Here is a 57,671-nt window from a genome sequence, read left to right on the forward strand (position 1 = left end):
CCGGAGCGAAGGCTACCTGAACCGGGAAGACCATGTTTTCGACTGGCGAATCAGGTACGATATCTACTATAAAATAACGACAAAATGGAAAATTGATTACAGTTACGATTATACCTACAGATGGAAAACCAGGGAGCAACTGCCTGACGGAAATTATACTACTGTAACACATTCCGATACATCAAGCGGCTCAAGCTCTGAAACTGTAAGTAAAACCAGTATTAAATCGCTTTCCCATACCGAAACTGAAACCGAAAAGCTGACAATAATTTATCACAAGCGGCCTCCCGCAGGCGGGTATGTCGGGCTGTCAACTTATTCCAATCCTGTCGAACGGGAGTACAGGGAAACAACTTTTTACCTGGACAATACAGGCAGTACAAATGGTTTAAACAGTTCGGACAGTACAGGCAGCATAGATAATTCAAGCAGTATAACCAATGGCACAAATAAAGGCGAAAGGTTCGACCCATGCTGTTCTGATGCTGCCGACAAATACAGAAATGCGTATGTGGATTTAAGGGCAATCGAAAGCACGTTCTGGGCTTATCCTGACGGGAAATATCTGGGTAAACACGCTGTCAGTTGTGATATCCCACCCTGGCTGCACAGAATTATGGCAGAAGAAGTCCTGGCAATGCTCTATACGGTAGAAAAGGACAATCCAGCCTTCAACTATTCTCTTATTGATTCTCCGGGCCAGGACCCAACAGATCTGCAGATAGAAACTGCTGATAAACTCATTCTGGAACTGGAAAAAGACCGGGAAGCTTACGTAAACAAGGAGCAGTACCTCACACCGTCAGGAAAAATGTATACGTCAAGTGATTCGGCCCGATACATTGCAAAAAACGAGGCTTACAACAGGCTGATAGAAGATGTTGACAGGAAAAACCGTAAACTTGATTCTGACCTCAATTCCTACATTCTGAAGGCCCTTGAGGAAAAAGGCCTTGATACAAGTTCATTTGACAGCGTTAGTTCAGGACCGATGACTCTTTTTAATAATCCGGCAGTTGAAAGGGCTGCTTCAGCACTCGGTGAAGATATGGGCATAATCTCTACAATGACCGTTACCGGCCAGCCTGAGAGCAAATACAACTGGACAGAAAACCTGACTTTGATCGTTGATCAGAAGCCGAACTATCTTTATCACGATCCTGATTTTGATCTTCGGGAAGAGTATAAATGGACTGATGACATGAGCGGAAAAACGATTTATCCCCTTGGCGTCCGGAACACCTGCGTTTTCACGACCGGCATCTCCGAGGAAATAGCAGGTGCTATTGCCTCAAGCAACGAATACGTAAAAACCGAAACTTCCCAGCAAATCAGCCAGAGCATTTCCAACCTGAACGCAGAGATCTTTTTGCTTGAGCAGAATCTGAGCGAACAGAATGTCTCCGTGGATACTACTCGTTTGAATAATGAGGTATCTAACTTGAAACATACATATGCGCAGGAAATGAGGTTTCAGATAACTGAAAATGTAGTCAACGAGGTGAATTCAAACCCTATCGTTTCAGATTGGATTAGAGAAGATAGAGTTCGGGAACTTACAACAAATTACCTTCGCAGCCTTTCTGACGACCAGATAATCCAAAGGTCGACTACTGATGAGCTCGCAGTTGAACTCTCTGTTATTATAAGGTATGAAATCCGAAGTTCAAACCCACCAGTAGGATCTGATGAACTTGACGCTACTTTGAATAGAGTAGATACTGATACCAGAATTGGCGTTGCAAATGGGATCTGTACAGTTACCGTAAATAAAGGTCAAGCTCTTGATACCGGTTTCTGGAGAGTTGATAGCGAACTAAAAAGTTTGGCAAATGAAACTGTTGGCATCTATTCGGGAGAGGTACAAAATAGAATTTCAAAAAGGCTTGATAGGACGATGGCAGCTATTCCCTGTGGGCTGCCGGTATTGCCACCTCACTGGATTTTTACGATAAATGTCTGGACATATGATGTAATGGTAGAGTATAAAGAATTTACTATTATCGATAACGATAATGAAGTTATTCCCAAACCTTATTTTGGACACAAAGGACAGAGGTATGTTAGACAAGATGACGCAATTGTTCATAACGATAAATATCTTGGTGAAAACACACCTATAGCTTTTAAATTTAGTGGATACGCCACTTCAATAGTAGGACCAGGTCCAAAGGGTGTTGGGGATAAAATAGGAAAAAGTACTGAAGAATCAATAGGATATGAATATCTTTTGTCAAGATCTGGAGGAAGCAAATGAAAGCGGGAGTTATAATTTTAGGGTTGCTATTATTATCGCTTGTTGATACTGTTTCAGCATCTTCTCCCTACGGTTCTATAGATGTATATTATAATGATAAGATACTACCTGGAGACGAAGTAGCGAAACCAGTTCTGAAAATTGGTGAACCTTTCAAGATCAAAATTACTATGACATTAAATCAAACATCAAGACTATTTATTGAAGTTGACAGTATTGGATCTGAATCCCCTTATGAGGTTATTGAAGGTCCTTCTAAATTTGCTGAAAAGAAGCACTTTGAATCTTTAGATCGAGGAGTATATAATTTTGAATGGATTTTGAGACCTACTGAAGGATGGGCAGATTGGTCTATGCCCGTAAACTTCTGGTACCAAATACACGAAGAGGGGGAAGATGAGCCTGCTGTAAAAGGAGAATTCACAGTTGCATACCCTTATATCTCCAACGAATACTACGAAGGCGAAGCTCAAGTTTCAGAAAATCAACTTATTTCTGGGCAGCCAGCCTCAGAAAATTCCTCTGCCCCGGCGGCATCTGCACCAGCTTTCAGTTTATTAACTGCAATTGTGGCGCTTGCGTTTGTATTCTTCAGATTATCTCGTCATTAAACTGCTGGGAATAAAAATATTTACGGGATAGATTGGCATTTTTATAGAAAAAGGGCAAACTACAGTAGTACGAACTGACATCCCGTGTGATATAAAAAAGTCTTTACAGCGGAATGAAGGGGGTTTTCTTGCCCCTTTTTAAAGCCCTAAAAGCGGGATTTCAAGGAGGAGTATTTCACGAAATCTCTCTTTTTTCAGCAGGCCTCAAAGTAACAAACCTGGAATTCTCCTCAACTTCCGCTTTTCCGCTGTTTCTGACTACCGTCAGTGCCTGTTTTGTACCGGCTGAGTGTTTGTTTTTGGCCATTGTATTATGTTTCAGGAACTTGAATTCCTTCGAAAGCATAACAAGGGCTACCAGCATCATAATATATTCCGTAACCGGAGAGGCCGACCAGACTCCATCCAGGCCGAAGAAAACCGGCAGGATAAAGAGCAGAGGAAGGAGGAAAACAAAGATCTTTCCCAGGTAGATGAAAAGTGCTGCCCTGACCCGGTTTATTGACTGGTAATAGATAGCAGTGAGAAGCACGGTACCCTCAACGAGCAAAGAGAACATGAATATATCCATTCCTCGCAGCGTAACTTCCAGAAGTTCGGAGTCATCCTGGCTGAAGATCTGCACCAATCTCTCCGGAAAGAGGTAGATTAACACAAATCCGAAAGCTCCTATGAGGATGCATGAAAGCATTGTCAGCTTCAGGGTTTTTGAAACCCTTTCGTAGTAGCCAGCTCCGTAATTGAAGCCTATAATCGGCTGCACTCCCAGGGCTATTCCTTCGAAAAGCATATAGAAAACTGAAAAGACATATCCTATAATGCCGTAAGCTGAGACCGCAAGCTCGGAACCGTACCTTAGCAGCATGTAATTGTGCGCGAAGAGCACGAAAGCCAGTGAAATCTGCATCACGAAAGACGGAAGGCCGGCTCTAAGGATCTGGAGCACAGTCCCGAGTTTGAATTTCATGGCTTTAAGCCGGAGTCTTAATTTTGCCTGACTGCCAAAAAGATAATGCATGAGCAGCACTGCCGGGAGAGCAAAGGAAATTATTGTGGCAAAGGCGGCACCTGACACTCCCATGCCCATACGCATGATAAAAACGTAGTCAAGCACAAGATTCACAACTACTCCTGCAATCATGATATTCATACAGAGCCTGGGTCTTCCATCGTTCCTGACCAGCGGATCAAGGGCAATTGTCAGGATCATAAAGACCGAACCCATGAAAATGACCCTTAAGTACTCGCGGGCAAAAGCAAGGGCAGGCCCACTGGCACCAAGGAGGCTGATCGAGGTTTCGCAAAAAACCAGCCCAATTACAGTAAAAACCGCTCCTGTAAGAAGACACAGGGAAAAAACATTGTGTACTATATCCAGGGCTCCGTTGAGATTTCCCTTCCCAAGTTGCAGGGCCGTAAGGCTGGATGCGCCGATCCCGAGAATCACTCCAATGGCGATTATAGCCATATACGCAGGATAGGCAAGGGTGACTGCTGCAAGCCCCTGGCTCCCAATAGCGTTTCCTATGAAAAAGCCGTCAATTATCCCCTGAATTCCAGCAATGATGACTCCCACGACGGTCGGGAATGCAAATTTCAAGAAGAGATTCACTATGTTCCCGGACCTCATTTCTTCGTCACTTACCATCCCAGACCCTCCAAACGCTGCAAAGCCGTTTTTTCAGAGGCCTGGTTTTGGAGCTCCGGAACTACTTTTGCTGTTGCCGGGTGGAAGAACCTGTTCAAAGTGAGCCAGGTGGTATATAGGCAGGTGGTATATAGGCAGGTGGTATTATAGTTCTGTAGAGATTGGTAGTTTCTTATAATTTTATATATTCTTGAGGAATCGAAGTAATAAGATTCAATCCTTTCAAATATTTTAAATGAACTCATGTTTCATCCTGGATGAAGCTTCAGAAAATATGCAAATTCAAGTATAGCTGCCCTGTTACAGAATTAATCAGCGTGTTTATGCCGAACTGATACCTGCATATAATCTGTGGGTACTTTGTGCTGCATCCCTGCAGCACTCATTCGTTTTACGAAACTTCATCGTTTATTAGAGAGCGTAACAGAGGATTCAAACGAAATCAAGAATCCTGTGGGGCTTGCAACAAAGCAGGTAAAATCTATGCCAGATAGTTATCTGGTCACAGCTAATTTTATGTACTAAGATTTATTTATGTATATATATACATTGTCACTCTTTTTTGTTTTAGCGGGTTATTTAGCCTGAAATCTTAAAAAGCATTTAAGTAAGCAAATTCACCCCCTTTTGGCAAACTCTGCTATAATGGCATTAAAACTAGAAACATGAAAAATATGTTCAGTCGTGAAAAAAACTCTGAAATAGCTCTGAAATAAACCATTGAATTCGCAGGCAGGTCTGATTAAGTTTAAGATTCCAGGCTGAAAAAGCTCTCCCTGATATGAAAAAGTTCCGGGCTTACCATCCATTTTTTATGCGAGAAGCACCTTTACGTTTTAAACTGAACTTACTATCTGAATACACTATCTGAACTTACTATCTATACTTATTACCTATACCTGTTACCTGTAATTGTTGCCTATACTTATTACCTGTAGTATGCTACTAAGCTTCTCAGGTAAATCGTTTATTAGCCCTTTCTTTATAATTACAAAAACCTTCCAGCTATTGGAAAGAACAACCTGATCTAAAATGTCTACTGTAAATTTTACCTGTACTCCACCTGAAATTCTGGCTCCCGTGGGCGACCAAGAAGCCCTGCTTGCTGGAATTCGAGGAGGAGCTGACGCTGTCTATCTCGGAGTCGGGGAATTCAATGCCCGCCAGGGTGCAAAGAATTTCACTATCGAGGACCTTGACGCAGCCGTGAAACTGGCCCACTCACATGGGGTTCGTGTTTACCTGGCCCTCAACATCCCTATCAAGCAAAAAGAGTTGCAACATGCGCTTGAGATAGTGGATCGTGCATATGCAGCCGGAATCGATGCAATTATTCTGCAGGATCTGGGGCTTCTCAAACTTTTAAGGGAAACCTATTCGGATCTGGAACTTCATGCAAGTACTCAGATGACGATTCACAATAAAAGAGGAGTGGATTTTGTAGCAGACCTGGGAGCAAAAAGGGTCATAGTTTCAAGGGAACTCACTGCAGCTGAGGTAAAGGATATTGTGGATCACTCAAACGCGGAAATTGAGGTTTTCGTGCATGGAGCCCTTTGCTATTCCTATTCAGGCAAATGCCTTTTCAGCAGTTTTCTTCACGACAGGAGTGCAAACCGGGGAGCCTGTGCCCAGCCCTGCCGGCGCAGGTACATATTTGTGGTAAATGGCAGGGAAATTGACGAACGGCATGTCGGAGGCAGCTATCCCATAAGCTGCGCCGAACTTTCCACACTTACAGGGCTTGATGAGATAGTAAAAACAGGGGTAGTAAGCCTTAAAATTGAAGGCCGGATGAAAAAGCCCGAGTACGTTACTGCGAGTGCTGCTGCCTATAAAGCCGCAGTTGAAGGCATCTGCAAGCCAGGCGAGAATCCGACAAAAGAGGAACTGGAATCAAGAGAAGCTGAACTTGCAAAACTCTTTTACAGGGGCTTTACGAGAGGTTTCATACTTGGGGAAAAAGGCGTATCCCATCCCAAATACAGCTCAAACTATGGGGCGTTCCTTGGAAAGGTGCTTGATATTTCCCGTTCAAAAGGGAACACGAAACTAACGGTTCGGCTGAATGAAGATATCCAGGTAAAAGACGGTATAAGCATTTTCACGCGGGAGAGGATGCTTGGCTCGGCAGTTACAGGCATAACTACGATTTCAGGCGAGCATATGAAAAGTGCAAAAAAAGGTGAAAAAATAGCGCTTGAAATCAGCTCGAAGACCGGAAGAGCAGTCCAGAGAGGTGATGAACTTTACCTCACAACAGATACACAGCTCCTCGATGCCTTCCAGAAAACAAAACTTAAAACGCTTCCTGTGAGCCTGAGAGTAAGAGCCAGGAAAGGGGATCGATTTACAGTTGTAATTGGAGAAGAAAGCGGAAAGATCAGAGAGGCCACAGAGGCCGGAGAGAAGGCTTCTATTGTGGAATTTTCGGACGATTACGTCGTCCAGGAAGCCGAGAAAGCCCCAACCACGGTCGAGCAGATAAGGAAAGCAATGGAAAGCCTTGGTGACACTCCTTTTGAAGCCGTCTCTATCGAAATCGAAGCTGATGAAAATATTTTCATCCCGGTCGGCGTACTGAAGAACACAAGGAGAAAAGCTGCAGACCTTTTGCTGGAAAAAATCCTCAGTGCAGATCAGAAAGAACAAAAGCATCCGGATCTTGCAGATTACAATTACCTGTGCAATTCTGAAAGCGCAGACAAAGAGAGCTGCGATAAAGAGGGCAGAAACAGGAAAGTAAGCAGTGCAAGCAGGAGTACGGGTTCAAAGAAGCTTCTCCTGAGCGTTGAAGTGAGCAGGATTTCTTCACTACTTAAGGCAGCATGTGCCGGAGCAGATATAATATATGTTCCGGTTTCAAAATTTGAAGAGCTGACAGCGCCTGAGAATGCAGAAAAGCTTGATGATCTGGAAGCAGAAAGAGTCGAACTCGTTTTCAGGGTCCCCCTGATAAACCATGACAGCGAACTGAATGAATTAAAACCCCTGCTGGAAAAAGTAAGAGATGCAGGTTTCAGTATAGCCTGTTCCGACCTCGGGGCTGCACAGCTTGCAAAAGAGCTTTCCATACCATTTGTTGCAGGAAAAGAGTTCAATATCTTTAACGCTTTTACGGCAAGCACTTTCTATCAGGCAGGAGCCTGCAGGGTAATGCTCTCAAGTGAACTGAACCTGAGCGAAATAAAAAATGTCTGCGAAACGCTCCAAGCCTGCGGGGAGACAGGCCAGACAGAAATTTTCGTTTACGGCAGAGAACTGCTGCTTATTACGGAAAATGATCTTTTAAAGCCCCTCATTGACAGGAAGATCGCAAGGATAGACAGTGAAGTGCTTCTCGTTGACCAGGGAGGCTCGGAATTTCCGGTAAAGCGCACGGGAACCCGGACCCTGATTTATAACTCAAAAGTGCTTGACATGCTGAAATATGTTAAAAACCTGAAAGAATATGGAGTGGACGTTATTAAGCTCGACCTTTCACTTAACACGGATGCTGAGATAATAGAGATCACAGAGGCTTATAAAGAAGCGCTTGCAGAAAAAGAAGCCAGGCTGAAACCTGCAAGAGAGGTTGAGTATACGACAGGGCATTATTTTAAGGGAGTCTGAGCGAGGGTTCAGGCCCTCCATTCCTGACTCGTCGAAACCTCGATCCTGTTTACCCGGTAAGGCTGAAAATTCGGCATGCTCTGTGCGGCTGAGTTTTCGCGTCTATTTTCTTCAAGTCCCGTGGGTTCAGGCTGCTGTTAAGTAGCTATTTTTCCGGTACCCACTTCGAAACTGTCCCCTATATATTAGTTGGTATCGTCTATTCCATAGTATAATAAACATACCGGTATCAAAACGATACTATCTGTAAGATAACTATTGTCAGGCATTTAAAATGCTTAAAAACAGCGAAAATTTCGAAATTAAGGAAACAGGAAATATCCTGATAAACAGGAGTGAGGTTAATAAAATGTTTTGTAACCAGTGTCAGGAAACGCTTAATGTAAAGGGCTGTACGAAAAATGGGGTATGTGGCAAAAAAGGGGAAGTTGCAGACCTCCAGGACAGGCTGATCTATGTACTTAAAAGCATTTCCTTCTATAACCTGAAAGCAAGGGCTGAGGGTCTTAATGAAGAAGCAACAGACAGGTTTGTGCTTGATGGCTTCTTTGCAACCCTTACGAACACCAATTTCGACAGGCAGGAAATTGAGTCTCTTATAATTAAAGGGTTTAAGCTCAGAGACGATATTAAGGGAAAACTGCCGCCCGAAACTTTAGCTGCAGAAAAAAACCTGCCTGTCGTGGCTACGGTTACTCCGGAAAATATAGAAAGCCTTGATGTTGCGGTCCATTCTACTCAGGACGAGGATATCAGGTCTCTCCGGGAACTTCTGACCTATGGCTTGAAAGGGATGGCTGCCTATGCTCACCATGCCTATCTCCTGGGATATAAGGATGAAGGGATCTACGAATTTATAGAAAAGGGGCTGGTTTCTACCACGGACGACAGCCTTGGGGTAGAAGCTCTTCTTGGCCTGGTTATGGAGTGCGGGCAAAAAGGCGTATCTGTCCTTGCCCTGCTCGATAAAGCAAATACCGAAACCTATGGAAACCCTGAGCCGACAGCCGTTAATATCGGCGTGAGGGACAGGCCGGGAATCCTTATCAGCGGGCATGACCTTCGGGATCTGGAACAGCTACTTGAGCAGACAAAGGGCACAGGAATTGATGTTTATACGCATGGGGAGATGCTGCCTGCAAACACCTATCCTGCCTTCAAGAAGTACGATAACTTCGCAGGCAATTACGGGAATGCCTGGTGGAAACAGAATGAGGAATTCGAGAAGTTCAACGGCCCGATCCTCATGACTACAAACTGCATAATCCCGCCAAGAGAGTCGTACAAAAACCGGATTTATACCACCGGCATCGTTGGATTTGAAGGACTTACCCATATATACGAAAGAGAAGACGGCACAAAGGATTTTTCCCCTCTTATCGAGCAGGCAAAAACGAGCAAGTCTCCGGAACAGATCGAAAGCGGAACTATAACCGCAGGCTTTGCACACGAGGCAGCTCTCTCGGTTGCGGATAAGATTGTAGACGCTGTAAAAACCGGAAAGATCAGCAGATTCATGGTTATGGCAGGCTGTGACGGCAGGCACAGGGAAAGATCATATTACACCGATTTCGCAAAAGCTCTTCCTGAGGATACCGTGATCCTGACCGCAGGCTGCGCCAAATACCGCTATAATAAACTTGACCTTGGCGAGATCGGAGGAATCCCGAGAGTAATCGATGCCGGACAGTGCAACGACTCTTACTCACTTGTAATAATAGCCCAGAAACTTGCAGAGGCTTTCGGGCTTGAGGACATAAACGACCTGCCTGTCTCCTACAATATAGCCTGGTACGAGCAAAAAGCCGTACTTGTACTGCTCGCCCTCCTGAGCCTCGGCATAAAGAATATCACTCTTGGCCCGACGCTCCCGGCTTTCCTCTCACCCAACGTTGTTAAAGTGCTGGTTGAAAACTTCAATCTCAGGCCTAATACAACCGTCGAAGAGGATATGAAAGTGCTTCTGAAACAAGCCTGAAGCTCCCGAATTGCGCAAGCCTTTTCAAAAAAGGCTTGATCGCAAACCTTTTCAAAAAAGGTTTGATCGAAAACGGTGAACGTCTGTGAATGAGAAATACTTATAATCCCCAAGCCCTATCCGGCGTGGTCAAGCGGCGCAACGCAAACCTTTTAAAAAAGTTTTGATCGAAAACCCTCTGGTAACGGCGTGGTCAAGCGGCGCAACGCAAACCTTTTCAAAAAAGGTTTGATCGAAAAACCCCTGGTAACGGCGTGGTCAAGCGGCGCAACGCTTGCGGTACAGCCCTTCCTCATAACGCTTTTAGAGCGGCTTGTTGTTATCCTGTTGCTGTGCTCAATATACTGTATTAAATTGCTGAGATGCTCTAAACTATTAAACAATTCTGAATCTTTTGTTTAGTCTGATCTCATGATAGCCGCAATTTTTGCATTTAAAGTACCTGATTTTCTTTCTGAGAGTGTAATTTAATACGTCGATGTTCCTGTATTCTTCCAGTGCATGCTCTTTCCCGCACTCTTCGCAGGTGTCTTCTTTTAAATCGTCGTGTTTTTTCTCGTGATGATGATCAATGGATTGAGGTTCGACTTTTATATCTTCATGCCCGCAGTTTCTGCAATGCCAGTATTGTGTTAAGGTTTTTGTATAGGCATCGATTTTGCTTTCTTCTTTTACGAGAGGAACCTGAAATTCCTCAAAAACGAAATGCTTCCCGCATTTTTCACAGTGCGAGTCCATATAATATCTCACTGCGGCCCTGTAATAACCAAACATATAGAGAAAAGCGACTTCTGACACAATTGTTAGAAATCTTCCGGCCGATAGAAAGCCTTCGGATTTTGCGGAGAAAACAGCAGGGAAAAGCATCAAAAATAGGTATAAAAGTATTGAAAGGAGAAGCAGTTTTGAGAATAAGCCGGCTCTTTTTTGAATCTTTTCTGCTCCAAGCTTATTTGCCAGATTAACAGCCTCTTCCCTGCTCTCAGGGCTATACCTGGGATTCAGCCTCTGGGTCATTTCCACGATATCATTTTCAGGATCTATTCTGTAGCTGACACCTTCATAGTCAGCCTGATACGAACCTGATGGAAACCTTATGCGTTTGTCTTTTGCCATAGATCAGCGGCCTGTTTATTGGATTAGCTGTTATTTGTGGTTATTTTTTATATATCTCAGGGTATAATAAATGTTTTTCCAGCAGAGTTGCGGCTCTGCAGTACGCCCCGAATTGCGCCTCGGGAGTACGCTGCCCTTTTCGCTCACTTCGTTCGCTCAAGAGGGCTAATTTATAAATAGAGATACTCAAGTGAACTCAAGAGGGCTGATTTATGGGCAAGTAAATGTAATATTTTCTTAAGCGGACTAATTTATAAAATAAAATACTGATCTGCGCTCAAGAGGACGAGTTTTGGACAGAATTTCATAACTTAATCTTGTTTTTAGCTGCTAGATTTTCCTAATAATAAGCTAAAAAGATTAAACTTGTTCATTAAGATACTGGATAATTTCCACGATTACTTTTTTAAGAGCAGGAATATCCTTTTTTATGGTGTCCCATACAGCACCAAGATCCACACCGAAATAATTATGAATCAATTTATCTCTCATTCCTGCAATTCCTCTCCAGTTGACCTGGGGGTATCGCTCTCTCAGGGGTTTTGATATATTTTTAGTAGCTTCGCCGATTATTTGAATTTGCCTGATTGTTCCATCCTGAACGAGACTATTTGAGAGAAACTCTTCTTCGGTGAGATTTTCTGTGTATTTTTCAATCAAGGAGACAGATTGGATGATGTGGCTGAGATATACTCTGTCATCCTTTTTCATTAAGAAATCACTCTGGCTTCTTTTTTAATTCCGTCTATTAAATACGGACTTATTGATTTTTCAGTTAAAAGATCAACTTTTTTCCCCAGATAATCCGAAAGTTCCAGTTCGATATTCACCAGAGTCAGCAGGCTTTTCCGTTCAGCAAACTCAACCAGAACATCGATATCACTTTCAGGTCTCTCTTCTCCCCTGGCATAAGATCCAAAAACAGATACTTTAGTTGCCCCGTAATTTTTAAGAAAAGAGGAAATTTTGCGAAACAGCTCTTCCCTTTCTTCCACAGTTTGCATGTTGATATATCCTGTTTTTTTTAATTTAAAGCTATCCCGCCCGAGTCGCCGCCCGAGTTTCGCTTCGGCACCCGAATTGCGCCTCGCCCGAATTGCGCCTCGCCCGAATTGCGCCTCGGGAGTACGCTGTCCTTTTCGCTCGCTTCGCTCACTCAAGAGGACTAAAAAAATAGAAAAGTTAAACAATATATTAACCGATAGAAAATTAAGGATTATTCCGAAGGAGGGAGAGTTATTTAAAAATTTAAAGAAGCCAAGGTCCGGATTTGAACCAGGACTGAATCGCTCTGCTGGCGATTGCGTGACCGCTCCGCCACCTTGGCAGTCTGTATATTCTAATACAGTGTTCAGGGTATATAAATTTTTAGATTGACAGGATGACGTTAGCCAGCCAACAGCAAATCGGGATCTTCAGGAAATGGTAGATAGAAGTCTCCTCAAGCAAAAAGGCAAAAAAGGTCAGCAAATAATTTACGTACTTAATTTCTAAGCATTAAGCTATTCATAAGCTATTCATAAGCTATTCAAAAGCTATTCAAAAGCTATTCATAGTTAATATAATTTACGTAATTTATTTATGTAATCTATTTTTTCTGTGTTTTTGGTCAGTCAATTCCGAAGCCTATCTTTTTAAAATGGAAAACTCACTGAGATCTATTTGTAGAAAGCCTTTCATTTTGTTTTTGCGCTTTTTCGGACTGGCCCGAGCTTGCGCTCGGTGGAAAAACAGGTTCTAGATGGTGAATATGGTTTTTTGGGATTTTACTACACTATTTTTATTTTTAGGCAATAGCCCACTTTAACTAATTCTTATTATGGAGCTGAAAAATTGAAAGTAAAATTAGTTTATTTCAGTTGAATAACCGCTGCCTGTAAGGGAATAGGCTTATCCAATTCTGTTTTTTCGGCAACCGCACCTTCTAACAAACCCTTAACAACCGCTTCCATAAGTTTCTCGCCCGAGTCCCGTCTCGGGAGGACGGAGTCCTTTTCGCTTCGCTCAAGAGGACTAATTTTTGGTAAAGATTCATAACTTTATTTTTATTTTTTGGGTGGGGGCCCTTATAACAAACTCTAGTGATCCCTTTCATGGCTTTCAGGAGCATTCTGACTTTTTGTATTCAGCTTGTGGCGAGGTAGTCGTATTTTATGCTTATTTCCATATACCCGCAATATGTGCATTTATAGTGTCTGATTGTTCTAAAAGCATTGGGGTATTCAAGATAGACATCGGGGTATCTGTATTCTACTAAAGCAAGCTTTTTTCCGCATCCCTTGCAGTTTTTTCTATTTTTATTAATTTTCTTTGTTTTGGATTTTGAATTCCTCTGATCAACTTCGATCTTGATATCTTCATCATTGCAATACTTGCACCTCATGTAGCTTGTTATTGTTTTTTCATATTTGTCGTAAGTACTTACAATTCTGATAAGAGGTTTTTTAATTTCCTCGTAGGCAAATTCCCGACAGCATTTTTTACATCTGGAAATATTGCAGTAATTCTCGATTTCATCTAGATATGAGGCAACAATGAAAAATATCATGCTTGCAAAGAGCAATGGTGTCGATAAAAGCAAGTCATTCTCTTCTGAAACCATTTCTAAAATTAGTAGAGAGAACAATAAAATGGAGAAAGATTTTGCCAATACTTTTAGAATAATGATCGTTTCTAAACCGAATTGGTTGATCATATCAGGAGCTCGTTCTTTAGGAAAGTTATATAAGTTTCCTTCCGAGCTTATCGTCAGCGTATCTGTTTCTCTATCCAGTTCGTAACAAACGTCATCCTGATTTATTTTGTTCGTACCTATCGGAAATTTTATGTATATGAAATCTTTGCTCAGAGTATCATGGCCAGTTTCCAATCATCTAGCTTGTTTTCCCAGATATATCTAGATATATACTGAAATGAGATAAACCTTTTTTCAAAAAATATTTATTAATTTCAAATATATCTAGATAAATACTAGTATATATCAATGGAATTGAAGTAAAAAGATACAAATTTAATCTTCTATCTCAAGCTATTAGTGAATTGTTTCGTCAATCAATTTTTACTTTCAGGCAATATCTCCTTCTAATTTAACTTTAGATATGGTGGCTGAAAAATAAACGTAAGATTTAATTTATTTCAGTTTAACAACCGCCGCCTGTAACGGAATAGGCTTATCCAATTCTGTTTTTTCGGCAACCGCACCTTCTAACAAACCCTTAACAACCGCTTCCATAAGTTTCTCGTTATCTTCCCGCTCCTTTTTAAGTTTTGATTTGAGTTGATCACATAAACCCATGAGCTGCTCAACTTTTTCAACGATACATTTTTGTTCTTCATAAGGAGGAAGAGGAAGCAGAAAGCCTCTTAGTTTAGTTAAATTAATAGATGCAAGGTTTGTTGTTTGTTTTCCCTCATCCATAAAATATTGGTAATGGGTATTAGCAAACCATGAGACAAACTTGCTGATTATTTTCTCAGAGTATAATCTGGCTCTAAAAATGTGATTTTGATGAATACATTCTGGCAGTTCGTTCTGCCAGATCCATCCTCTTCCGAGTTTATCTAAATCTCCACCCTCAGTAAATAGAACATCTCCATATTTTAATGATAACTCTGAAATTACAGTTTCTGAGGCTTCAATATACTTTATTTCATCTAAATCCAAATATCCACGCTGAACATTTGCTACACGCAAGTAAGGAACTTCTCTTCCATCTTCAACCTTTCTTTTACCGTCCTTCGTTATCCCGCCTTTTATATCAGCGATTGAGTCAAGTCTAGTCCATTCCCAATTTTCAGGTAACGTAGATAATTCGGTTTCATCTAATAGTTTCAATTGCTTGCTTCTTCTATTTTTTTCTATCTCAGAATTCTTCTTTTTTTCCTTAATCTTGCTCAGCAATGATCTTGCAGGCTCTACGTCTGGATGTTTTTTTCTCCATTGTTGGGTTAATTTACCTTCTACGCCAGCTTTCAATATCGCCTGCCTTAATTTTTCTACATTTTCAGGGTTATCATAGAGAAGATCAAAATTCTCGCAGAGGCGCTGCCAGTATCGTTCGAATTCTTCCTGATTTTCTGCGCTGAGCATTTTATCAAGGGCAGCGCTATTGAGTTTACTCTGGATTTCCTGTTTTTTCTGGCGGCGGGCTTCGAGTTTGTCGCAGAGAGTCATCAGTTCATCGACTTTGGTAACGATGCGTTTTTGTTCGGCAAGGGGTGGGAGAGGAACAGAAATTTGTTCCCATTTTGACTTATTGATTATTGGAAGAGTTCCTATCGATGCTTTTTCCAGAACTTGATCTTGGAAATATCTCGATTTGAATACAAAAGTTATAAACTTACAGTCCACTGAGGAGAAAGGGGAAATCGCATTGATTTGCTGATTGCAAGAAACGTTTCGATCAACTAAACAAGTTTTTCCAATGGAGCCGCCTATGCAAACCATGAGCACAGAATTTTTTGGAATTAATCTTCCTGAGTTTAGTCCCAATTCTGAAAGCATTTCATTGTCATATTTTACCCCGGATTCACTCATATCAGCAGGTTTTATAAAAGAAATAAAATTTCCAAAAAATTTAGGTTCGCTTTTTGATGGTGTGGTACCCGTTTGAGTAATGCCTAAATTACCAAGTTTTGTCCATATCCAATGTGAAGGAATATCAAAGATTTCATCGCTTATGATATTAATTGATGCTTTTGAATTTCGTCCATTATTTCCCTTGACCAATTCTTTTTTTTCAGCCTTTATTTTCTCAATCAAAACACTTGCCGGCTCATCATTCGGGTCCTGTGGAACAAGTTTTCCCCTAACTGTAAGCTGCAAAATAAGTTCTCTTAGCTTCTGGACTCCATTTGGCGCATCGGTAAGGAGTTCGAAGTTTTCGAAAAAAACATCCGGATTCATACGGATTTCCCTGCCAGAGAGATCATGAGTTCGTTTTTGAGGGCGGTTCGGGTTTCTTCGATTTCGGAGAGGAGGGTCCGGTACTTTTTGAGAAGTTCTTCGGGGTCGCCGTGGTCGTTTTCAATGGTGTTGGGATTTTTGATATCGAGGTTGTAGTTGCTTGCGATTATGTCTTCTATTTTGACTTTCCAGGCGTTTTCGGTTTCTTCCCTATTATTCCACCAGGACTTTTCGGGGGCGAATTCTTCTATCCGCATGGGCTTGGTTTTAGAATAGGATTTGTAGCCGGCGGGGTATGGGTGTTCGTAGTACCAGACTTCTTTTGTAGGCTCGCCTTTGGTGAAGAAAAGGAGGTTGGTTTTTATGCCGGTGTAGGGGTTGAATACGCCGTTTGGGAGGCGGACGATCGTGTGCAGGTTGCATTCCTGGAGGAGTTTTTCTTTAATGCGGGTTTTTACGCCTTCGCCGAAAAGGGTACCGTCAGGGAGGACAATTCCGCAGCGGCCTCCGTCTTTTAGGATATGCATTATCAGGACAAGGAAAAGGTCAGCGGTCTCGCGGGTCTGGAAATTCGCCGGAAAATTTGTTTCTATGCCGTCTTCTTCCATGCCCCCGAAGGGGGGATTTGTCACGATCACATCTACCCGGTCTTTTGGGGTATAGTCGCGGAGAGGGCGGGCGAGGGCGTTATCGTGGCGGATGCGGGAAGGCACTTCTATTCCGTGGAGAAGCATGTTGGTTATGCAGAGCAGGTGGGGGAGCTGTTTTTTCTCGATTCCGGCTATGGATTCCTGCAAAATGCGGTGATCTTCTACGGAGTCCACATACTTTTCGCGGATGTGTTCTATCGCGCTCGTCAGAAAACCGCCTGTCCCGCAGGCAGGGTCAAGGGTTTTTTCGCCCATTTTGGGATCAACCATTTCTACCATGAACTGGGTAACGGCTCTTGGAGTATAGAACTCGCCTGCGTTGCCTGCACTTTGGAGGTCTTTGAGGATTTTCTCGTATATTGAGCCGAAGGTGTGCAGATCTTTTGAATTCGTGAAATCGATCTCGTTGATTTTATTTATGATCTGCCGGATCAGAGTTCCGTTTTTCATGTAATTGTATGAGTCTTCAAAAACGTCTTTTACAACAAAGCCTTTAGGGTCGTCATCTTCGGAAAAAGAAAGGTTTTTCAGGGTTTTGAAGAGTTTTTCATTGATAAAGTCCAGCAGGCTTTCTCCGGTTATGCCTTCAGGATCTTTCGCCCAGTTCCTCCAGCGCAGTTCTTCAGGGATAGGGGAGATATAGTTCTCGTCCTCAAGTTCATATTCTTCTTCCCTTGCATCGAAAATCTTCAGGAACAGCATCCAGCCGAGCTGGCTTATGCGCTGGGCGTCGCCGTCGACACCTGCATCTTTTCGCATTATATCCTGAATCGTTTTGACTGTAGTATCCAGAGACATGTTTTTCCTTTCCCGCACTTGATTTCTTTTTGACTATCCGGTAGTCCATTTACTGTTTTTGATAAGCGGCAATTTGATAATTTAAACCTTTATCCAGAAATGGCCATGAGCACTATTTTGTAATCCCACATAAGTCCTTCGAATCAGACTTCCAACGTATAAAGCTGGGATTCAAGCCCTCTGACTGCCGCAAGATAGTTATTCTTGCCCCCAAAACGTTTTATAATTTCCAGCGGGGTTCCCATCCGGTCAAATGGCTGGACTTTGAGTACGCTCATGCTTTCAAGGTTCTCAATCCCATCGTCTGCATACTTATCCAGAAGAACATCAAGGACTTCCTGTGCATTTTCCCCATATTTGCTAAAATAATCGCTCTTTTTTACCCTCTCAGCCCTTTCCTTCCTGCTCAGCGGTGGACGGTCGAAGGCAACGTGACAGATCAGGTCAAAGGGGTCAAGATCCTTCCCAACCTCTTCTGCAAGCCCATCGAGCAAAACTCCTCTCTCTTCAAGTTCGGTAAGGATTGCCTGCTTTTTCTCGGCTTCGTTCCAGTATTTCAAAAAAGAATCAAGAGATTCAAAGTCCTTGAGCAGGGTCTTTCGGGTATATTCTTTTAAGGATTCGGTAATCAATTTACCATCAGGGCCGTAGTACTGCGTGCGCTCTATGACCACACCAACCTCCACATCGTCCACGAAGTATTTTTCCCTGCGATTTTCTTCTCCTTTTTCTACTGGGCCATTTCCATTTCCGCCCTCAAAATCGTAAATCTCTACCGGCTCGCCGTCAAAATCAGGGTCAGCAAATAGCTCTGTTGCTTTTTTGAAGTCGATTATCGTAAAATAGAATTTCCCGTAATCCTCATTGATCCGCGTGCCTCTGCCTATGATCTGCTTGAATTCGGTCATTGACTCTATGCGTTTATCAAGCACTATCAGCTTGCAGGTCTGGGCGTCCACTCCTGTAGTCATCAGTTTTGAAGTGGTGGCAATTACAGGGTAGCGGCTTTCGGGATTGATAAAGTTGTCAAGTTCGGCTTTTCCTTCGGGATTATCCCCTGTAATCCGCATGACATACTTTCTATTTTCGCCTGCAAGGTCCGGATTCTCGTTAACAATGGCTCCCCTCATTCGCTCTGCATGATCTATATTCTCACAAAAAACGATAGTCTTGTCAAAACGGTCACTGGCTTTCAAAAATTCCGTAACCTTCTTTGCGACCAGTTCAGTTCTTTTCTCAAGCACAAGATTCCTGTCAAAGTCTTTTTGGTTGTAAATTCTGTCTTCTATAGGAGTGCCGTACCTGTCAACCTGATTCTTTTCCGGCCTCCAGCCTGCTAGATCCCTGTCAAGGTCAATGCGGATAACCCTGTAAGGCGCAAGAAATCCGTCTTCAATTCCCTGCTTCAGGGAATAGGTGTAGATTGGCTCTCCGAAATAATGGATATTTGAAATGTCTTTCGTTTCCTTCGGGGTAGCTGTCAGCCCTATGTGTGTTGCAGAGGAGAAATATTCAAGGATTTCTCTCCATGCCGAATCTTCAGCTGCGCTTCCCCTGTGGCATTCGTCGATAATTACAAGGTCAAAAAACTCCGGAGAAAACTGCTTGTAGATATTTTTCTCTTCTTCTGTTCCGGAAACCGCCTGGTAAAGAGAGAGGTAAATCTCGTATGATTTTTCAGCCTCACGATTCTGAATTTTTGTCATGGCGTTTCCGAAATGCTTGAAATCATTGATCCGTGTCTGGTCAACAAGGATATTCCGGTCTGCAAGGAAAAGAATTCTTTTCTTTACCCCTGCTTTCCACAGGCGCCATATAATTTGAAAAGCTGTGAGCGTTTTTCCCGTGCCTGTCGCCATAACCAGCAAAATACGGTTCTGCCCCTTCGCAATTGCCTCTATTGTGCGATTAATTGCTATGCGCTGATAATACCGCAGTGACTTTCGCTGGTCTATAAAATAGTCCTGAGTTACAATTTTCTGCCTGTTCTCATCAAGCCCCTTCCATTCACAGTATTTTTGCCAGAGAAATTCAGGGGAAGGGAATCTATCCAGTGGAATTTCCTCCTCTACCTTTCCGAGAGTGCCTGTTCGGTCGTGAAGTAAAAAGGAGTCTCCATTTGAACTGAAAGCAAAAGGAATGTCCATCATCTCAGCATACAGGAGTGCCTGCTGCATGCCGTCTCCAGGTGAATGTGAATTCTTTTTAGCTTCAACCACTACAAGAGGAATATTGGGTTTATAAAAAAGGATGTAATCGGCTCTTTTTGGCTGTCCCCTGCTGGTAGTTGAGCCTTTGACGATGATCCTGCCGTTTGTAAGTTTAACCTCTTCCCTTATCTGACGTTCTTTCCAGTTGGCCTGCTTAATTGCAGGTGTGATGAATTTCGTACATATATCGCGCTCACTCAGTTCTTTTTTGTTTACATTTTCCATCTGGCAGTCATCCGGCAGATTTTGCTATTATATTACACAACTTGTTTGTTTAGTTCATATCTTAACCATTAAATTTTTTGTGCTTTTGATATATTTTCAATATCCTAAATCCTAATACATATTTTTACATCAATACAATTCCTGGTGTTCAGCCAGGCTCACAAAGTTTTGTTATACTGGTAGTATAACCGTTAAACCAATGAACTAAAACTTGCTATATTCCACTAACGATTATACCTATAAAGTAACATTATATGTTAAAAATATTATATAGAATAAGCGCATGGTATAACCTGCGTTCCCATCTATCTAAACAAAACTCCACTAACAGCATCTACTCCACAAAGATCTGCGGCATACAGCAAAGGGATCGAAAACTGAGATTCGGTCCTGAATTTTATTTCAAACCTCTTTTCAGACTAAGAAACTGGGCATTTTAAATGTCTTTCAACAAATCCAGGCATTAAGATGGGAACGTAACCTTCCTTTAAACAAAATTCTCTCTCCACTTTTTATTTATTGCTGCCACTTTTTGTTCACTTCAGTTTTTTATTATTTCCTGTTTACTTTTGCTATTTCCTACTTACTTTCGTTATTTCCTGTTTGCTTTCTTTCATTCTATTGCTCCTGTTTTTGCCCTTTCTTCCCCTTTGACCATTTTCATTATTCCTTCGGATGCCATAATTCCTGTAGCAGCAGCATTTACTATGTCCCTTGAAAGCCCTGCTCCGTCTCCGGCTGCAAAGAGGTTTTTGATGCTGGTTTCCATCTGCCTGTCGACTTTCAGGTGCATCGCGTAGAACTTGACTTCGGGGGCGTACAACAGGGTCGAGTCCGAGGTGACGCCTGGAATAATCTCGTTTAAGGTCTCAAGGCCTTCGATTATATCCATAACTATCCTGTGGGGCAAGGCCATTGAAATATCGCCTGGGGTAACGTCTTTGAGCGTATTTACGACAAGGTTTTTTGCGAGGCGTTCTTTTGTGGAGCGCCGGCCTCTTCTAAGGTCGCCCATGCGCTGCAGGACCGGTTTTCCTCCCCCGATCGTGGTTGCAAGTTTCGCGATTGAACGGGCGTACTTTGTGGTATTTTCAATGGGCTCGGTAAGCTCGATTCGGACAAGGAAGGCGAAATTAGTGTTTTCGGATTCCGAATTTGCCAGGGAATGGCCGTTGGTTGCGACAAAGTCCTCATACTCCTCCTTTACGACAAACCCGCGCATGTTTGTGCAGAAGGTCCGGACAAAATCATCGTAACGGCGGCTCTGGATATGGAATTTGGGGTCGCGGTTGATTTTCGTAACAGGGTCCATAACGATCGCTGGGACTTCTACCCTTACCCCGATATCAATTCCGCCGTACCGGGCTTCGATTCCGTGTTTCTCAATCATATCCGAAACCCAGTTGCAGCCCCGCCTTCCGGGCGAGAGTAGCACATAGCTGGCCCGGAGTTCTCGCCCGTCAGAAAGTATAATCCCTCTGCAGGTCTCTTTTTCAATCAGCAGATCCTTTACCTCGGTCTCAAGCAGGAAGTCGACTCCTCTGTCAACAAGGTTCTGTTTGAAACGCCCTATGACTGCAGGAGCATTATCCGAGCCTATATGCCGCTGCTTTATCTCGATAAAACGGGCTCCGACCGAAGCAGCCCTGCGTTTAAGCTCCTCTATTTCCGGGCCTTCGGTCAGCAGAGCTCCCTGTGGTGCCCCGAACTTCAAAAAGACCTTATCCACTCTTTCCACAAGCTGCCAGGCTTCGGTCTGGTCGCCTGTCAGGGCTGCCAGGTCTCCTCCGATATCAGGCCGCAGGTTTAAGGTCCCGTCCGAAAAAGTTCCGCAGCCCCCGACCCCGCACATAATATCACAGGGCGTGCAGTGCATGCAGTAGGTCTGGGTTTTCATGGGGCACAGGCGTTTATCTATATCCCTGCCCATATCCACAATAAGAATTTTTAGAGGCTTGAATTTCGCAAGCTCATAAGCTGCAAACATTCCTGCAGGCCCTGCCCCTACAATTATAACATCATAGTTATCATTACCCGAGTTTTTCTCCCCTCTCTCCAAAAATTTATCTTTATTATCCATGGTAGCATCCCTTATAATTCTTGTAAGCATCAGAACAATCCGGAATTTCAGGTTTTAAAAATCTCAAGTTTTAGAAATTTCCAGTTTTGGAACTTCCAGTTTTAGAAGTTTTCATTTTCAGAAATTCCATTTTCAGAAATTGAAACTCCTGAAAACCGGGAATAAACTTAAAATAAAATCTGTAAAATCCCCCGTAAATCCCCGAGTTCCAAACAAAATTCTTAATTTGTTTCTAAATCGCTTTCTATGCTATTTCTGTGCTGGAAACGCACTTTCACTTCAACCTCAATTTAAATTTTTTTCTAAGTATGTATAGATTTGCCGAATCAAAGGAAACTGAAAATACAAACTGTAAGATAAACAAAAGCCTGTGACAGAGGTAGTTTTCACAAGCAATTTTTCCCGTAGATAATTCTTCCCATCAAGCAATTATCCCCTATACCATAATCAGGTATGAAACTGTCCGTATAAAAAACCTTCATTTCACTTAAAATATAACTTGAAATCCCGGTATATCCGGAACAGGCACCAGATTAAACAATTTAAGGATTAAGACAAATTAAAAAACAAATTCAGAAATTCATGGCATTTTAAATTGCATATAATCCGGTATGTGACTACCTTTCTAATGTAATGGGAGTGAGATTGACTATCTTCTTATTGTATCCATAATACTGATATTTAATATTATTTATGAAGACCTCGATGTTGTTAGCATTATATTTTGTCTTCAGATGTTTCCAGGATAATTTATATTTTATATAATTTTTAATATTGTCTGTGACTTTAATCATTAAAACATTAATCAAAAGATTTATATGTGATCTTTCCTCCTTTTTTTGGGTGATATTATAACAACCTGGAATTCAGTAAACCCAGATCAGAAAATTAATTCGGCTGCTCTCAAAAAAGAATACATTGTTGAACCCTGGACAGATGATTCTCCCGGTGCTTCTGAAGATAATTTAATTCCTCAAGAGCCAATAAGTCCCGCATTAGCAGGGCAGGCCAAGATTCGCAGTGCAAACGTCTCTCAGAAGTCAATCCATTACATAACAAAAGGGCAGACCATAGTTCATAGTGTGAACGTAAGTTCTGGAGCAAATTATCTTGAAGTGGATTTGAACTGGGGAGATAAAAGTGATAATCTGAAACTCAGTACCTATAATCCTTCAGGAAAGAACCTTGGAGCCTACCGCGATAAGTCCGATGGAAGCGTAAACGGTAGAATACATCTCAGTATATCTCCATCTAATGGACAAATACAGCAGGGAAAGTGGCAGTTCAAGGTATACGGAGAAGCTGTAAGCGGAAAAGAGGGTTACACGTTTAATGTCTACCAGCATTAGGCTTCAAAAAAAGCTTATCATTGGTTTACTATTGTTTCTATTTACAGTAACAGCCGGGGCTACAGAATATACTGTTAAGCCATTTCCAAGTGACCAGGCAGGAGCTTCAATTAGCGGAGAAGAGGTGATAAAGCTAGAAGACACCGTTATACCCTACTGGCAGTTCCTGTTATGGCTGGCCATAGTGCATGTTTCAACGGCAGTTGACTCACTTTACCCTAAAAAGCTAGTTTTCACAATAGCCGGATATCGGATTGTAAAACCCGGAAATGTACTTGACAACCCCAGCCGTTTTAAGATCTATGATTATATCAAAACCAAACCTGGAGCATACATTAGCGAGATTGTAGAAAATATAGGTTTAGGCAGAGAGACAGTAAAATATCACATAAAAACCCTTGAAACTCAGAACAAAATCGAAGTCTATAAAAAAGGTGGGAAGACGAGATTCTTCGAAAATAATTTTACTTATAATGAGGAAGAAATAAGAATTATTTCTGCTCTTCAAAACGTAGCTAATCAAAGAATAATTTCAAAAATTGTTAATGGCAAGTGCGATACAAATATAGCTCTTGCACGTGAACTTGGAGTTTCCAGGTCTACAATCAGCTGGTATATGAAAAATCTCAGAGAAATCAACCTTATAATGGAAACAAAAGAAGGAAGAAATAAAGTTTACAGAATAAATCATGTATATAAGCCTCTTGTTGAAAAGCATATCCGGTATTTACAGGATTCTTTTGCAGAAGTCGAACATGAAATGGACCGGATTACAGCTTCTTGAAAAGTACATCCGGCATTTACAGGATTCTTACAATAATATGTGTATGTAAAATTATGCTTGTACAACGTATTATAAGTGGCTAACTACCAGCGGACTAATTAGATGTGAAAGACTTTTCAACCTGCTGTACTTTCCTCGAAGGGGAGATTAAGATTATATAAAGTCCCTGAAATAAGGTCTATTAACTCTTAAATACCTGAATTTTCAGGGCTTTAGGGCTTTATATTTTTCTGGTTTAAAGGGGGTAGTAACAGGTGTGGGTGAATAAATTAACCGTTTTTTTAGCGGCTGCTATCTTTCTTATGATTTTGGTTTATAGCCCTGCGTCCGCCAGGGAGATTACAGTAGATGACAATGGTTCAGGTGCAGATTTCAAATCGATTCAGGAAGCTGTAAATAGTTCTTCTCCTGGGGATACAGTTATCGTCATGCCTGGAGCTTATATGGAAAATATTATTGTTAACGTTACCTCGCTGATTATCAGGTCGGAGCCGAAAAATCCTGAGGTACTGGTAAAATCACCGGATGAAAACAAAAGCGCTTTTCTTATAACAGCCAGTAATGTAACTCTCAGCGGCTTTAATATAACAGGTGCTAGGGGAAATTATACTCATTATCCAGCTGGTATTTGCCTTAAGAATGTCAGAAACTGCAAAATTAAAGGCAACACTTTATTTGAAAACGATCTGGGAGTGTGCCTTGTTAATGCCGATCAGAACACAATTTCGGAAAACTTTCTCTTCAACAGTTCTATTTCCCTGTTTGAAGGAAGCAACATGAATAACCTGACAGATAATACCCTTGAAGAAGGTCCCATTTCTCTGTCATATGCTCATTACAATACAATTTCAGAAAACTTTCTCTTCAATGAGTCTATTTCTATGGGTGAAAGCGGCATGAATAACCTGACAAACAACACTATTGAAAAAGGTTCCATTCATCTGGCAGCATGGTCCTCGCTTAATTTAATATCTGAAAATAAGATCTCAAACGGATTGGGTGTAAGTATTGCCTGTTGCGGGGGAGGTGATATAATATCTGATAATACGATTTCAAATTGCTCTCACGGAGTCAGTACATATGATCACGGTATATATGTTATTAACAATAGCATTACAGACTGTTACTGTGGGATAGATATTTCTCAGTCGCCTTCCAGGATTCATAATAATACAATCCTGAACTGCAGCGTTGGAATTAATGTGATGAGCTCTAGCACTGAAATCTCAACCAACACAATAATCTCCAGTGCAGAATGCGGAATTTCTATTCCGGACAGGGAAAGTTATGAACTAATCTATAATAATTATTTCAACAACACTATAAACGTAAGACTGGGAAGTCATGAAGAATATACTTGGAACAATTCACGTACTCCAGGCACTAATATTGCAGGCGGGCCCTACCTGGGTGGCAATTACTGGGCAAACCCGAATGGAACCGGGTTTTCCGAAACCTGTATGGATTCGGACGGGGATTGGATTTGCGACTCACCCTATAATGTCAATGGAAGTGATTTTGATTTCCTTCCTCTCGCATCTATTTCCAGAAAGCAGAACCCACCTGTTGCAAATTTCAGTACCAATATCACACAGGGTCTTGCACCTCTTTCAGTTCAGTTCACAGATTTTTCACAATATGCATTTGAGTGGAACTGGGACTTTGACAATGACGGGGTCTCAGACTCTACGGAAAAAGACCCGGTTTACGAATATAAAGCCCCAGGAAATTATACCGTTAATCTGACAGTAAGAAACGCAAGCGGTACGACCTCAAAAACTCAGGAGATTATTGCACAGGAGGCTAGGAGTCTTCCTGTAGCCGATTTTAGTGCCAATGCTACGAGCGGCAAGGCTCCTCTTTCTATCCTTTTTACCGACCTTTCGCAAAACGTAGCAAAAAGAATATGGGATTTGAACAATGATGGCAGTACTGACTCTACAGACAAAACTGTGGCTTACATATATAATTTTCCGGGAACTTATATTGTTAACCTGACCGCAATCAATTCAAAAGGAACTTTCTCAAAGTTATCCACAATAACCGTATCCCCTGTACAGCGTGTAGATGGGCAACTTATCCTCACTGAATATCAGATAACTACCGATGGATTAAACCCGAGCCGGCCTGCTATTTACAACGGCAGGATTGTGTGGGAGGATGGCCGAAATGGAAATCCTGATATTTATATGTATGATCTCTCTACATCCAAAGAAACTCAAATAACCACAAGCAAATCATATGGCCTTTATCCTGCCATTTATGGAGATAAGGTTGTATGGATGGATCATCGTAATGGGAACGGAGATATTTACATGTACAATATCTCCACTTCCACAGAAACTCCGATCACTACTAATGGATCAGCCTCGAATCCTAAAATCTATGAAAATAGAATCATCTGGGAAGATTACCGCAATGGAGATATCACAAACTTATCGAACTCCGATATCTACATGTATGATCTCTCTACCCACAAAGAGGTTCAAATCACCAACAGTACATCAGACGATTTAAATCCTGATATGTATGGAAACAAGATCGTGTGGTCTAGTAAGCGCCATGAGTTTGAGAACTCAGATATCTACGTGTACGACCTTGCAACTGGACAGGAAACACAGATTATTAGCAATGAATCAATAAGGGGAGAACTTGCTATCTACGGAGACAAAATACTGTGGACAGAATATCGCGATGAAAATAGTGTTATTTATATGTACAACCTCTCAACTTCCAGGAAAATCCAGATTACTACTTGCAGTCAAGCATATTATCCCCTGTCTGCTATCTATGAGGACAGACTCGTATGGGCAGATTATCGTGATGGCCACATAAATGCCTATATGTACGATCTCTTCACTCAGAAGGAAACTCAGATAACCACCAATGGATTATCGTCTACAGAGCTTGCTATCTATGGAGACAAGATTGTATGGATAGACGGCCGTAATAAAAACTCCGATATCTATATGTGCATTATCTCGGAAGAGGGGCAGAGCCCAAAACCACCTGTTGCAGATTTTTTTGCATCTCCTACTTATGGGACAGCCCCGTTAAAGGTATTGTTTACTGACAATAGTACAGGTGAACCCAGTGCCTGGGTCTGGGACTTTGGGGACGGTGTTAATTCAAAACACGCTTTAAACGCAACGCATACATTTACTGAACCAGGAAAATATAACGTAAGTCTTATAGTAAACAATGCAAATGGCAGCGATGTTAAAATAATACCTGAATATATCACAGTTTTCAAAAAAGAATGAATACCTCATACTGAAATTGGAAAACCGATGAATACTGGGGTGAAAGGGTGATACAGAGCTGTTAATTAAACCTGGCAAAACAAACCCTTTCCCCTTATCTGAGTAAATTCGGTAGCCAGTCCGATTTCCTTCTTCTTTATTTATTCTTCTGACAGCCAGTTATGTTCCTTTTTTCAGCTGACTTTCCTGATTACCAATTTCTTCACGACCTTTTTTTCGTCCTCTCCGTTAATGGCTTCTTTGCCATTATTTTCGGAAATTTCAATCCAGAGCCGGAAGCTGTAATCACTGCCTGCTCCAAGATCTCGGATGCGAATCTCAAGGGGATTTTCCTTTGCAGGTTCTTTTTTTCCTCGGAATTTCTGGTGAAAGGTTTTTGCGGCAGCTTTTTCAGGTGCAGGGGCAGAGATTACCCCGATCATCCCTCCCTTTTCATCCGTGGCAATGAAGGTTTTTTCTTTTCTGTCCTGTGTTGCGGGAGATTCCTGTTTTATGGTTTCCCGCCTTAGCTGGCGCCTCACCCTGTTCAGGGCGTCGTCTGTATCCTTTTTTTCGGGAGCTGGCCTGGAAGCCCGGACTTCGGAAAGGTGTTTTTCTTTTCTCTCAGGCGGAACATAGGGAGCTTTTCCCAGGATTTCGTGCAGGAGCATTATTGCAGCTTGCTTGTCCAGGGGCTCGTTATTGTTTCCACACTTAGGGGACTGGATGCAGCTAGGGCAGCCGCTTTCACAGGGGCAGCTCTCGATTGCTTTTAAAGTACCGTCAAGCACCTCTTCTATAAGGTCATAACCCTTTTCGGCATACCCTACTCCGCCCCTGTGACCGTCATAAATGAAGATCCCGCTTTTGCCTTCGAGGTCAGGGTGGGACGGCGTGGAAACTCCGCCTACGTCGCTCCTGTCCACAAGCAGGTGGAGGGAATACATGGAAATCATTGCATGTTCGACTGCATGGATTCCGCCTGCAAAGTCCAGTTTATGTTCTCCTACCAGCTCCTGCAGCCTGTCCGGAAGCTTAAGCCAGAGAGCCATTGTCTGAAGGCTGACCGGGGGCATCTCAAGGGAATGAGCGCTCATTATGTCATTGTTCTGGGTCTGAATTTTCCTGTACCCTATAACCCTGTCCGTTACCTCGACCTCCCCAAGCCCGACTTCGACCTCATCGGCGTGCAAAAGCGATTTTACCGCATAGGTCTCCTGCACGAGCACTGAAGAGTCGATCATCGGTTTCGTATAATAGGTATCATGCGTCTTGACGGCCTGGATCTCTTTCTTTTCATGGTCGATCCGGTTTATGTAGTAGGGCTCTCCCCTGTGCATATAAACAGCTCCGGGGTGACATTCCCTGAAGGCAAGCGTTTCTTCGATGTCTTTTTCTATAGGGAAACACTTTTCCCCCTCAAAAGCAAGCAGGGAATAAGTGTTATTATCTATTCCCCGGAGAGAAACGTGCTTGTATGGGAACGGATCCGTAGAATACTTCAGGTCATCACCTGCAAGCAGGCCTTCGGCTTCCAGAAGTTCCACAACTCTTGGATAGCCTTTCCCGAAGTACTTCTCATCGGATACCCGCAGCGGAATCTCTTTTGCGGCGCAGAGCAGGTGTCCTGCGAGAATATACGGGTTTTTGGGGTTGAGCACGGCGTTTTCACTGCTTCTTGCAAAAAAGTCGGCAGGGTTTCTCATATAATACTGGTCAAGGGCGTTTGTGCCTGCTACAAGGACAACAAGGCTCTCATTTCCGCTTCTGCCTGCCCTGCCTGCCTGCTGCCTGGCACTCATCACGGTCCCGGGGTAGCCGTCCAGAATACAGGCATCAAGCCCTCCTATATCTATGCCCAGTTCGAGCGCATTTGTGGAAATAACCCCTCGAAGTTCTCCTGAATTCATTTTCTTTTCGATTTCTTCCCTTTCCCTGTCAAAATAGCCGCTTCTGTAGGAGCAGATCGCAGGGGAGAGATTCCTGCTCCTCAAAAGTTCCCTGCTGTTTTTATACATCCTCTCAACTCCCTGCCTGGACCGGGTAAAGGCCAGGGTCTGGAGTCCTGCCTGGACAGCCTTTGCAAAAAGCAAAGAAGCTTCGGAAAAACTGCTTCTTCTGAGTGTGTACCCTTTATTGTTCAGATAAAGCGGCGGGTTCCAGAAAACGAATTGCTGGCTTCCCTGAAAAGAGCCGTTATTCTCAATCACTGAGGCTTTCCGCCCGATAAGCGTTTCAGTATGATCGTCCGGGTTTCCGATTGTCGCAGAACAGCAGATAAACTGCGGGGATGCCCCGTAATACTCAGCCACGCGCAAAAGCCGCCTGAGCAAGTTTGCCATATTGCTGCCTATAACCCCCCGGTAGTAATGGCTCTCGTCAATGACTATGAACCTGAGGTTTGAGAAAAAGCGTCTCCAGAGGTGATGCCAGGCAAGAAAACTCATATGGATCATCTCAGGGTTCGTTAAAACCACATTAGTTTGCCCTTCTCTTACCTTCCTTTTCTCGGCTTCTGAGAGGGCGCCTGTATAACGGGCTATGCCTGCCCCTGATTTCAGCACCGCTTCGAATTCAAGAAAGGACTTTAACTGGTCATTTACAAGAGCGTTTAATGGGGAGATGTAAAGGGCAGTTGTTTCAGGTTCTTTAAGGATAGCTTCAAAAACAGGAATCATGTAAGTAAGGGATTTTCCGCTTGCTGTAGTCGTACAGAGTACGACATCTTTTCCTCTCCGGATTTCTTCTATGGCTTCGGCCTGATGCGTGTACAGATCTTCGATCCCGATGCCTGAAAGGGCTGCTTTTATCTGTGGTTTCAGCTCCAGAGGCGCATATAGGGCTTCTCTTGCAGGGATTTTCTCATTATGAACAATCTGGTTTTCATAGCGGCTGGAAGCTTGAATCTGGTCCAGGAAGTGGGAAATGTCCATTTTTTTCGGCACCGTTTTATTTTATCCGGGAAATGTTATTTTTATATTATTTGGGTTTTTCTTTCCTATTTACTCTGGCGGTTCTTGAGCTTATACCACAGAACCATTTTATTCCCAACATTATACCTTTTCAATACTCAAATACATCTTTTTTAAAATCTTAAAGACAATTTGGTTTTCCTGGCTCCGTTGTAATATTACAATCGGAAATCTCATTGTAATCGGAAATCCCATCCCGATCAATTCACAAATTTCTTTAAACGAGCCCTTAAGCCTTTAGCTTCCGCAGAAGATCGCTTTTTTCCCAGTATGAAGGGGAAATAGTTATTGATAAGGAAGATTACAGGTATCAGGCAGAGAAGGTTCAGCACCGTTAAGCCCAGAGCAAAGCCGGTGTTGTAGTAGAAAGCCTCAATATCAACCACAAAAACCAGAACTATGAATTTTGTAAGGAGATCTTTTACAGGGAAGTGGAGCGCAAGCACAATCAGGCTATTTCTTCCGTAATATTCCAGTACCTTTGAGCTCCTGACATTTTTGAAAAGATAAACAAAGGTAAAAATTCCTGAGAAAGCCAGAAGGTAGTAGGAAAAGAAATCTCCGTATTTCAGTATATTCATATTCATCTCTTCTGCCGTAGGAAAGTGCAGAAGGTATCCAAAATACAGCAGGTTCACCAGGGTGAGAATTCCGGGAAGAAGGTTCCGAGCCCGGAGGAATCCTTTCCTGAGCCCCGAACCTGGCTGGGAATCCGAACTGGCTTGTGATTTCTCCCCTGGTTTCCGTTCTTCCGATTCTATGAATTTTCTAAATAAATTCCCTGCCCCGTAAAAGACCACGGCAGTCAGAGCCACATCACTGTTCCAGGGCAGCCTGAAAGGCACGTAGACCGAATAAAGATATCCTATCACCCCGACAGCCGTAAGCCCGAGTACAAGTTTTCCCGGCTCCGAGTAATATTTTCTTGCAAATCCGTAAAAGAGCAGTTCGGTTACGAAAAGGCAGGTCAGGAACCAGAGGGGCGGATTGTAAGAGATGAGGGGGCCCAGCGCATAAACGATGGAATGAATATTTTCAACAGGACTGGCTTTGAAAAAATCAATGTTCGTGACTCCTGGCTGGTATCCTGTATCCAGTAATAAGTAAAACAGGCAGGTAAGCAGGGCAAAACCAAAGTAAGGCACAATAAGCGACCTGAACCTTTTCTTTACAAAACTTGCAGCAGACGCTGTATGTTTCCAGAAGTCAAACAGCAATCCGGAGATGAAAAAGAAAAGAGGCATATGAAAGGAAAAAATGTAGGTATCGAGCGCTACCGGTAATTTATGGTGAGCAAACACTACCAGTATAATCCCGATCCCTTTTAAAGCATCGATCCAGTGAAGTCTCATCTTAGCCTAAAAAATAAACACTGTTATATAATAATCTTTTGCACCCGAATTGCGCCTCGGGAGTACGCTGCCCTTTTCGCTCCCCGAATTGCGCCTCGCCCGAATTGCGCCTCGGGAGTACGCTGCCCTTTTCACTCACTTCGTTCGCTCAAGAGGGCTAATTTATGAATAAAAACTGAAGTGAGCTCAAGAGGGCTAATTTATAACTCAAAATACTGAAGTGAGCTTAAGAGAGCTGACTTATGGGCAAGAAAGGTTACATTTTCAACTCGCTGAGGAGGGCTGATTTACCCGGATTTCAAACCCTCGTAGAGGCGTGGTCAGGCGGGCTGGTTTGCAGAGTTCAGCATTTCTATGAACTTTTTTCTGCTGCCGGATGAGGCTCTGCTTCTTTATTCTGTGCTTTATTCGGTACCGCCTCTGCCTTCTCCTGAACCGCCACTTCTTATGCTATTTCTGTAATCTCCATGATCTCCATGACCTCCATGATCTCCATGATCTCCGTGATCTTCATAATCTCCATGATCTACGTAATCTACGTAATCTCTGCCTTCAAGACGGGATGAAGAGCAGGCATTCTCAAAATCACAGCCAGATCGATTATAATTGTAACTTATGGGATGGAAGCGGCTTTCTTTTAGCTGTTCAGGCGAGATAATCTGAGATATGTTCTGAAGAAATTCTTTTGCGACTCCGAGAGAGAGAGCATACACCAGATAAGAGTCCCAGGTCTCTATTGATTCAGGAGAATTTTCTTTGAGGGCAGGAAGGGCTGTAAGGTATTTTTTAAAATTCTCCCACCGTTTATAGTAAAGGTTTCCCTCGGGAGTCCACCGTCCAAATACCGCTACGAATGTCTTTGAATGCTTTGTCAGAACGAACCCGAAAATTCCGATCGAAGCCGCCAGCACGTTAATCTTTGATGCCAGGGGAAAAGCGTCTGATGGGAAAAATCCGGAGATGAGAATATAATAAACAATTGCAGCTATTAGAATGGCTCGGGAAAACCAGAACATATATTCGTTTCCCGTAGATTGGAAGTATTTATCAAATGCAGTGTGTGCCTGGACTTTTTTGCTCCAGGCAATTAAGAATTGATAGAAATCTTTTCCGCTTTGGAGTTCCGTTTCAAATTTTTTCCAGGAGATTTTCCTTTCGGAAGCATGAGCTTTTAACAGATAAAGCACGTCTTTCTCAAAATCTTCCAGTTCGGATAAGCTTCCTTTAGCTTCCGAATATATCTCATTATTTACAAGTTCGATTATAAAGTCCCTGGACCCGGATTCCAGGGTGTGTAATGAGTCTCCCTCTTCGGGTTTTAAATTCCGCAAAGCGATATAACCGCGGTTGGCAAGGTCCATAACCGTAGCAGTAAATCCATCTATTGTCGGAATACCCATGCTCCCTTTCATAATGGCATTTACCACGACAGGTTTGGAATCTACAGGCATTTCCCTTTCAGACAGAGCTTCATAATTAATTTCCTGTTCTCTTCCATATCGATAATATATAAGGAAAGGAAATGCCAGGGCACAGAGTGCAAATAAAATTGTCATGTTATATAGATTCTCTAAGATCAAACCTTTGCGTTGATATCTACTTTCAGAGGCTAAGATTTCTTCAAGCCCCTCTGCATCATCTATCTGGACAAGACCGGGATTCGGGGACGCAATCCTTGGGAAAACCGCTCTGATTTCGTACCATTGGGTTGAGGGGATCTCACCTGTCCTTAGGTTAATAACATTATTTTCTATAGCCCCTTCCTCTGTATAAACAACAGGATGAGTCCAGTACCTGATTTCGCTTTCGTTTTTCACCGGAAGCATAACACTTCCTTTTAAACCCTTGAGAGATCTCTCCCATTCCCCGCCCCACAGCTTATAATGAAACTCAGAGACATCCCTGTGAACTTTGACTGCACCATAATGATCATAAGAAATAAAAAAAGTCAATTTTTCCGGAGTAGGGTCCGGAAGCTCGCCTATTAACCTGTACCCATCTAAAATCGGTTCAATTCTGAGTTTACACGCTTCATTTGAACAATTCCCCTCGATATTCCGGATAGACTCTCCGGGCAACGTTTTTAGTTCTCTGTGAATATCTATGTATTTTCCATCAAATGCATATGAAACCGATTCTTCAACGTGGACTACCCCGCTGGCATTAACAGTTATACTGGTTTCAGCTCCTTCCAGTGAGTATTTTGCACTGGCTGAAGCTGCCAGGCAGAGAACAAGCAGCAAGAAAACGACTGTTTTCAATAGCGCAGAATAAAAATTTGCCTTTCCGGCAGCTTCAAAGGAAGCATCTGAAAGCTCCACTCAAGTTTCCCCCAACCCATATTATTTTCCGGATAATATAATTATTCGGAATCCTTTTAATACTTGGGTCTAAACTGGGTTGCAGATACCTGTTTTTTGTAAAGTATAAATCAGGATAGATACCACTTACAAATGTTATTGAAGACAGCCTTTCAATGTTTAAAGGAAAAACCTCCTTAAAGGAAATCCCCTCTCTTCGACAGCGGAACTCGAACTTCTCAGCCGTGAGATCAAAAAGGTGCTCAAGCCGGGCGGGTCAATATTTATGCTGCGAATACCCTGGATGCCCAGTACGGAACAGGAATTCACAGGAAGAAGATATGTACGAGATTGCGGGCGGTTTGGTTTTATAGTGCATTTTTTCAGCGAAGAAAAGGTAAGGCACCTGGCAGAAGAATATGATAATTTCTGATAATTCGAAGTATAAGAGTTTGAAGAAGTAGAGTTTGAAGAAGGTGAACTTCCGGGGAAACTGTATCTGGTAACCATGCGGAAATAAGGACGGACACGGAGTAAGTATGAACAATGGAATAAGAATGGACAGCCTTTGATAAAGTACAGAAGGGCAGGGAAAATCTCAGTCAATAAGCTGTGAACGCCTGCGATAATTCTTTCGTGTTTTCCGTATTCCGTTCTTTCTTATGAATTAAACTTCATATTAAATTAAAATGAATACCATAGAATAACGTGTATATAATTGAATTTTATGTTTGCGTTAAAATCTTTTATCTTAGAATATTTTTTCGTTGAATACAATTTTTGATATAATTAATTTAAAATAATTTAACTTATTAGTATATTCTGGAGTTGGGAAACAGGAAATAAGGGGTAAACCAAACCGAGATCTACCATATAAAAGAACCTCCTGGGGGTTGCTGATCTTTCTTCGAACCGATATGCTTGGGGGAGCATAACTTCGGAGAGACTGTATTGGGGGATGCAGTGAACGGATTAAGCGCCTCTGGGTTTCTTCTTAACTAACTGATTTTTCTATCTTTTTCTGTCTTTTGAAAGTACTCTTTGAAGGTACTTTTTAATGCTTTTCAATTTTCACTTAAATTCGCCTTTAATTTGTTTTTTATCTGTTTTTAATTATTCTTTAATCAGCTTTTTACTTGCTTATTGTCCAATCAGTATAGATTAAAGGGATCCAAAATTCCTCATTTTCAATATATAGCATTAAATTAAAAGATTTAAGCTTTCAATTGTCTATACAGTTTTTATAACTCCGAAAGAGTGAAAAAATCGATTTTCCATCCTGACTTTATTAAAGGGAAACTCTCACGCATGAAAGGAAAAACTCTCAGGTGTGAAAGAGAATCTCTCAACTATTCTCAGCTATGCGAAAAATCCAATTTATAGTTTTTATCAGAGCAAATTATTATAAATAAGTTTATGCGTATAATTCATTCATAAGGCGCATTCATAAGGCGTTTTCTGAAGCATTTTCACTATATTGACTGGCATTACTAAATCTTATTAACTGATTAAACCTGCAACTTTATTTAAGATAAAAAGTCAGGTTTTTCAATAATATATTACAATAATTTTCTCTATAGAATCTGCTCTGTATAATCAACTGTTAAATTAACTCTTCCTAAACTGGGCCATGGCTCTGCCGGTAGACGCTGGTCAGGCGGAAGAAGGTTCCCAGGATATATTTTCCTTAAGGCGAGTGAATATTGCTGTAAAATTTCGAGAAGCCTGTAAGGAGTGAGACAGGCCGAATTGAAGTTAGAGGCAGTGCAGTAAATAGACTGAACGGCCTGGATCAACGCATTTTTGACTTTATTTATTAAAGTCGGAGAGAACTCGATGAAAAATGATAATGAAAATTCGGGCATTGATAATATTAGGAATGTGCCCTGGGGAGCACATTTTTGCCAGTTCTACCAGACAAAAGAAGATCTGATGGATATAGTTATTCCTCTTTTAAAAACAGGCCTGAAAAATAACGAAGCTTGCATCTGGATCATCTCACAGCCTCAGGAAGTAGAAGAGACGAAAGAAGCTCTGAAAGCCACTTTTCCCGATATTGAGATTTTCCTGCGGAAAGGGCAAATCGAGATTATTTCCTGTGATAACTGGTTTATAAAAGACGGTACCTTCGATTCGCAAAGAGCCTTAGATGGTCTGACCGAGAGAATCGACCGGGCCCTGGCCAGTAATTATACTGGCTTGAGATTGATTGAGGATATTTGCCGGCTGGAAAAAGAGAGCTGGAATGGTTTTGTTGATTATGAGAGAAAAGTGGACTCTGCTATACACAGGCATCCGGTGACAGTTTTATGCACGTATTCCCTTGAGATCTACAATTCAGCCGAGATTCTCGATATCATTGCAAACCACCAGTTTGCTTTGACTAAGAGAGAAGGGAAATGGGAGCAGATCGAAAGCATAGGGCGGAAAAATCCTGCTGAGTGCAGGCGAGCCGAGCAGGCGCTGCAGGAGAGCGAGGAGAAGGATCGCAGACTCTTTGAGGTCATGCAGGAAGCTTTTTTCATAGCCGATATCATCACCGACGAGACAGGCAAGCCGGTCGATTACCATATTCTCGAGGCAAACCAGGCTCTTGAAACCCAGACAGGGGTTCAGCTGGAAAAGTTCATTGGCAATACTGCGCTTGGAATGTATCCCGGACTGGATCCTTTCTGGATTCAAACCTACGGCCGCGTAGCCCTTACTGGCAAGCCTGCACACTTCACCTATTACGCCGATGTGCAGGGGCGCCACTACGAAGTATCGGCATACCAGGTTCAGCCAGGCCGGTTTGCTGCTATTTTCCTGGATATTACTGATCGAAAGCGGGCTGAAGAAGCATTGCGCGCCAGCGAGGCCCGGTACCGATCCCTTTATGAAAACAGCCTCGACGGAATTATGCTGACCAGGCCCGATGGCACTATTCTCTCTGCAAACCCTCAAGCGTGTTATCTCTTTGGCATGACTGAAGAAGAAATCCGACAGGTGGGAAGAGAAGGTGTAGTAGTCAGGGACGAGAAGCTCGCAGCTGCACTTAAAGAACGGGAGTTGACAGGCCGGATGAAGGCCGAACTTACATGCAGACGGAAAGACGGGTCAACTTTTGTCTGTGATACTACCTCTAACCTGTTTGTTGATGCCGACGGCAGTATGAAAACGAGCACGATCATCAGAGACATCACAGAACGCAAGCAGCTTGAAGGGCAAACTCGACTTCGAGCCGAAGAAACGGAAAAGATAATGGAGGTAGTGCCTGTTCCTATTTTGATCGGCCATGACCCGCAGGGTCATAACATTACAGGCAACCGAATGGCCAGCGAGTTCTACGAGGTCGAAACAGGAGACAATATCTCTGCTAGTGTTACAGAGGCGCGGCGCTTTTTTTACAAAGGCCGCGCGTTGACTGCTGACGAATTGCCCATAGAGCAAGCTGCCTTAAAGGATACAGACGTGCGCGATATGGAAATAGATATGCTGCTGCCAAGCGGAAAATGGAAGGTGATTACAATGTCAGCCAGTCCGCTTCACGATGCAGAAGGGCATGTGCGCGGCAGTGTCGCTGCGTTTATGGATCTGACTGAGCGTAAGCAGGCTGAAGAAGCTCTCCGAAAGAGTGAGGAACGCTACCGTGTGCTCTTCACAAACATGACCGATGGTTTTGGTCTTGTAGAAGTTATCTATGATAGGAACGGTAAACCATATGATTATCGTTACCTTGAACTTAATCCTGCTTTTGAGCTCATTTTAGGCGTAAAAAGAGAACAGCTGTTAGGCAGGACCATGCTGGAGGTGTTCCCCAACGCGGCCCCAGTAGCGATCGAAAAATACAGCGAAGTTGCGCTTTCAGGCAAGCCAGCTCATTTTGAAATCTTTAGCCAGATAGCGAATAGATATCTGGACATTTATGCGTTCAGTCCTGAAAAGGGGAAATTAGCGCTGATTATTAGAGATGTCACCGAACGTAAAAAGATAGAGAAAGATCTGCAGGAAAGCGAGGAAAAATATCGCAACATCGTAGAAACAGCCAGCGAAGGTATATGGATAGGGGATCCTGAAGCCAGGACAATCTATGCCAATAAAAGATTGACTGAGATGCTGGAATACGCTCCATATGAAATGATTGGCAGGTTCGCATGGGAATTTGCCGACGAAAAAGATAAGCCAATCGTCAAGAAGAATATTGAAAGGAGACGAGAGGGTATCGATGAGAGCTATGAGTTTAAATTCATACGTAAAGACTGTTCTCCACTGTGGACAATTGTAAGTTCCAAATCACTCTTTGATAAAGACGGTAAGTTTACAGGCTCTATGAGCATGCTCACCGATATTACCAGGCGAAAAGAAGCAGAAGCTAAGTTGAAAGAAACTCTCGACAATTTAGAAAGTTTGGTTAAAGAACGAACCGCAGAGCTTGAGGAGGCTTACAAATCGCTGGAAGAAAGTGAAAAACGTCTTGCTGAAGCTCAAAAAATGGCTCATATCGGACACTGGGAGTGGGATATTTCAACTGAAGAGTCATACTGGTCTGACGAGCTCTATCGCATTTTCGGACGTAACCCTCAAGAACCATATTCAGCTTATCAGGAGTTTTTAAGTTATGTCCATCCGGATGATCGAGACTATGTTATAAGTGCTGCTAACAGGGCTATGAATGGAAAGCCGTACAGCATTGACTACCGGATTATCTCGGCTGATGGGAAAGAACGTACAGTTCACATGCAATCCGAGGTTATTTTTGATGAGAATAATACCCCTGTTCGGATAAAGGGAATAGTCCAGGATATTACGGAGCGCAAAAAAACGGAGGAGAAGCTACAGCATACCTATTCCCGCTTGCGGGCCTTCTTCGACCGCAAAATCGACGGTATTGGCATAATCATCGCAAACGTGGAAGGGAAAATTCTGGAAGCCAATAATTACTATCTGCATATGCTGAGATTCAGTCGAGAGGAGCTCGAAGCGGGCGTGGTGAACTGGTTGGAGATAACCCCGCCGGAATGGCTCCAGGCCGATGAGAAGGCAATTGCAGAACTGCGGGAGCATGGCGTTTCGACCCCTTATGAGAAAGAATACCTTCGGAGAGATGGTTCTCGCGTGCCCGTATTAATTGCCAATACCATATTTCCGGGAAGCCACGGTGAGATCCTGGCTTTTGTTCTGGATATTACCGAACGCAAGCGAACCGAAGAAGCTCTGGCAAACTTGGAAAAAATCCGTATAAAGGAGATTCATCACAGGATCAAGAATAATCTGCAGGTTATCTCATCCTTGCTTGACCTCCAGGCAGAAACCTTCTCTCGCCTTGAGACCTGCAAAACTCCGGAAGTTGTCGAGGCTTTCATGGAAAGCCAGAGCCGGGTCATATCAATGTCTCTAATTCACGAAGAGCTGTATAAAGGCGATAAAATCGATACTCTTGACTTTGCAGCTTACCTTCGGAAGCTAACTGAGGACCTCTTTAGCTCGTATAAACCTCAAAATAAGGATATCAGTTTGAAACTGGATCTCGAACAGGTTTATCTTGGCATGGATGCAGCAATCCCTCTCGGAATTATTGTAAACGAGCTGGTTTCAAACGCTTTTAAGCATGCTTTTTCTGACCGCAGGGAAGGTGAGATCCGGATAAACCTGCGTAGAGTTGAGACTTTTTCCTTCGAGAGTGAGATTATAGGTCCAGATAAAGCCTGTACGGGAGAAAATGGCTTCGATTACAGACTCGAAGTATCGGATAACGGGAGAGGAATCCCGGAAGAAATAGATTTCGAAAATACTGATTCTCTCGGACTTCAGCTTGTAAATATTCTTGTCCAACAGATCGATGGCTGTATTAAGCTTGAAAGAGACCACGGAGCAAAATTCACTATATGGTTCAGTGATATAGAAAGATGAGCCGACCATTTTCATTGAGCCTATCCCAGAACCAGTTAAAGTTTCAATAAGTAAGAATGTCAGGATCACTTTTCATGATCAGAAACTCTATTGGTTACTCATAATAAGAGATTCTGAAAAGTAATTTTGAGTTTTGGGACCAGCTAATTAATAATTAACTGAATACAAATGAGATTCCATTATATAACAGAAATATAAGAAATAGTGTAACAATTAAAATATTAATTTATTTACATGTTTATTGAAAATAGGCATGCTGCCATCAAAGAAGAAAGAGCCTGAAGAGGATAAATGAAAACAAAAATGGAGCAATTTCCGGCAAAAAACCCGAATCCTGTGCTCCGTGTGGAAAAGGATGGTACTGTTCTTTATTCAAACGTGGCGGGTGAGCCTTTATTGCATGAATGGGGCGTGGGAATCGGAGAAAAACTGCCTTCTTTTATCGGAGATTTTGTTCAAAAGGTAATTTCCCGGAATAGCCCGGAAAAAATGGAAGTAAAAGTGGGAAAAAGAGTATACTTAGTCGCGCTTCACCCCTTACCCGACGAAGAATTCGTAAACATTTACGGATTCGATATAAGTGACCAGAAAGAGCTTGAAGGAAAACTTCGGGAGAGCGAGGAAAAGTACCGCAATATCGTGGAGACAGCCAACGAAGGTATATGGGTAATTGACGCCGAAGCCACGACCACTTACGTCAATGAGAAAATGGCGGAGATGTTAGGATACAGTCAGGAAGAAATGATTGGCAGATTGGTGTGGGATTTTACTGATGAAAGAGGTAAGGCTATCCTCAAACTGAATATAGAAAAGAGACTGGAAAAGAGGCGGCAAGGTATCGATGAGAGCCATGAACTTAAATTAATACGTAAAGATGGCTCATCCTTATGGGTGCTTGTAAATTCTAAATACCTTTTTAATAAGGATGGCAAGTTTACAGGCTCATTGAGCATGCTGACTGACATCACCGAGCGCAAGCGAACAGAAGAGAAATTGAAGCAGAGCGAAAAGCAGTACTGGACTCTTGGTGATACGATTCCCTACGGCGTCTGGCTGACCGATGCTGCCGGCTACTGCACCTATGTAAGTGCTTCGTTCCTTGAACTTGTGGATATGTCAATGGAACAGGTTCAAAAGTTTGGGTGGCTACATCTGCTTCCGCCGGAAGACGTGCAGCCAACTATAGACCACTGGCTCCGTTGTATTCAAACCGGTGAAGAATTCGAGCGAGAGCACCGCTTCCGGGCAAAAGACGGCAGCTACCGGAATTTACTGGCTATTGGCAGGCCGATCAAGAACGAAGAGGGGGAGATCACTGGATGGGTAGGCCTTAATCTCAACATTACTGAACGCAAGCAAGTTGAAGAAGCATTGACCAAAAGTGAAAATGAATTCCGCACATTAGCTGAAAATTCTCCTGACGTGATTGCCCGTTTTGATAGACAAAATCGCCACATGTATGCCAATCCTGCAGCTGCGGAAAGTTACGGTCGATCTCAAGAAGAAATTCTCGGTAAAACTCATACTGAACTGGGAAGAAATCCTGAACAGGTTAGATTCTGGGAAGGACACTATGAGAATGTTTTTACCACAGGGAAACCCGAAACAATGGAATTCCAGTATACATCGCCTCAAGGGAAAAAATACTACTTTAACACACAAATAGTGCCAGAGTTTGTTGATGGCAAAGTGATATCTGTTCTTGCTATTTCCCGTGATATTATCGACATAAAAAAGGCAGAAGCTAAGCTGAAAAAAACACTCGAAAATTTAGAAAATTTAGTTAAAGGACGTACAGCAGAGCTTGAGAAGGCTTATAAATCATTGAAAGAAAGTGAAAAACGTCTTGCTGAAGCTCAAAAAATGGCACACCTTGGAAATTGGGATTGGAATATTGTAACTGATGAGGTACACTGGTCTGACGAGCTCTATCGCATTTTCGGACGTAATCCTCAAGAATTAGATCCAACTTATCAAGAGTTTTTAAGTTATGTACACCCCGGTGATCGAGATTATGTCAGTAGCGCTACTAACATAGCTATGAATGGAAAACCCTATAGCATTGATTATAGGATCATCTCAACTGACGGAGCAGAGCGCGTAGTCCATGAACAGGGTGAAGTTATTTTTGATAAGAAAAATATCCCTGCTCGAATGAGAGGAATAGTCCAGGATATTACCGAGCGAAAAAAGGCTGAAGAAGCCCTGGAAAAGATGGAAAAAATCCGCATAAAGGAAATTCATCACAGGATTAAGAATAACCTCCAGGTTATCTCATCCTTGCTTGACCTCCAGGCAGAAACCTTCTCTCACCTTGAGACCTGTAAGACTCCGGAAGTTGTCGAGGCTTTTATTGAGAGCCAGAACCGAGTAATTTCTATGGCTCTCATTCATGAGGAGTTGTATAAAGGCGATAAAATCGATACCCTTGATTTTGCAGCTTATTTGAGGAAACTAACTGTAGATCTTTTCGGCTCATATAATCCTGGAAATAAGGACATTGGTTTCAAGCTGGATCTCAAGCAGGTTTATCTTGGCATGGATACTGCAATCCCTCTCGGAATTATTGTAAACGAGCTGGTTTCAAACGCTTTTAAGCATGCTTTTCCTGCCCGCAGGGAAGGTGAAATCCGGATAAACCTTCGAAGAGTTGAGGCTTCTTCCTTCGAGAGTGAGATTATAGGTCAAGATAAGGCCTGTACGGAAGAAAATGGCTTCGATTACAGACTCGAAGTATCGGATAACGGGAAAGGCATCCGGGAAGAAATAGATTTCGAAAATACTGACTCTCTCGGACTTCAGCTCGTAAACATTCTTGTTCAACAGATCGATGGCTGTATTAAGCTTGAAAGAGACCACGGAGCAAAATTCATTATATGGTTTAACAATATGCAGACATAATTGAAACATGCCGCTTTCATACAATTATTCAAAACAATTTCTTCGACTGGTAAATTCTGAACTTCGGAGTAAGTCTGGAGTTTCTCTTAAAAGAATTGCTATTTTTCCGGATTGATGTGAAAATAAATTAATCTGAAACAATTTCACGAAGGCCAGTACTGGCAAAGCCTAATGCTATTGATCTGAATTCACTTTGTTAATTTACAAATTTCCTGAAATAAACTTTGAGACCTTCAAATCCGGCTGAAGAACTCTTTTTTCCCACCAGGAAAGGGAAATAGGTATTAATTAGGTAAATTACCGGTGCCAGGAGAAGAAGATTCAGCAAAGTTAAGCTCAAAGCAAAAACCACATTATAATAAAAATACTCAAGCTCGACCCCGAAACCCAGAATTGCAAGCTTGGTCAGGATATCCTTTAGAGGGAAATGGAGCGCAAGCACGATCAGGCTATTTCTCCCGTAGTATTCAAGTATCTTTGAACTTCCTATCTTTTTGAACAGATATACAAAGGCAAAGATTCCTGAGAAAGCCAGCAGATAATACGAAAAGAAATCACCGTATTTAAGCACATTCATATTAACCTTCTCGGCTGAAGGAAACTCTAGCAAGTAAGCTAGATAAAGCAGGTTCAGAAGGATAAAAACCCCTGGAAGAAACTTATCAGCTCGAAGGAAAACTCCCATTAATCTTGAGCCTGACTCTCTCAAACCTGACTCTTTCAAACCTGACTCTCTCAAACCTGACTCTTTCAAACCTGACTCGAAACCCGATTCTCTCAAACCTGAACCGGAATCCGATCCTCTCATACCTGAACCGAAACCTGATGCTCTCGGATCTGACCGTGAAATGGAACCGGTTCCGAATTTCTCTCGCGGTTTCGTTTCCTCAAGCTGCACGATTTTTTTAAACAGGTTTCCGGCTCCGTAAAAAACCACAGCCGAGAGAGCCACATCCGCATTCCAGGGCAGCCTGAAAGGTACATATGCGGAATAAAGGTATCCGACCATTCCGGCTGCAGTAAGCCCGAGTACAAGTTTTCGCGGTTCCGAGTAATATTTTCTTGCAAATCCGTAAAAGAGCAGTTCGGTTATGAAAAGGCAGGTCAGGAACCAGAGGGGCGGATTGTAAGAAATAAGAGGGCCCAGTGCATAAAGAATTGAATAAACGCCGTATAGGGCACTGTTTCCAAAAAAATCGATATTTGTAACTCCTGGCTGGAATCCGGTATCCAGCAAGAAATAAAACAGGCAGGTAAGTAATGCAAAACCGAAGTAAGGCATAATAAGCGACCTGAATCTACCCTTTACAAATTTTGCCGCCGACTCTGCATATTTCCCAAAATCAAACAGGAACCCGGAAATAAAAAAGAAAAGCGGCATGTGAAACGAGAAAATGTAAGTATCAAGTGCGACAGGCAGGCTGTGGTGTGCAAATACCACGAGCATAATACCCATCCCTTTTAAAGCGTCAATCCAGTGAAGCCTCATATTAACCCGAACGTAAACAGCGTTTACAGTATAATAATATTTCGTTAATTATTATCTGATTTCTTTTTGAGTTTTAAAACAACTGAATTAGCAGAACCCCACTACAATTAATTATTTTTTCCACTTTCTCCAGCAGCTTCTCGATATTTAACCCGTTATTTTTCGGCTTTCTATCTGGACTTTCTCATCACTTTTTTGCGCTCTTTTTTGCGGTTTCTACCTTTAAAAGTGCTTTTGCAAGGGCAAAGCTTTAAATCAAATGATTCAGTTTATCGCATGTTTCATTTTCGGGATTAGGTCCCGTTGGAATGTGGTCCTGCAGGGCAGGGCTGAACCGTGAAACATAAGTGAAACTTGGTGTTTAAATTGGTAAAATCTTTTTACACATACGTACGCGATGCATGGAAAAACCCTGATGAAACTTACGTGAACGAGCTCCGCTGGGAGCGTATGCAGGTCTGGAGAAAGCAGGGATCCGTGACCAGAATTGAAAGGCCCACAAGAATCGACAGGGCACGCTCCCTTGGATACAAAGCCAAGCAGGGCATTGTCGTCGTCAGGGTAAAGGTACGCCGCGGAGGGCTTGGTAAAACAAGGTTCAACCGTGGAAGAAGAACCCAGAGAATGGGCGTGAACAAGATCACAGGCGGCATGAGCATTCAGAGGATTGCCGAAGCCCGTGCAGACCGCAAATACCCAAACCTTGAAGTCCTGAACTCCTACTGGGTAGGGGAGGATGGAAAGAACAAGTGGTTTGAAGTCATTCTTGTAGATCCCCACCACCCTGTAATAAAGAGCGACAAGAACCTGAACTGGGTATGCGACCCGTCCGTCAGGGACAGAGCCGCAAGGGGCAAGACCAGTGCCGGTCGGAAGGGCCGAGGCCTGTCTACACGCGGAAAAGGTACTGAAAAGACCAGGCCGAGTATCCGTGCACACAAGAGTCGAGGCAAGTGATTCATCACATAATACTGCGTGTGATCGCCCACGCAACCGAAGACGTATCCAGAGTCCGTGCGGCTCTGGACTTTTTTTTATCCGGTGCCGGCGTCCGGGAAGGGAGTAAACTGATTGAAGAGCTCCAGGCTGAAGGGCACCATGGAAATCCCATTACTATCCTGAGCGTACAGCTTAAAAGAAAGGCAGACTGTCTGGGTTTTGCCCGCTTTGTCCGGGAAAGGTTTTCCGAAGAGGATGTAGTAAGGCTCAGGAAAGAAATGCCTGAAAGGCTTGACGACGACCAGGTCTTCCATCTCCGCTTTGACAAGCAGGCTGCATACCTGCAGCAGGTTAGGCTGACTAATTCCTCGGATGCGATCGCTGCAAAAGTCAAGATCGAGACCTATCCGAAGAACCGGGAAAAAGCCGGAGTTATAGTGGAGGAGTTGTTTGGGTAAACCGAAATTCTACGATTTTTGCGTTCATGCGGTTCCTGATGGGGAGAATACTGTTGAGCAATTTGCTGCCCTTGCCTGGCATTTCGGGTACAGCGGGATTGCGCTTGCTAACCACTCGGATAAACTTCCTCAATCACGGCCTGTATTACCTTCTACTAACGAATTTGAGGTTTTCAGGGGAATCGAGCTTGTGGAAGAAAATCCCTCGAAACTTCATAGCCTTATTGGAAAATTTCGAAAGTCCGTAGACGTCCTTATAGTGCACGGAGGCTCCGAAACCATTAACAGGGCTGCACTGGAAAATCCGCGAGTGGATATCCTGAACCATCCGGCTTTTGATAAGAGCAGCGGACTAAATCAGGTGCTTGCAAAGGCCGCAGCTGAAAATGATGTTGCAATCGGCCTGTCATTAAGGCCACTTATTCATTCAAGAGGTCCAAGGCGCGTTCGTCTGTTGTCGGATCTCAGGGCAAACCTCGACCTTGCCCGAAAATACGATGTTTCCCTTGTCCTCTCAAGCGACGCGATGTCCTGTTTTGACCTTCGCTCTCCTATGGAAATCCTTGCTCTGGCTGAGGTCTGCGGGCTTGAAGAAGACGAAGCCCTTGAAGCCATTACTACCGTACCCGAAAGAATAATCTCAAGGAACCGCCCTGGTCCCGGGTATATCAGGGAAGGTATCGAGGTGCTTGAGGAGGGAGATTACTTTTGAAGCGCTTGCTTCCTTCGCTTCGTGCGAAAAAACGCTACCTGGCCTTTGAGCTGATTTCCGAGGAACCAGTCAACAGGGGTGACCTGGTCAAAGAGGTCATGTCCTCTGCTTGCTCCTTGCTTGGAGATGTCACTACCAGTGAGTGTGATATCAAGGTACTGGGGTTTGAAGACTGGAAAGGTATTATCCAGTGCTCTCATACTAAAGTAAAAGAAACAAGGGCCTCCCTGACAACTCTCACCCGGGTAAACGGGAAAAGGGCAACTTTGCACGTACTTGGAACTTCAGGTACGGTTAAAAGGGCAACCGAGAAATTTCTTCAGAATCATGCGGCCTTTGCGCCCGAAATCAAGATAAAACCCAGAACGGCTGAAGAATAACTGGCCGGACAGGCTTCAGGAAAGCCAGATTAAGCAGCTTTTCCGGAGTTACTGGCTTTATGCCAGGGTTGAAAAGCTTCAGCCCCGAGGCAGTCAGGAAACTATTTAATAAACTGTCAGGATGCTGTCTAATATATACTATGATGAACGAGTATATTAACGAGTATATTAGTGTAACAGGTATAATATTGATTGGCAGGACTGATTGACAGAAAAACAGCTGGTCCGGAAGTTAAATCCGGAAGATTGCGGCTGACAGGAAAGTAGATTGAAACCCGGATAGAGTGAAACTATGGAAGCTAAAATCTCTCCATAAAGATCTCAAAAACCGGCTTCAAATACCGGAAAACTCCGGGTCTCACAAGCATTATAACTGAGTAAATACACTTTATTAGCGGACTTAGTTAACATTGGAACTGGACCTTGAAAAACCATTAAAAAGGTCTCTCAAGTGCGCGAATCCGGATTATGGAAAGCGTCTTTGCAGGGTAGAAGTGCTTTTGAATTCCCTGTAACTGGGATATTTTCCGTGGGTTTCGTCCGAAAAAGTCTGTCAGGATTGAAAGTTCCGAATAAAAGGTTAAAAACTCTAATAAGGAAGAAATACGTTATAGGAAATCAAAAGTCGGTTTCCTTACCTGAATGCTGGGTCGGGGACTTTCTGTCCTGAATTTTCGGGATATCCGCGCAGCAGTTAATGATCACTGACCAAAGCCTTTTTGGGGAAGGCAGTGATTTAGCTGACGAGCCTGCGGACAGAGATCCTTAAAGGAAGAAAGACCGGTTTCTTGCCGGGAAAATGTAAACAATATATAATAGAAATTAAGGGAGATACGGAACATGCAGATGGCACCACAGATGGGCTATGACAGGGCAATTACGGTTTTTAGCCCTGATGGAAGACTTTTTCAGGTAGAGTATGCCCGCGAAGCGGTCAAGAGGGGAACAACAGCCGTGGGAATCAAGGCAGCTGATGGGGTAGTGCTGCTGGTTGACAAGCGAATAACAAGCAGGCTTGTGGAAGCCGAGTCGATCGAAAAAATTTTCCAGATTGACGACCACATAGGAGCCGCAACCTCAGGGCTTGTGGCAGACGCCCGCTCCCTTGTTGACAGAGCCCGTGTAGAAGCGCAGGTTAACAGGGTTTCTTATGACGAGCCCATAGGTGTGGAGGTTATCTCCAAGAAAATCTGCGACCACAAGCAAACTTACACTCAGTACGGCGGAGTTCGCCCATATGGGACTGCACTTCTGATTGCAGGCGTGGATGACAATCTGCCCAGGCTCTTTGAGACTGACCCGAGCGGGGCTCTCCTTGAATACAAGGCGACAGCCATTGGAGCAGGCAGAAACGCGGTCGTTGAGGTTTTTGAAGCGGAATACAGGGAAGATATGAATATTGATGCGGCTATCCTTCTCGGGATGGATGCGCTCTATAGAGCTGCCGAAGGCAAGTTCGATGCGTCTACCCTTGAAGTGGGCGTTGTGTCGCTTCAGGATAAGAAATTCAGGAAATTAGTTCCTGAAGAAGTTGAGAATTATGTTCAGCAGATCGTTGCAAAACACCGGGAAACTGAACACAAAGAATAAAATCTATATAATATTTGAGAGTGAGTAATCAGAGAATCTTCGGATTCTCAAAATACATTTTGGAGAAGGTATTCGAAAATGGTGTCCCTGGACGAGGCAGTGACTGCACGGCTCAAGAGAGGCAGCAAACACTTCGAAGTCCTGGTCGAGCCTGAAGGGGCTCTGGCCTACAAGCGAGGAGAAGACGTAAGCCTTGAAGACATTCTGGCGGTTGAAACTATCTTCGAAGATGCAAACCGAGGGGACCGAGCAGCAGAGTCCGATATTGTCAATGCTTTTGAGACAACGGATCCCTTCAAGATTGCTGCCGTGATCCTGAAAAGCGGGGAGCTTCAGCTCACTGCTGAGCAGAGAAAACGTATGCTTGAGGAAAAAAAGAAAAAAGTTATCTATACCATTTCCAGAAATGCAATAAACCCCCAGACAAAAGCACCGCATCCTCCCGCAAGGATTGAAAAGGCGATGGAAGAGGCAAAGGTGCACATAGACCCCTTAAAAAGCGTGGATCAGCTGGTTAATATTACAATGAAAGCCATTCGCCCGCTTATACCTATACGCTTTGAAGAGATCAGTATTGCTGTGAAAATCCCTCCCGAGTATGCTCCCAAAGCATACGGAGATATTTCCAAGATCGGAAGCATTACGAAAGAAGAATGGCAGCGTGACGGCTCCTGGATTGCAGTGGTAAGAATTCCGGCAGGAATCCAGACTGATTTTTACGCTCTTATAAATCATCTTACAAAGGGAGAGGCTCAAACTAAACTTTTATAAGAGGATGTTGGATGGATAAAAAAATAGTGATCCCTGGTGACCTGCTATCCGAGAATTCGAGAAAAGCCGGATACGGGACTTATGTCAAGAATGACAAGATCTATTCTTTGTTTTGTGGTATTGAAAATCTCAAAGAGGATAAAGTTGGAGTGATCCCTCTTGCGGGAGCCTATATCCCTTCCGTAAATGATGTGGTGATCGGGATCGTTATTGTGGTTACGCCATCCAACTGGATAATGAACATTGCCTCTCCTTATGACGGCCTGTTCCATGTATCCGAGTATCCCAGAAGAATAGAATCCCGGGAGATGTCCGAAGTTCTTGGCGTAGGCGACTCTATAATCCTTAGAGTTAAAGATGTAGACAGTTCCATGAAAGTCGAGCTTGCCCTCAGGGATTCAAGCTTCCATAAACTTAGAACAGGCCAGATTGTCGAAGTTGAGCCTGTTAAAGTCCCACGTGTGATAGGACACGGCGGTTCCATGATCTCAATGCTGAAGAAAGAAACAAACTGCAGCATTTTTGTTGGCCAGAACGGCAGGATATGGATCGATGGAAAGGACGATGATGTGGAGCTTTTAAGCAAGGCTCTCCGGAAGATCGAAGCCGAAGCCCAGCGTTCCGGATTGACAGATAAGATCTATAACTTTTTGAAAAGTGAGCGGAACAGGCAGAAAGAGTCCAGGCCCGCTAAGTTTTTTAAAAGCGGCAAGAAAGAAGTAAAGTTGCCAAAAGAAGATCATTCCGAAGATATATACAGGAAGATCGATGTGTTGCTGGACCCGAAGAACTGAATTCCGGATAGTCAGAGGGATTTTGGGAAGCTTCTGTAAAGTAGTTGTTTTAGGAGTTTTTTTGGAGATTAAAGTATGAGTGATAAACCTGAAAAATTAATCACTGATGATGGGCTGCGCCTTGATGGGAGGCATGCGGATGAGATTAGGCCCATGAAAATTGAGATCGGTGTACTTTCGCGAGCCGACGGTTCATGTTATCTTGAATGGGGAAGGAACAAGATCCTCGTAGGCGTATTCGGCCCGAGAGAAGCTCACCCCCGCCGTTCACAGCGCGCAGATACTGCAGTTATTCGTTACAAATATAATATGGCTTCTTTTTCCGTGGAAGATCGCGCCAGGCCCGGACCAAGCAGACGGAGCATTGAAATTTCAAAGGTTTCCAGGGAAGCTTTTGAACCAGTGATTATGGCAGAACTTTTCCCGAAGACCGCAATTGATATTTTTGTGGAAGTGCTTCAGGCCGATGCAGGGACAAGGACGGCAGCAATCAATGCCTCAAGCATAGCTCTGGCCGATGCAGGTATTCCCATGAAAGGCCTTGTTACTTCCTGTGCTTTTGGAAAAGTTGACGGGCAGATAGTACTCGACCTCAACAAGGAAGAGGACAATTATGGTGAGGCGGATTTTCCTGTTGCAATGACGCAGGATGGAGAAATTACTCTGCTCCAGATGGACGGGAACCTCACTCCTGAAGAAATTAAGAAAGGCTTTGAACTCGTAAAGAAAGGCTGCAAAGAGATCCTTGAAATTCAGCAGGCAGTCCTGAGAAAGAAGTTTGAAACGCCTGTTGAAGAGCCTGAAGAAGTCCCAGAAGAGACTGCAGAGGCTGAAATTGAAGTCCTGGGAGCTGAGCCTTCTCTTGAATACGCTCCAGCAGCAGTAGTTGTAGAAGAGCTTATCGAGGAAGCTGAAGAGCTTGAGGAAGAGCTCTCCGAGGAAACTGTTGAGGCCTGTGCTGTTGATGAAGAGGCTCCAGAGTGTGAAAAGCTCGAAGAGCTAATTAAAGAAGCCGAGGCCGAAGTAGTAGAAGGGGAAGCTATAGAAGAAGTAATTGAAGCAGAAATCGAAGAAGAAGCTGAAGAAGAGGCTTTTGAAGACGAAGCTGACTTTGAAGCTGCTTTTGAGGCTTCTTTTGAGGAAGTTTCCGAACCTGAGGAGATCGAAGAACTTGAGCCCGAAGAAACTGTTTCCGAAGAAGCGGAATTCGAGCCCGAGCTTGAGGAATTTGCTGAGGAGGAAGCCAGGTTTGAAGAAGAGCCCGAGTTTGAAGAGGAAGCCGGAATTGAAGAGGAACCTCAACTTGAAGAGGAAGCCGGGATTGAAGAAGAGCCTGAGTTTGAAGAGGAAGCCCAGCTTGAAGAGGCTGTTTCAGAAGAAACTTTTGAATCCGAACCAGATATTGAGTCCGAAGCCGAATCCGGTGAAGAGGCTCCTGCCGAAACCGCAGTAGAAGCCGAAGAAGAGCCTGAAGAAGAGTCCAGGGGACCCTGGAAGGTAGTAAAAGACCCCTCTGAATCCGGAAGCAGAGGTGAAAACGATGAGTGAAATTATCGCTACACTTAAGAAAGACTACATTTACAACCTTATGATTAAGGGAAAGCGCCAGGATGGGCGCGGATTTAAGGAATTCAGGGATGTCAAGCTCGAAACAGGTCTCATCTCGAAGGCCGAAGGTTCGGCAAAGGTGACCCTGGGAGATACCCAGGTTCTCGTAGGCGTTAAGCTTCAGACAGGAACTCCTTTTCCGGATTCTCAGGATGAAGGCGTGATTATTACCAACCTGGAACTCAATCCTATTGCTTCCCCGGAGTTTGAGCCAGGCCCGCCCAGAGAAGATGCAATCGAAATGGCAAGGGTTGTGGACAGGGGAATCCGGGAATCGGGCGCAATTGATATAAAGAAGCTTTGCATAACCGTTGGAGAATCCGTCTGGATCGTCTTCATAGATGTCCATATCCTCAATGACGATGGAAATCTCATTGATGCGTCCTGTCTTGCTGCCATTGCGGCCCTTATGACTACGGTCGTCCCGAACGAGCAACATGGAATCGGGCCGAATGTGCCCCTTGCGATGAAAGAGATCCCTGTGGGCGTGACTCTTGCCAAGATCGGCTCAAAGCTGATGGTGGACCCCTCACTGGATGAGGAAGCCGTTTGTGAGACGAAATTGACTGTGGTCTCAGGTTCGGATGGAGCCGTTGCTGGCATGCAGAAAATGGGCCCTGCTCCTTTCACCGAGGCCGAGGTGCTGGAAGCGATCGATATGGCACGCGAAAAGGCAGCCGAACTCAGGGAACTTTACCTGGAAGCACTGGTAAAGCGGGAATAAATCAGGCAGGACTAATTAAATATAAATATGAAATGCCAGTATTACGGTCTAAGTATACGTGCAATAAGTGATGAGCAGGATCTGAAAGCTGGGTCTCAGGGACCCGACCCGTGGGCCAGCAGGTTCTGATTTACGTCATTCGGATTAAGCGTTTACATTTTAAGGAGTTATTAACGATGGCAAAAAAGTTCACTAAGAAAGGAAGGATTTCCAGATCAGCAGGCAGATTTGGTCCCAGATACGGAAGAAAGGACAGAAAGCTTGTTGCAGACCTGGAAGAACGCATGCGAGCCCCGCACGTATGTACAAAATGCGCCCGCCCCACTGTAAAAAGGATCGGGACCGGAATCTGGAAGTGCAGCAAGTGCGGCCACACCTTCGCTGGCGGAACCTATATCCCGTATACCAGTGTTGGTCAGACTCTGTTGCGCACGATGAAGAATGTTGCTGAGGCAAAGTAAATTTGTAAGGTTGTGGTTGTATGGGTTATAAGTGCACTCGATGTAAACAGAAAGTGGAAATCGATTACGAGTACACAGGCATAAGGTGTCCGTACTGCGGGCACAGGATCCTGGTAAAAGAGCGTCCAACAACCATTAAACGCATTAACGCTGAGTAAGAAGTTTGTTTATAACTTCGGCCAGCGGATGAAGTATTAGATAAAGAACGGGCTTCGTGAATATGAGCCCTCCTATCTAATAATTTAATGCGTAGGACAAACGAAAATAGGCGCTTTTTATCCAGACAATACATATCAAGCTCTATTTCGATTTTTTTATACCAGATTTTTTTATACCAGATCGTAGCAATAAACAGTTGCTATCAATACTTTTCATGATCTTGCAAAGCTTATGGGCCTCAATTCCAGATCATAATTCTTTGTTCTTACTCATTGAACGTTTTTAAAACTGTTTTCACGATCAGGAACTAAATTGATCACTCGAAATTTAAATATGGAAAATTTTAAGGAATAAAAGAAGATTTTAAGGAATAAGGCCTTTTTCGCGTAATACTCCCTGTTCATCACTGGTAATATAAGCAAAAATTTTCGGCTTTTCATCTATTATTTGAACAAAATAAATTACGTCAAACTCAATCAGTTCTTCTCTTCCGTCTTTTTTGTTGTACAATGAACGCCAGTGTACTTTTGCCATTGAATGGTATTCGTCTAAAGAAGATACTTTAACTGAATCAATACTCATGGACTTTGTCCCGATGCTCTTGTAAAATTCATACCCTTCAGTAATCACAGTACGAAATTGCTCATCATTTTTACCGCATAGAACCCCGAAGGGATTAGCCCCAATAAAACAGTCTGTAAATGAGTTTGCAGTCTCTTCAACATCAATTGTCCCGACCAGTGCCTTATTAAATCGGGCCTCATATTTTCTAAAAAAAATCTTCCAGTTTCTTATCGATATTATCCATAATCCAACTTCCTCTAGGATGCTTCTGACCTTCCGCATATGCCTGACAAATTTTTCCTTTTTTATTATGAGCCTATTCCAAAAATAATTTTTATTCCTTTATTTAGAAAAGTTTCAGAAATACTTTCCTGATCAGAAACTCGTTGACTATTTCAAAATAGAGTATTAGAAAAGTAGATTTTGAGTTTTGGGATCAGCTCATGAATAAATAAAACGATAATAATTGGGTTTCGTTAAATAGAATTATAGGAGTTTTGGGATGAGCTCATGAATAAATAAAACCAGAAAATAATAAACTTTTCAGCATAACTAATAACTTTTCATATTATTATACTTCATAGGATTTTTAGTATTCCATCCCTGTTTTAGTATATCTTGCTCCTGGATCTCTAAAGGATAATCTGTCAATACGATCCCATACAACAACCCATAAATATTTAGTATAAGATAATGGATAATTCGCCCAGAAAACCAGTTTCTTGAAAATCGACAAATTTCTATAGTCCTCTACCCGCATAGATTCGTTTAGAAATCCTCTCCAGACAGGAGATTTTTGCATATGCTTCCATCGCCTGAACATATGACCTGTTATGAATAAGAAGCTAAAAGTGATTGCAAATAGTCTTTTAGTCATATTTTCCACCCTCAACGACTCAATAACTTAATAATAGGTTAACAGGAAAATGCATTAAAAGCAACACATTTCTTACGGATCTTATCTTAACCGAATACAAATGAATGTCTTTTCAAAATTATATTTTCTTATACTTTCTTTCTTCCCATTTTCTTTCGTACATACCGTAAAACCCCATAAGAACAACCCACCAGAAGCATAATCTTAACGGGTTTCTCACCTGCTTTGAGGAGTTCTTCGATTTTTTCATGATCGAATTTTGGTTTCTGACCTTTCTTTTTTGGAGGAAACCTGCTACTCATTAAGATTTCACCTCTTCATACAATTTACCGTACTTTCAAGTTTACAAGGGCTGGTCATTTTATAGTTTCAACTATAGCTGAAAAAATTCCTTAGCTTCCATAAACCTGACAGAACCTCAAGAAAGTTGAAGAAGATCACTTAGCAGCCCCCAAATTCTCCTTCTCCACAATATAAGCATTTATAATAAAAATATAAAAGCCTTTCATATTAATTATTAATTTAAACTATTAATATTTCCTGTATCTTTTAAGTAAGTAGAAGTAAAAAAAGTAAAGAGCTAGTTAAAGGCTTATTTTTAGAGCTCATCCCAAAACCAATTTTATTCTTGAGTCCATCCCAAAACCAATTTTATTTCTCACATCAATAAGAATCTCAGAAAATTTCGTAACCGGAAACTCGGTTGGTTATTGGGAATTTGAAATTCGGGGACTCAATTTTGAGTTTTGGGATCAGCTCTTACTATACCAAAGAGTGATTTGACTGGTTGAGAGTTCGTTTATAGGCATTGAATTCATCTAAATATTTAGGGTTAATTTCAATTGCTTTATAAAATGAGTCTACTGCCTCGTCGGAATTACCTAATTTAGCAAGAATAAAACTTTTGCGATACCAAGCTTCTGAATTTTGAGGATTAATTTCAATAGCTTTATTGTATGCGTCTACTGCTTCCTCGTAATTACCTAATTTATTAAGAGCAAGACCCTTGTTGAGCCACGTCTTTGAATCTTGAGGATTAATTTCAATTGACTTATCAAAAGCTTTTACTGCTTCCGTGTAATTACCTAACTCTCCAAGCGAAACTCCTTTATTGCTCAGTGCGTTTGAATATTGTGGATTAATCTCAATTGCTTTGTCATAGGCTACTATTGCTTCCTCATGATTACCTAAATATGCTAGGTTTAATCCTTTATTGTACCAAGCAACTGAATTTTGAGGGTTGATTTCAATAGCCTTATCAAAGGCGTTTAGTGCCTCCTCGTAATTACCTAACCCTGCAAGAGAAATTCCTTTATTGATCCACGCGTCTGAGTATCGTGGGTTAACTTCAATTGCTTTATCGTATACTTTTATTGCTTCTTCGTGCCTACTTAAGTGTGTAAGGAAAACTCCTTTATTATACCATGATTCTGAGTTCTTGGGGTCAATTTCAATTGCTTTATCAAAGGCTTTTATTGCTCCATCGTAGTTTTTTAATTTTGATAGAGATACCCCTTTGTTGCTCCAATCTATTATGTCTTGAGGATCAATTTCAATTGCTTTATCATAAGCTTTTATTGCTTCCGTGTAATTACCTAATTCTGCGAGAGAAAGACCTTTGTTGCCCCAAGCTTCCGAGTTTTTAGGGTCAATTTCAATTGCTTTATCATAAGCTTTTATTGCTTCTTCGTAATTACCTAAACTATAAAGAGAATTTCCTTTGTTATACCATGCCTTTGAGTTCTTAGGGTTAATTTCAATTGCTTTATCATAGGCCTTTATTGCTTCCGTGTAATTACGCAATTCTGCGAGAGTAAGTCCCTTATTATACCAAGCAACTGAAAACTTGGGGTTAATTTCAATTGCTTTATTATAAGCCTTTATTGCTTCCTCGTAATTACCTAAATGATCAAGAACAAGCCCTTTATTAACCTGAGCACCTAAATTTTGAGGGTCAATTTCAATAGCTTTATCTAGAGCCTTTATTGCTTCCTCGTAATTACCTAAATAATCAAGAGTCAGCCCTTTGCTGATCCACGCCTCAGAATCTTTAGGATTAATTTTAGTTGCATTATCGTAAGCATTTATTGCCTCTTCATACCGACCCAATTCACCAAGAGCAACCCCTTTATTATACCAGACAGCGGCATTTTCGGCATTAATTTCAATTGCTTTATTATAAGCATTTATTGCCTCCTCATATTTACCCAAATTATAAAGAGTAGAACCTCTGTTCATCCAAACACCAAAATTTTGAGGGTCAATTTCAATTGCTTTATCATAAGCCTTTATTGCTTCCTCGTAATTACCCAAATGGTCAAGAGCAAGTCCCTTATTGATCCAAGCACTTGAATGTTTAGGGTCAATCTCAATAGCTTTATCAAAAGCCATTATTGCTTCCTTGTAATTACCTAATAGGTTAAGAGTTCCACCTTTGTTAGCCCAAAAGAGTGAGTTTTTAGGGTCAATTTCAATAGCTTTATCAAAAGCCTTTATTGCTTCCTCGTAATTAGCTAGCAATAAGAGAGTTACACCTTTGTTAATCCAAGCATCTGAGTTTTGAGGATTAATTTCAAGTGCCTTGTTAAAATAGAGTAAGCTTTCATTAAATTGATTCTCTTGGAAATAGCAGTTTGCAATATAGTATAAAATCTGATCGTCTTTCTCGTAATTTTCGATACATTTAAACAAATCACCTGCAGAAAAAAATTCATCTCTTTTAAAACATTCAAATGCACAAATTGCATATACAGTAGATGACACGTTATCTTTTAAAGATTCAAGCCTAATTGATTGGTTATCATAAAAAATTGGAGTTATTGTTGCTTTTCCACTCTTGTTGTCCAAAAAAGGCGACTCTAAAGAAATAGCCTCCGAACTCGTTGGAAGTATATAAAATTCTGTTATGGTTCCAGCTGTTACAACTCTCGTATCCCCTCCATAAACAACAAGATGTGCACTAGTTTTTTCCCCTTCACGTATAGCCTCAGCATCATTGTTTAATGATTTTTCTGAAATGACAACTTTTATCTCATCTCCTACTGTGTTTTCAATTTCTTCCTTTATTTTATTTGGCATATAAAGATCTACTGAGGAACCTTGAGGAGTTTGTGTATAAAACGGTGAAATTAAAACTGTAAAGTTATCTTCTGATGGTTCAGCAGAATAATAGTTATCATATAGAAAAAAAGACATGCTGATAATGACTGTTAGTGCTAAAACTGTTCCTGTGAAGATAATAATCTTCTTACGATAAGGTTCTAGC

Annotated in this window: 37 protein-coding genes and 1 tRNA gene (1 of these 38 running past the window's edge); 21 read left to right on the forward strand and 17 right to left on the reverse strand. The window is 42.5% G+C overall.

Going from position 1 to position 57,671, the window contains the following annotated elements; translation table 11 throughout:
* A partial coding sequence (locus ACPK8D_RS03560; RefSeq protein WP_424716472.1) for a DUF7286 family protein occupies positions 1–2,257 on the forward strand: 2,257 nt, incomplete at its 5' end.
* Entirely contained in the window at positions 2,254–2,868 is a 615-nt protein-coding gene (locus ACPK8D_RS03565; protein WP_424716473.1) for a sarcinarray family MAST domain-containing protein, read from the forward strand. The genes ACPK8D_RS03560 and ACPK8D_RS03565, both read left to right, overlap by 4 nt.
* Positions 2,869–3,043: 175 nt before the next feature.
* Here the strand turns inward: ACPK8D_RS03565 and ACPK8D_RS03570 are convergent, their stop codons facing one another.
* Complete coding sequence (locus ACPK8D_RS03570; protein WP_424716474.1) at positions 3,044–4,516, reverse strand: MATE family efflux transporter; 1,473 nt, start codon at positions 4,514–4,516, stop codon at positions 3,044–3,046.
* A gap of 1,032 nt (positions 4,517–5,548) precedes the next feature.
* Between ACPK8D_RS03570 and ACPK8D_RS03575 the strand changes: the two genes are divergently transcribed.
* Both ACPK8D_RS03575 and hcp read left to right on the forward strand, forming a co-directional pair.
* Positions 5,549–8,128 (forward strand): DUF3656 domain-containing U32 family peptidase, encoded by a 2,580-nt coding sequence (locus tag ACPK8D_RS03575; RefSeq protein WP_424716475.1) that lies wholly within the window; start codon positions 5,549–5,551, stop codon positions 8,126–8,128.
* 349 nt (positions 8,129–8,477) lie between these two features.
* A complete protein-coding gene (hcp, locus tag ACPK8D_RS03580) occupies positions 8,478–10,106 on the forward strand; it encodes a hydroxylamine reductase (protein WP_424716639.1) in 1,629 nt (542 codons plus the stop codon).
* A gap of 375 nt (positions 10,107–10,481) precedes the next feature.
* On the opposite strand, the gene ACPK8D_RS03585 is transcribed toward hcp, so the two are convergent.
* The 9 genes from ACPK8D_RS03585 to ACPK8D_RS03625 form a co-directional block, all read right to left on the reverse strand.
* On the reverse strand, positions 10,482–11,222 hold the full coding sequence (locus ACPK8D_RS03585) for a hypothetical protein (RefSeq protein WP_424716476.1): 741 nt from the start codon (positions 11,220–11,222) through the stop codon (positions 10,482–10,484).
* Between the two features lie 360 nt (positions 11,223–11,582).
* A complete protein-coding gene (locus tag ACPK8D_RS03590; protein WP_424716477.1) occupies positions 11,583–11,933 on the reverse strand; it encodes a DUF86 domain-containing protein in 351 nt (116 codons plus the stop codon).
* Complete coding sequence (locus ACPK8D_RS03595) at positions 11,933–12,382, reverse strand: nucleotidyltransferase family protein (RefSeq protein ID WP_424716478.1); 450 nt, start codon at positions 12,380–12,382, stop codon at positions 11,933–11,935. The genes ACPK8D_RS03590 and ACPK8D_RS03595 overlap by 1 nt, the downstream gene beginning before the upstream one ends.
* A 95-nt stretch (positions 12,383–12,477) precedes the next feature.
* Positions 12,478–12,549, reverse strand: a tRNA-Cys gene (locus tag ACPK8D_RS03600).
* A 798-nt stretch (positions 12,550–13,347) separates the two neighbouring features.
* Positions 13,348–13,917, reverse strand: coding sequence for a hypothetical protein (locus tag ACPK8D_RS03605; protein WP_424716479.1), 570 nt, complete (start codon positions 13,915–13,917; stop codon positions 13,348–13,350).
* Positions 13,918–14,352: 435 nt separating this feature from the next.
* Positions 14,353–16,128, reverse strand: a complete 1,776-nt coding sequence (locus tag ACPK8D_RS03610) for a restriction endonuclease subunit S (RefSeq protein WP_424716480.1) — start codon at positions 16,126–16,128, stop codon at positions 14,353–14,355.
* Positions 16,125–17,576: an N-6 DNA methylase gene (locus ACPK8D_RS03615; RefSeq protein WP_424716481.1), complete on the reverse strand. Its 1,452-nt coding sequence runs from the start codon at positions 17,574–17,576 to the stop codon at positions 16,125–16,127. The genes ACPK8D_RS03610 and ACPK8D_RS03615 overlap by 4 nt, the downstream gene beginning before the upstream one ends.
* Positions 17,577–17,719: 143 nt before the next feature.
* The gene (hsdR, locus tag ACPK8D_RS03620; protein WP_424716482.1) at positions 17,720–20,011 is read right to left on the reverse strand and encodes an EcoAI/FtnUII family type I restriction enzme subunit R; all 2,292 of its coding nucleotides are present in this window, start codon (positions 20,009–20,011) and stop codon (positions 17,720–17,722) included.
* A gap of 613 nt (positions 20,012–20,624) precedes the next feature.
* Complete coding sequence (locus tag ACPK8D_RS03625; protein WP_424716640.1) at positions 20,625–22,091, reverse strand: NAD(P)/FAD-dependent oxidoreductase; 1,467 nt, start codon at positions 22,089–22,091, stop codon at positions 20,625–20,627.
* Positions 22,092–22,930: 839 nt separating this feature from the next.
* On the opposite strand from ACPK8D_RS03625, the gene ACPK8D_RS03630 reads away from it, so the two are divergent.
* The 3 genes from ACPK8D_RS03630 (at position 22,931) to ACPK8D_RS03640 (ending at position 27,487) form a co-directional block, all read left to right on the forward strand.
* A complete protein-coding gene (locus ACPK8D_RS03630; RefSeq protein ID WP_424716483.1) occupies positions 22,931–23,440 on the forward strand; it encodes a pre-peptidase C-terminal domain-containing protein in 510 nt (169 codons plus the stop codon).
* Positions 23,424–24,224, forward strand: coding sequence for a winged helix-turn-helix transcriptional regulator (locus tag ACPK8D_RS03635; protein ID WP_424716484.1), 801 nt, complete (start codon positions 23,424–23,426; stop codon positions 24,222–24,224). Before ACPK8D_RS03630 ends, ACPK8D_RS03635 begins: the two co-directional genes overlap by 17 nt.
* A 302-nt stretch (positions 24,225–24,526) precedes the next feature.
* Positions 24,527–27,487, forward strand: a complete 2,961-nt coding sequence (locus tag ACPK8D_RS03640) for a NosD domain-containing protein (RefSeq protein WP_424716485.1) — start codon at positions 24,527–24,529, stop codon at positions 27,485–27,487.
* Positions 27,488–27,660: 173 nt separating this feature from the next.
* On the opposite strand, the gene ACPK8D_RS03645 is transcribed toward ACPK8D_RS03640, so the two are convergent.
* From ACPK8D_RS03645 to ACPK8D_RS03655, 3 genes are all read right to left on the reverse strand, one after another.
* Entirely contained in the window at positions 27,661–30,411 is a 2,751-nt protein-coding gene (locus ACPK8D_RS03645; RefSeq protein ID WP_424716486.1) for a DEAD/DEAH box helicase, read from the reverse strand.
* A 227-nt stretch (positions 30,412–30,638) separates the two neighbouring features.
* Positions 30,639–31,790 carry an acyltransferase family protein gene (locus ACPK8D_RS03650; protein WP_424716487.1) on the reverse strand — a complete coding sequence of 384 codons (1,152 nt, stop codon included), beginning with the start codon at positions 31,788–31,790 and terminating at the stop codon, positions 30,639–30,641.
* A gap of 404 nt (positions 31,791–32,194) precedes the next feature.
* Complete coding sequence (locus ACPK8D_RS03655; RefSeq protein ID WP_424716488.1) at positions 32,195–34,111, reverse strand: DUF2207 domain-containing protein; 1,917 nt, start codon at positions 34,109–34,111, stop codon at positions 32,195–32,197.
* A gap of 265 nt (positions 34,112–34,376) precedes the next feature.
* Between ACPK8D_RS03655 and ACPK8D_RS03660 the strand changes: the two genes are divergently transcribed.
* The 3 genes from ACPK8D_RS03660 to ACPK8D_RS03670 all read left to right on the forward strand — a co-directional run bounded on the left by ACPK8D_RS03660 (position 34,377) and on the right by ACPK8D_RS03670 (position 42,880).
* The gene (locus ACPK8D_RS03660; protein WP_424716489.1) at positions 34,377–34,523 is read left to right on the forward strand and encodes a hypothetical protein; all 147 of its coding nucleotides are present in this window, start codon (positions 34,377–34,379) and stop codon (positions 34,521–34,523) included.
* Positions 34,524–35,926: 1,403 nt separating this feature from the next.
* Entirely contained in the window at positions 35,927–39,979 is a 4,053-nt protein-coding gene (locus ACPK8D_RS03665; RefSeq protein WP_424716490.1) for a PAS domain S-box protein, read from the forward strand.
* Positions 39,980–40,270: 291 nt separating this feature from the next.
* Complete coding sequence (locus ACPK8D_RS03670; RefSeq protein ID WP_424716491.1) at positions 40,271–42,880, forward strand: PAS domain S-box protein; 2,610 nt, start codon at positions 40,271–40,273, stop codon at positions 42,878–42,880.
* Positions 42,881–43,076: 196 nt separating this feature from the next.
* Here the strand turns inward: ACPK8D_RS03670 and ACPK8D_RS03675 are convergent, their stop codons facing one another.
* Positions 43,077–44,369: an acyltransferase family protein gene (locus ACPK8D_RS03675; protein WP_424716492.1), complete on the reverse strand. Its 1,293-nt coding sequence runs from the start codon at positions 44,367–44,369 to the stop codon at positions 43,077–43,079.
* Positions 44,370–44,735: 366 nt separating this feature from the next.
* Here ACPK8D_RS03675 and ACPK8D_RS03680 point away from each other — a divergent pair, with 366 nt between their 5' ends.
* The 11 genes from ACPK8D_RS03680 to ACPK8D_RS03730 all read left to right on the forward strand — a co-directional run bounded on the left by ACPK8D_RS03680 (position 44,736) and on the right by ACPK8D_RS03730 (position 52,964).
* Positions 44,736–45,326, forward strand: coding sequence for a 50S ribosomal protein L15e (locus tag ACPK8D_RS03680; protein WP_424716493.1), 591 nt, complete (start codon positions 44,736–44,738; stop codon positions 45,324–45,326).
* Complete coding sequence (locus ACPK8D_RS03685) at positions 45,323–45,766, forward strand: RNA-binding protein (protein WP_424716494.1); 444 nt, start codon at positions 45,323–45,325, stop codon at positions 45,764–45,766. Before ACPK8D_RS03680 ends, ACPK8D_RS03685 begins: the two co-directional genes overlap by 4 nt.
* Positions 45,759–46,478 (forward strand): ribonuclease P protein component 3, encoded by a 720-nt coding sequence (rnp3, locus tag ACPK8D_RS03690; RefSeq protein WP_424716495.1) that lies wholly within the window; start codon positions 45,759–45,761, stop codon positions 46,476–46,478. Before ACPK8D_RS03685 ends, rnp3 begins: the two co-directional genes overlap by 8 nt.
* Positions 46,475–46,858: an Rpp14/Pop5 family protein gene (locus ACPK8D_RS03695; protein WP_424716496.1), complete on the forward strand. Its 384-nt coding sequence runs from the start codon at positions 46,475–46,477 to the stop codon at positions 46,856–46,858. Before rnp3 ends, ACPK8D_RS03695 begins: the two co-directional genes overlap by 4 nt.
* Positions 46,859–47,698: 840 nt before the next feature.
* A complete protein-coding gene (gene psmA / locus ACPK8D_RS03700) occupies positions 47,699–48,448 on the forward strand; it encodes an archaeal proteasome endopeptidase complex subunit alpha (RefSeq protein ID WP_424716497.1) in 750 nt (249 codons plus the stop codon).
* A gap of 78 nt (positions 48,449–48,526) precedes the next feature.
* Positions 48,527–49,219 (forward strand): ribosome assembly factor SBDS, encoded by a 693-nt coding sequence (locus ACPK8D_RS03705; RefSeq protein ID WP_424716498.1) that lies wholly within the window; start codon positions 48,527–48,529, stop codon positions 49,217–49,219.
* A gap of 11 nt (positions 49,220–49,230) precedes the next feature.
* On the forward strand, positions 49,231–50,013 hold the full coding sequence (rrp4, locus tag ACPK8D_RS03710) for an exosome complex RNA-binding protein Rrp4 (RefSeq protein WP_424716499.1): 783 nt from the start codon (positions 49,231–49,233) through the stop codon (positions 50,011–50,013).
* A gap of 75 nt (positions 50,014–50,088) precedes the next feature.
* A complete protein-coding gene (rrp41, locus tag ACPK8D_RS03715; protein ID WP_424716500.1) occupies positions 50,089–51,561 on the forward strand; it encodes an exosome complex exonuclease Rrp41 in 1,473 nt (490 codons plus the stop codon).
* Entirely contained in the window at positions 51,545–52,345 is an 801-nt protein-coding gene (rrp42, locus tag ACPK8D_RS03720) for an exosome complex protein Rrp42 (protein WP_424716501.1), read from the forward strand. The genes rrp41 and rrp42 overlap by 17 nt, the downstream gene beginning before the upstream one ends.
* A gap of 176 nt (positions 52,346–52,521) precedes the next feature.
* Entirely contained in the window at positions 52,522–52,806 is a 285-nt protein-coding gene (locus ACPK8D_RS03725; protein ID WP_128506952.1) for a 50S ribosomal protein L37ae, read from the forward strand.
* A gap of 20 nt (positions 52,807–52,826) precedes the next feature.
* Complete coding sequence (locus tag ACPK8D_RS03730) at positions 52,827–52,964, forward strand: DNA-directed RNA polymerase subunit P (RefSeq protein ID WP_128506950.1); 138 nt, start codon at positions 52,827–52,829, stop codon at positions 52,962–52,964.
* A gap of 364 nt (positions 52,965–53,328) precedes the next feature.
* Here the strand turns inward: ACPK8D_RS03730 and ACPK8D_RS03735 are convergent, their stop codons facing one another.
* From ACPK8D_RS03735 to ACPK8D_RS03745, 3 genes are all read right to left on the reverse strand, one after another.
* A complete protein-coding gene (locus ACPK8D_RS03735; protein ID WP_424716502.1) occupies positions 53,329–53,811 on the reverse strand; it encodes a hypothetical protein in 483 nt (160 codons plus the stop codon).
* A 723-nt stretch (positions 53,812–54,534) separates the two neighbouring features.
* Positions 54,535–54,708, reverse strand: coding sequence for a hypothetical protein (locus tag ACPK8D_RS03740; protein ID WP_424716503.1), 174 nt, complete (start codon positions 54,706–54,708; stop codon positions 54,535–54,537).
* A gap of 460 nt (positions 54,709–55,168) precedes the next feature.
* On the reverse strand, positions 55,169–57,671 hold the 3' portion of the coding sequence (locus ACPK8D_RS03745) for a tetratricopeptide repeat protein (protein ID WP_424716504.1). It continues 161 nt past the right edge of the window; the window shows 2,503 of its 2,664 coding nt (coding positions 162–2,664); its start codon lies beyond the right edge, outside the window; it ends in the stop codon at positions 55,169–55,171.

Source organism: Methanosarcina sp., from assembly GCF_049706645.1.
GTDB lineage: Archaea > Halobacteriota > Methanosarcinia > Methanosarcinales > Methanosarcinaceae > Methanosarcina.

Excerpts from the sequence above, each read along its gene's own strand:
- ACPK8D_RS03610 (WP_424716480.1), bottom strand. The coding sequence starts at position 16,128 with ATGAATCCGGATGTTTTTTTCGAAAACTTCGAACTCCTTACCGATGCG.
- ACPK8D_RS03725 (WP_128506952.1), top strand. The coding sequence starts at position 52,522 with ATGGCAAAAAAGTTCACTAAGAAAGGAAGGATTTCCAGATCAGCAGGC.
- psmA (WP_424716497.1), top strand. The coding sequence starts at position 47,699 with ATGCAGATGGCACCACAGATGGGCTATGACAGGGCAATTACGGTTTTT.
- ACPK8D_RS03625 (WP_424716640.1), bottom strand. The coding sequence starts at position 22,091 with ATGGATAATAAAGATAAATTTTTGGAGAGAGGGGAGAAAAACTCGGGT.
- ACPK8D_RS03660 (WP_424716489.1), top strand. The coding sequence starts at position 34,377 with ATGCTGCGAATACCCTGGATGCCCAGTACGGAACAGGAATTCACAGGA.
- ACPK8D_RS03615 (WP_424716481.1), bottom strand. The coding sequence starts at position 17,576 with ATGTCTCTGGATACTACAGTCAAAACGATTCAGGATATAATGCGAAAA.
- ACPK8D_RS03585 (WP_424716476.1), bottom strand. The coding sequence starts at position 11,222 with ATGGCAAAAGACAAACGCATAAGGTTTCCATCAGGTTCGTATCAGGCT.
- rrp4 (WP_424716499.1), top strand. The coding sequence starts at position 49,231 with ATGGATAAAAAAATAGTGATCCCTGGTGACCTGCTATCCGAGAATTCG.
- hcp (WP_424716639.1), top strand. The coding sequence starts at position 8,478 with ATGTTTTGTAACCAGTGTCAGGAAACGCTTAATGTAAAGGGCTGTACG.
- ACPK8D_RS03565 (WP_424716473.1), top strand. The coding sequence starts at position 2,254 with ATGAAAGCGGGAGTTATAATTTTAGGGTTGCTATTATTATCGCTTGTT.
- ACPK8D_RS03675 (WP_424716492.1), bottom strand. The coding sequence starts at position 44,369 with ATGAGGCTTCACTGGATTGACGCTTTAAAAGGGATGGGTATTATGCTC.
- ACPK8D_RS03730 (WP_128506950.1), top strand. The coding sequence starts at position 52,827 with ATGGGTTATAAGTGCACTCGATGTAAACAGAAAGTGGAAATCGATTAC.
- ACPK8D_RS03640 (WP_424716485.1), top strand. The coding sequence starts at position 24,527 with ATGATTTTGGTTTATAGCCCTGCGTCCGCCAGGGAGATTACAGTAGAT.
- ACPK8D_RS03590 (WP_424716477.1), bottom strand. The coding sequence starts at position 11,933 with ATGAAAAAGGATGACAGAGTATATCTCAGCCACATCATCCAATCTGTC.
- hsdR (WP_424716482.1), bottom strand. The coding sequence starts at position 20,011 with ATGGAAAATGTAAACAAAAAAGAACTGAGTGAGCGCGATATATGTACG.
- ACPK8D_RS03665 (WP_424716490.1), top strand. The coding sequence starts at position 35,927 with ATGAAAAATGATAATGAAAATTCGGGCATTGATAATATTAGGAATGTG.
- ACPK8D_RS03740 (WP_424716503.1), bottom strand. The coding sequence starts at position 54,708 with ATGAGTAGCAGGTTTCCTCCAAAAAAGAAAGGTCAGAAACCAAAATTC.
- ACPK8D_RS03605 (WP_424716479.1), bottom strand. The coding sequence starts at position 13,917 with ATGATCAACCAATTCGGTTTAGAAACGATCATTATTCTAAAAGTATTG.
- ACPK8D_RS03735 (WP_424716502.1), bottom strand. The coding sequence starts at position 53,811 with ATGCGGAAGGTCAGAAGCATCCTAGAGGAAGTTGGATTATGGATAATA.
- ACPK8D_RS03570 (WP_424716474.1), bottom strand. The coding sequence starts at position 4,516 with ATGGTAAGTGACGAAGAAATGAGGTCCGGGAACATAGTGAATCTCTTC.
- ACPK8D_RS03635 (WP_424716484.1), top strand. The coding sequence starts at position 23,424 with ATGTCTACCAGCATTAGGCTTCAAAAAAAGCTTATCATTGGTTTACTA.
- ACPK8D_RS03670 (WP_424716491.1), top strand. The coding sequence starts at position 40,271 with ATGAAAACAAAAATGGAGCAATTTCCGGCAAAAAACCCGAATCCTGTG.
- rrp41 (WP_424716500.1), top strand. The coding sequence starts at position 50,089 with ATGAGTGATAAACCTGAAAAATTAATCACTGATGATGGGCTGCGCCTT.
- ACPK8D_RS03705 (WP_424716498.1), top strand. The coding sequence starts at position 48,527 with ATGGTGTCCCTGGACGAGGCAGTGACTGCACGGCTCAAGAGAGGCAGC.
- ACPK8D_RS03650 (WP_424716487.1), bottom strand. The coding sequence starts at position 31,790 with ATGAGACTTCACTGGATCGATGCTTTAAAAGGGATCGGGATTATACTG.
- ACPK8D_RS03575 (WP_424716475.1), top strand. The coding sequence starts at position 5,549 with ATGTCTACTGTAAATTTTACCTGTACTCCACCTGAAATTCTGGCTCCC.